Genomic DNA, 54,395 nt, shown 5'->3' on the forward strand with positions numbered 1-54,395 from the left:
GGAGAGCGAGGACGAGATCGTCGTCACCGGCCGCCGCCCGCCGGGATCGGTCGTCGGCGACATCCCCGCCGAACAGACGCTAAGCCCCGCCGACGTGCGCAGCTATGGCGTCAGCAGCGTCTCCGACCTGCTCACCGAACTCGCGCCGCAGACGCGCAGCGGCGCCGGCGGCCCGCCGGTCGTGCTGCTCGACGGCAAGCGCATCTCCGGCTTCCAGGAGATCCGCGATATCCCGACCGAGGCGATCCTGCGGGTCGACATCCTGCCCGAGGAGGTCGCGCTCAAATACGGCTACACCGCGGACCAGAAGGTGGTGAACTTCGTCCTGCGCCGGCGCTTCCGCGCGACGACGGTCGAGCTGGCCGACAGTGCCGCGACCGAAGGCGGGCGCAACACGCCGCAGGGCGAGCTCGACCTGCTGACCATCCGCAACGGGTCGCGGCTCAACATCCACAGCAAATACCAGCAGAGTTCGGCGCTGACCGAATCGGAACGCGACATCGTGGTCGCGACCACCGAGGGGGCCGGCAGCGGTTTCGACCAGCGGCCGTACCGCACGCTGCTGCCCTTCGCGCGCAGTTTCGGCACCAACGTCACCTATGCGCGGCCGATCGGCGACGTCAGCGCCACGCTCAACGGCGAACTGACCGCGACGCAGGGCGTCGGCCGCTTCGGCCTGCCGCTCGACGCGGCGGGCGCGCCGCTCGGGCAGGATCCGCTCACCCAGCGCAACGACGGCGTCACCGGGCACATCGGCACCAGCCTCAACGGCCGGCTGAGCCCGCGCTGGCTGTGGACCGTCACCGGCGCCTACGACCGCGCCGACACGCGCACCGTCACCGATACCGGCCTCGCCACGCCCGACAATCGCGCGCGCTCGCTGTCCAACACCGCGGAGGTCGAGGCGCTGGTCAACGGCCCGCTGTTCACGCTGCCCGCCGGTGACGTGTCGACCGCGATCCGCGTCGGCGCCGACACCAGCGATTTCACCAGCCGGTCCTATCGCGCCGGGTTGACGAGCACCGGTGCGGTGTCGCGCGACAGCGTCGACGGCCGCGTCAACATCGACGTGCCGATCGCCAGCCGCAGCCGTGCGGTGCTCGGCTTCCTCGGCAACCTGTCGGTCAACGGCAATGCCGCGATCAACCGCCTGTCGGACTTCGGCACGCTGACCGCTTATGGCTATGGCCTCAACTGGGGCCCGATCGAGGGCGTCCGCGTCATCGGATCGATCAACCAGCAGGACGTGGCGCCGACCGCCGCGCAGCTCGGCAACCCGATCGTCGTCACCCCCAACGTCCGCGTCTTCGACTTCGTCCAGGGACGGACGGTGACGGTGACCACGGTCAGCGGCGGCAATCCCGACCTGCGATCGAGCAGCCGCAGGGTGACCCGGCTCGGCCTGAACCTGAAGCCGTGGACCGACAAGGATCTGACGCTCACCGCCAATTACACCAAGCAGGACACCCGCAACCCGATCGGCGCGCTGACCTCCGCCACCGCGGCGTTCGAAACGGCGTTCCCGGACAGTTTCACCCGCAATGGCGACGGCGACCTCGTCCGCATCGACCGGCGCTCGATCAATTTCGCGCGATCCGAAAACCAGAACATCCGCTGGGGGATCAACTTCTCGCAGCCGCTGAAATCGAAATTCCAGAAGCAGCTGGAGGCGTTCCGCGCCGGCACCGGGCCCGACCCGCGGATCGGCCTGTCCTTTCCGGGCGCCAACCGCCGCCCGCGCGGCGGCGACGCGGCGGCGGCGGGGGGGCAGGGCACCGCGCCCGCGGGCACCCCCGTACCGGGCGACGCGCCGCCCCCGCCGGGCGATCGACCCGCGGGTGAGGGGCGACAGGCGGGCGGCGACGGGCCGCCGCGCGGCTTCGGCGGTCCGGGCGGCGGCGGTGGCGGCGGCGGCGGGCGCGGCTTCGGTGGCGGCGGCTTCGGCGGCGGTCGCGGCGGGCAGGGCGGCGGACGGCTGCAATTCGCGCTCTATCACACCTGGACGCTCAGCAGCCGGCTGACGGTCGCCAATGGCGGGCCGGTGCTCGACGCGCTGAACGGCGACATCATCGGGTCCGATTCGAACGGCCAGCCGCGCCACGAATTCGAGGGGCAGGCGGGCTATACGAACAACGGCCTCGGGGTGCGGCTGTCGGCGAACTACGCCACCGCGACGCGCGTCAACGGCGGCACTACCGCCGACCCGCAGGCGCTGCGCTTCGGCGGGCTGGCGACCGCCGACCTGCGGCTGTTCGCCGATCTCGGCCAGCAGATCGGGCTGGTGAAGGCGCATCCCTGGGTGCGCGGCGCGCGCGTGACCTTCTCCGTCACCAATCTGTTCAATACCCGCCAGGACGTGCGCGACGCGAGCGGCGTGACGCCGATCAGCTACCAGCCCGACTATCTCAACCCGCTCGGCCGCACGGTACGCCTCAGCCTGCGCAAGCTGTTCTTCTAAAAGATGCACCGTAGCGCGGACGACGACGAAGGGCGTCGGCGCCAACGGCGCCCTTCGTCACAGCGCTGGAGGATGCGCCACGCGGTTCGGATCGCCTAATCCCCCCCCCGGCGAAGCCGGGCGGGCGCTTCGATCCGGCTGGATCACACCCTGGTGGGACGCGACCCCAGCGCGAATATATCTCGTCTCCGCGTCTCCGCGTCTCCGCGCCTCCGCGCCTCCGCGCGAACCAGTCTTCCTTGCCCGAATGCCGGCCGCATGCGGCGGTCACAGCCCGATCCGCTTCGCCAGCCACGCCGCGGCCTGTTCGGGGGTGCGCTTGGCCGCGTCGCGGTCGACCTGGTAATTCGCCTCGCGCATCGCGGCGACCGGGATGCGGCCGACCATCGGCGCCAATGCGGCCACGAGGCGCGCGTCGCCGCGGCGTCCCGGCGCGACCAGCAGCAGCGCGTCATAACCGGGGATCGCATGCGCCGGGTCGGTCAGCACCGTCAGCCGGTCCGCGGCGATCCGTCCGTCGGAGGAAAAGGCGGAAATGACGTCCGCCTCGCCGCTCGCCAGCGCGCGGTACATGAAGGTCGGAGCATAGGGCGTCGTCGCCTTGAAACGCAGCGGATAGGCCCTGCGTACCGCCGCCCATTCCGGCCGTTCGAGGAATTCGAGGTCGCTGCCCAGCGTCAGCCCCGGCGCGGCGGCGACGAGGTCGGACAGGCTGGCGATGCCGCGCCGCCGGGCGTCGTCCCCGCGCATTGCGAAGGCATAGGCGTTCTCGAACCCCAGCGCGCCGATCATCCGCACGCCGCCGTTCGCCGCGGCCCAGCGCCCGATCGCGGCGACCATCGCGTCGCGCGGCGGCACGTCGGCGCGACGCATCGGCCCGGCCCACAGCGTGCCCGCGTAATCGACGTAGACGTCGATGTCGCCGCCGCGCAACGCGCCGAAGATCACCGCCGACCCCAGCCCGTCGCGATAGCGCACGGTGTAGCCGGCGCGGGTCAAACGGTCGCCGATCAGCCGGGCGAGGATATATTGCTCCGAAAAGTTCTTGGCGCCGATCGTCACCACCCGGTCGCCGCCGCCGCGGTGCCATAGCGGCGCGGTCGCGAGCAGCAGGCCGCCGGCCAGCGCCAGCGTCGCGCCGATCCACAGCGGCCGGCGGCGGCGGGCGATGCCGCGCTCGATCAGCCCGATCAGCGCGTCGGCGGCGAGCGCCAGCCCTGCCGCGGCGGCGCAGCCGGCGAGCACCAGCGCCCAGTTCTGGGTCTGGAGCCCGGCGAAGATCATGTCGCCGAGGCTCGGCTGGCCCACGGTCGTCGACAGCGTCGCCGCGCCGATCGTCCAGACCGCGGCGGTGCGGATACCGGCGATCAGCACCGGCGCCACCAGCGGCGCCTCGACCAGCCGCAGCGTCTGCGCCGGCGTCATGCCGACCGCCAGCGCCGCCTGCCGCACCGCGGGGTCGATCCCGGTCAGGCCGGCGGTGCCGTTGCGGATGATCGGCAGCAGCGCATACAGCGTCAGCGCGATCAGCGAGGGCAGGAACCCCAGTGCCGGGATCCCGCCGCCGACCACCGCCGACAGCCACAGCAGCAGCGGATAGAAAAGGGCGAGCAGCGCGAGGCTGGGGATGGTCTGGACGAGGCTGGCGAACCCCAGCACCAGCGCGCCGGCGCGGGGCCGGCGGGCGGCGAGGATCGCGAGCGGCAGGCTGATCGCGATGCCGAGCGCCAGCGCCGCCGCCGAGAGCAGCACGTGCTGCGCGAGCAGCGGCGGCACCCGGCCGAGCGCGTCGAGGAACGCGCTCATGCGGTCAGCGCCGCGAGGCGTTCGGCCTGGTGCCGCGGCACCGCGACCAGCGCCTGCGCCGCCTCGCCGCCGGCACCTTGTAGGAGCGCCGCGGGCGTTTCGTCGGCGACGATCCGCCCCGCCTGCATCACCAGCACGCGGTCGGCGAGCAACAGCGCCTCGGCCATGTCGTGGGTCACGAGGATGGTGGTAAGGCCCAGCCGGTCGTGCAGCGCGCGGATCTCGCCACCCAGCGCGTCGCGGGTCACCGGATCGAGCGCGCCGAACGCTTCGTCGAGCAGCAGCAGCTTCGCGCCGGGGGCGAGCGCGCGGGCGATCGCGACGCGCTGGCGCTGCCCGCCGGACAGCGCGTCGGGCATCCGGTCCGCGACCGCGCGCGGCAGCGCGACGAGGTCGAGCAGCGCGGTGACGTCGGCCGGCGGCGCCCCGGCGATGCGCGGGCCGATGCCGATGTTGGCGGCGACGCTCATGTGCGGGAACAGGCCGATGCCCTGGAACACGTAGCCGATGCGGCGCCGCAGCGCCGGCGCCGGGCCGGCGGCGACGTCCTCGCCGTCCAGCAGCACGCGGCCCGCGGTCGGGACGATAAGCCGGTTGATCGTCTGCAACAGCGTCGACTTGCCCGATCCCGACGCGCCGACCAGCGCGACGAAACTGCCCGTGGCGATCGCGAGCGACACCCCGTCGACCGCCGTCACATCGCCGTAGCGCTTGCATACGGCCTCGAAGCGGAGCGATTCTGCTGGCATCGGACGCGACGATGCGGGATGCCCCGTGGAAAGTCCAACGAATGGACGAGGACGAGAGGGGCCGACATGAGCGACGTGCGCGCGATCTTCATCACCGGCGGCGGATCCGGCATCGGCCGCGCCGTCGCCCGGTTGTTCTCCAGCCGCGGCTGGCGCGTCGGCATCGCCGACGTCAACGCGGCGGGCCTTGCCGAAACCGCGGCGATGCTGAACGGCGGCATGGTCGAACGCTATGTCATGGACGTGTGCGACCGCGATGCCTGGACCGCGACGCTCGACGCCTTCACCGCCGCCAGCGGCGGGCGGCTCGACGTATTGTTCAACAATGCCGGGATCGGCACCGGCGGCCCGCTCGCCGAGGCGAGCTTCGCCGACATCGACCGCACCGTCGCGATCAATTTCACCGGCGTTCTGAACGGCGCGCGCATCGGCCATGCCTATCTGGCGCGCACGCCGGGATCGGTGCTGCTCAACACCTCGTCCGCGTCCGGCATCTACGGATCGTCGGGGCTCGCGACCTATTCGGCGACCAAGTTCGCGGTCCGCGGCCTCAGCGAGGCGCTCGACGGCGAATGGCACCGCGAGGGGATCCGGGTGCGCTGCCTGCTGCCGAGCTTCATCGAGACGCCGCTGCTCGACGGCGTCGCCGGCGGCACCAACCGCTCCATCCGCGAATCGGTGACGAGCGCGGGGCTGGAACTGACCCCGGTCGACGCGGTGGCGGAGGCGGCGTGGGCGGCGGTGCACGGCGATGCGGTCCACACCTATGTCGGCAAGACCGCGCAGCGGCTGAAGTTCGCCGCGCGCTGGATGCCCGGCGCGCTGCGCAAGCGGATGCGGCGGTCGCTGCGCTGATCCGCCCGGGTTATTCGTCGACGATCGCGTCGATCGCCTCCGCCATGTCGACGTCGCGGCCCGACAGGCCGCCGGCGTCGTGCGTGGTCAGCAGGATTTCGACGCGGTTGTAGACGTTGCGCCATTCGGGATGGTGGTTGGCCTTTTCCGCCATCAGCGCGACCTGCGTCATGAAGCCGAACGCCTCGACGAAATCGGCGAACACCAGGCTGCGCGTGATCGCGTCGCGGCTCTCGTCGTAATCCCATTCGGGCAGGCCGTCGAGCGCATCGGCGCGTTCGGCTTCGCTCAGGGCCTCGATCATCGTCTCGCTCATGCTGCGACTTCCTTGCTGGACGGGTCGGGGAACGGGTATGGCGGCGGCGATGAGCGGGCAAGATGCTTATGGACCGGCGCCGGATGCCGATGCGTTCGAGGGGATCGCGCGCGACACGATCGCGCGCCTGCCGCCCGCGTTCGCCGCGCATCTCAGCGACGTGCTGCTGCTGGTCGAGGAGGAGGCCGACGCCGGGACGCTCGCCGCGCTGGGGCTGGACCATCCGCTCGACCTCACCGGCCTCTACCACGGTCGGCCGATCGGCGAGAAATCGTCGATGGACAGCGCGACGATGCCCGATCGCATCCATCTGTATCGCCAGGCGATCCTCGCCGAATGGATCGAGACCGGGGTGCGGCTCGACGATCTGATCCGCCACGTCACCATCCACGAGATCGGCCATCATTTCGGCCTGTCCGACGACGACATGCACGCGCTGGAAGACGCGGTGACGGATTGACCGCACTCGCCTTTGCCGATGTCGGCTGCGTGCGTGGCGGCCGGCCGCTGTTCGCGGGGCTCGCGTTCGCGTTGCACGACGGTGACGCGGCGCTCGTCACCGGGCCGAACGGCGTCGGCAAGTCGAGCCTCCTGCGCATCGCCGCGGGATTGCTGCGGCCGAGCGCGGGCCGGGTGGTCCGCGACGGCGCGATCGGGCTGCTCGGCGAGGCGCATGCGCTCGACCCGGAACGGCCGCTGGCGCAGGCGCTGGCGTTCTGGGTCGGTGGCCGGGCCACGGCGGCGCTGGCCGCGGTCGGGCTCGACCGGCTGGCCGACGTACCGGTGCGCGTGCTGTCGACCGGGCAACGGCGACGTGCCGGACTGGCACGCGTGATCGGATTGGATGCACCGATCTGGTTGCTCGACGAGCCTGCCAACGGGCTCGATGCTAATGGGGTCGCCATGATCGCCGCTGCGATCGCCGCGCATCGTGCCGGCGGCGGCATCGTGCTGGTCGCCACGCATCAGCCGATCGCACTGCCCGGTGCGCGCGCCATCGCGCTGGCACCATGCGGCTGACGGCGCTCATCCGACGCGACCTGCGCCGCGCGTGGCGCGGCGGCGGTGCGGCGTGGCCGGTCGCCTTCTTTTTGCTCGTCGCCTGCCTGTTCCCGTTCGCGGTCGGGCCGGATGCGGCACTGCTCGCGCGGATCGGCGGGGGCGTGATCTGGGCGGCGGCTTTACTGGCGGCGCTGCTCCCGGTCGAGCGGCTGGTCGGACCGGATGTCGAGGCGGGGGTGATCGACCAGTTCGCGGTGCGGCAGCTGCCGCTCGCGCTGGTCGGATTCGCGAAGACGGTCGCGCACTGGCTCGGCTTCGCGCCGCCGTTGATGGCCGCCGCGGTGGTCGCCGCCGGATTGTTCGACCTGTCGGCGCAGACGCTGCTGCGCGTCGAGATCGGCCTTTTGATCGGTACGCCCGGCCTCGCGGCGCTGGCGGTCGCGACCTCGGCGTTGGTCGCCGGACTGCGCGGCAGCGGCGCGGTGGCCGGGCTGGTGATGCTGCCGCTCGCCGTCCCGCTGCTGATCTTCGGCGCGGGATCGATCGACGGTGGCGGCGGCGCGCTCAAGCTGCTCGCTGCGGTCAGCCTGTTGCTGACCGCCGGCGCGCCATGGATCGCCGCGGCGGCGATCCGCGCCGGGATGGACTAGCGGCGCGGCAGGTGCGGTTTATCCGCCCTGGCCGGGTTGATCCGAAGCATAGACCATCGCCGCCGCAGTTCCCGTCGCCGGTTTCAAATGAAACCATTCGGGCCGATCGATCGCCGTCAGAAACGCCAGCACCGTCAGGCCGAATACGAGCAGCGCTAGTCTGCTCCACAGCGGATTGGTCTGTTGTTCGTCCTGCGCGCCGCGCCGGCTGTCGTCGTTTTGCATCGTCATGCCTCCGTCTGGGTGAGCGACGTCATCTAGGCATGATAAGTCTTCTGTACGACGAGCGTTCCGTAACGAATTCTTGCTGCGCCGCATCAATCGCGCGGGACCCGCGCGAACCGGCGGTTCAGCGGCTCCAGCGTGCCCAGATCGCCGTCGGCAGCGCTAGGCCGCGTGCCTCCTCGCGCACGCCGAGCTCCCCCGCCTCGACCGTCCCGGGCAGGTCCGCGAACAGCTGGGCGAGCAGTTCGCGCAACGCCAGCGCGGACATCCGCACCGCATAAACGGTCAGGAACAGGAAGCGGCTGTCGGCGTCGAGCAGTCGGCGGCAATCGGCGATCAATCGCGGAAGGTCTTCCTCCAGCCGCCAGACCTCGCCCTCCGGCCCGCGGCCGTATTTGGGCGGATCGAGCAGGATCCCGTCGTAGCGCCGGTTGCGTCGCACCTCGCGGCCGACGAACTTGGCCGCATCGTCGACGATCCAGCGCACCGGCGCATCCGTCATGCCCGACAGCGCCGCATTGGCGCGCGCCGCCTCGACCGATTTCTTCGACGCATCGACATGGACCATCTTCGCGCCCGCGGTCGCCATCGCCAGCGTGCCGACGCCGGTATAGCCGAACAGGTTCATGCACTCCGCGCCGGGCTTGTCGGCGACGCGTTCGCGCATCCAGCGCCACACGGGCGCCATGTCGGGGAAGAAGCCCAGGTGCCGGAACGGCGTCGTCTGCGCGGTGAAGCGGACCTCGTTCCAGGTCAGCGGCCAGCCTTCGCGCGGCACCGGTTCGGCGAACACCCACCGGCCGCCGCCGTCCTCGTCGCTGGCGGGCACGAATTCGCCCTGCGCCTTCCAATTGGCATGCGCGGGCGCCCACATCGCCTGCGGTTCGGGCCGGATGAAGCGGAAACGGCCGTAGCGCTCCAGCTTGCGGCCATGCCCCGAATCGACCAGGCCATAATCCGCCCAGGGTTCGCCGATCAACGTATCGAGCGTCATGCGCGCGGGATCGCCCGGTCGGCGATATAGGCGGTGACCGCGTCGAACGTGCCGGGCAGGCTGGCGAAACGCTCCTCGCGATCGAACAGGTCGCCGATACGGCCGGGCAGCGCGGGGCGCTGGCCGGTGGCGCGCTCCACCGCGTCGCGGAACTTGGCGGGATGCGCGGTGGCGAGCGTCACGACCGGCACGTCGGACAGGTGGCGCCGCGCCGCCGCGAGCGCGATCGCGGTATGCGGATCGATCACCTGCCCCGCCTGTTCGTGCGCCCAGCGCATCGCCAGCGTCATGTCGTCGAGGTCGACGCGATCGCTCGCGAACAATGCGGCGCCGGTATGCTGCGCATTGGTCAGCCGCATCGCGCCCGACGCCTCGAACCCCTGCATCTGCGCGGCAAGCGCCGCGCCGTCGCGCGCGCCGAGATCGAACAGCAGGCGTTCGAAGTTCGAACTGACCTGGATGTCCATCGACGGGGTCGGCGTCTGCTGGACCACGCCCTTGCTGTAGTCGCCGGCCGAGATCGCCCGGTGCAGGATGTCGTTGACGTTGGTCGCGACGATCAGCCTCGCGACCGGCAGCCCCATCTTCGCCGCGACATAGCCGGCGAAGACGTCGCCGAAATTGCCCGTCGGGACGGAAAAGGCGACCGGGCGGTCGGGCGCGCCGAGGCGGACCGCGGCGTAGAAATAATAGACCACCTGCGCCATCAGCCGCGCCCAGTTGATCGAGTTGACCGCGGAGAGCGCGAACCGGCCCGAAAAACCCGGATCGTTGAACATCTGCTTCACCAGCGCCTGCGCGGTGTCGAAATCCCCGTCGATCGCGATGTTGTGGACGTTGGGGGCGAGCACCGTCGTCATCTGGCGGCGTTGCACGTCGGAGACGCGGCCGGCGGGATGGAGCATGAAGACATCGACGTGTGCGCGGCCCGCGAGCGCGTCGATCGCCGCCGATCCGGTATCCCCGCTGGTCGCGCCGACGACGGTCAGGTGGCGGTCGCTGCCGGTCAGGAAGCGTTCGAACAGCAGCCCGAGCAATTGCAGCGCCACGTCCTTGAACGCCAGCGTCGGCCCGTGGAACAGTTCGAGCAACCACTGATCGTGATCGAGCTGGACCAGCGGCGTCACCGCGGCGTGGCTGAAGCGGCCATAGGCGCGGGTGCACAGGTCGGTCAGCTCGGCGGTGGTGAGCGCGTCGCCGACGAACGGCGTCATCACCGCCACCGCGGTGTCGACATAGGACAGATTGGCGAGGCCCGCGATTCGCTCGCGGCTCAGCGTCGGCCACGTCTCGGGCAGGTACAGGCCGCCGTCCGACGCCAGCCCGGCGAGCGTGACGTCACGGAAATCGAGCGCGGGCGCGGCCCCGCGGGTGCTGACATAGCGCATCGCCGCTGGGTAGCGGGCAGGCGCGCGGGGGGCAACGGCCCTGATCTTGGCTGTCGGCGAAGCCTGGCTATCGCGGCGGCATCGATCGCCGTGCCGAAAATGAAAGGGGAGGCATCGCAAATCACGGATGCGGCGGATAGATCTGGCGCGATGCGTATCGCGGCCATGCAATGCCCCGACCTGTCGGATGACGCGGCGGGCATCACCGACCGGATCGCCGGGCAGCTCGACTGGGCGGACGCGCGGTCGATCGATCTCGTCCTGTTTCCCGAAGCGGTCCTGCTGGGCCATTCCTACGACGCGGCGACGATCGCGTCGCGCGCGCGTCGATCCGCCGCCATGCTCGACCGGCTGTGCCTCCGGATAGCCCGGTATCGGGCGACGGCGATCGTCGGGGCGTTCGAACAGATCGGCGACCGGATCGTCAACAGCGCGATCGTCGTCGAGGCGGGGCAGGTCGTCGGCCGCTATGCCAAGGCGCATCCGAACGAGCCGGGGGTCAGCGCCGGCCACGCCTGCCCGACCTTCGTCCGCTCGGGCGTGCGCTACGGCCTGAACATCTGCAACGACGCCAATTATCCCGAGGCCGCCGGGCGCATCGCCGACCAGGGCGCGCGCCTGATCCTCTATCCGCTCAACAACATGCTGCCGCCCGCCACCGCGGAGCGCTGGCGCGACCGGAGCATCGCCAACTTGATCGCGCGCGCGCGGCAGACGCGATGCTGGGTCGCCGCGTCCGACGTCACCGGTGCCGTCGGCGATCGGATCAGCTACGGCTGCACGGCCATCATATCGCCGCAGGGGGAGGTCGTCGCGCGGGTGCCCGAACTGGAGGCGGGCGCGGTGGTCCACGACGTGTAAGTCGGTGCCGACCCCGCGGATGCGTGCTGCTGACCGCCCGCGCGATCAAACGGCGCAGCGCCGGCGTCGCCTCATCGCCGCCGGCGCAGCGCCAGGGCGTAGATCACCGCAGCGATGGCGGCGAACAGGAACCATTGCACCGCATAGGACAGGTGGTTGTTCGGCACCGACGACAGGTCGGGCCGCCCGTTGGCGCCCAGGCCCAGCGCGGGCGTGTCGGCGACCAGCATCAGCCGCTGCGGGCGGTGGTCGAACAGCGCGCCGATCAGCGATCGGCCGTCGGGCGCGTGGCTGATATAGCCGGTGACCGGCCCGCCCCGCCAGCGCGCGCCGAACTTGGGATCGGGGGTGGTGCCGAGCTGGACGACGAGGCCGGGGCCCTCCGCCCCGGTGCGGCATTCGGCGATCAGGCGGAACCCCGCCTTGCCGGCGCCCGCGAGCCGCTGCGACACGGGATCGAGGCACATTGCGGACGCGCGGCGGAACAGCAACGTCTGGTCGGGCAGGCGGGGAAAGGCGATCGGCGGTTTGGCGGGATTGCCCGCGAGCTGCGCCAGATACGCCTCTTTCTTCGGCGCGCGGTCGAGCAATTGCCACAGGCCGAGCGCCACCATCGCCGCGACGGCGAGCGCGACCACGATGCTCGGGATCAGCGGAATACGCCTCATGGCCGCGGGTCGATGCGCCCCTCGCGCGCGGCGTTGCGATATTCGGCGGACATCAGCGCGCCCTTGGCGAGCCGCAACGACCAGACGACGCCGGCGAGCGTCACCGGGATCCAGATCAGCATGTGCAGCCACAGCGGCGGGTGCAGCGTCAGTTCCAGCGCGATCGCGCCGATCACGACCAGCGTGCCGAGGATCAGCGTCAGGAAGGCGGCGGGGCCGTCGCCGACGTTGAATTGCGAATAGTCGAGCGCGCAATGCGAACAGCGGTCGGCGAACTTGATCCAGCCGTCGAACAGCGTCGGCCTTCCGCAGCGCGGGCACAGGCCGCGCAGCCCCGCCTGGACGATGGACGGCGGCGCGTCCGCGGCGGGAACGGGCGTCGGATCAGTCATGCACGACGCCCATCCTCATGTCGGTCAGCCGCCGTGGACGGGCGCGCCCCAGCCACCCCAGACGTAGACGGTGACGAACAGGAACAGCCACACGACGTCGACGAAATGCCAGTACCAAGCGGCGGCCTCGAAGCCGAAATGCTGGCGCGGGGTGAAGTCGCCCTTGTACGCGCGGATCAGGCAGACGATCAGGAAGATCGTGCCGATCAGGACGTGGAAGCCGTGGAAGCCGGTCGCCATGAAGAAGGCCGCGCCATAGTTCAGCCCCTTGAAGGGGAAGGGCGCGTGCATGTACTCATAGGCCTGGATGCTGCTGAACAGCGCGCCGAGCAGCACGGTCAGCCACAGGCCCTTCAGCACGCCGTCGCGGTTGCCGACGCCGAGCAGGCCCCACAGCCCGGTCTTCTCGCCGCCGCGCTGGTTGTGGATCAGCGCATGGTGCGCCCAGGTGACGGTGGTACCGCTGGTCAGCAGGATCAGCGTGTTGAGCAGCGGCAGCTCGAACGCGTCGATCACCTCCAGCCCCTTGGGCGGCCATTGCGCGGCGATCGCCGTCGCGCCCTCCGCGGCGCGTTCGACCTGGCCGTCGACGAAGCTCATCGCGGTCGGGAACAGGCTGAAATCGAAGAACGCCCAGAACCAGCCGACGAAGAACATGACTTCGGAGGCGATGAACAGGATCATGCCGTAGCGGAAGTGGAGCTGGACGACGGGGGTATGGTCGCCGTGATGCGCCTCGCGCACCACGTCGGCCCACCAGCTGTACATCGTGAACAACACGCCCGCGAGGCCGGCGAAGAAGATCCAGCCGCCGCCGTTCGCCTTGTCCGCGGCCAGGTGCCCGCCGTGCATCCACATGATCGCGCCGGACGCCATCACCAGCGCCGACAGCGAGCCGAACAGCGGCCAGATGCTGGGGGGCAGGATATGATAATCGTGATTCTTGGCGCCGGCCATGTCGTGTCCCTGTTCTTATCCTCTAGGACCTGCTCTAGCCCGCCGTTTTCGCGGAATCCACCGGGTAAAACGTGTAGGAGAGGGTGATCGTCTCGACGTCCTTCGCATCCGGATCGTCCATGATCTTCGGATCGACGTAGAAGATGACCGGCATGCGCTGCGTCTCGCCGGGTTGCAGCGTCTGCTGCGTGAAGCAGAAACACTGGATCTTGGTGAAATATTTCCCCGCCTGGCTCGGGGTGACGTTGAACGTCGCGGTGCCGGTCAGCGGCTTGGCGCCGGTGTTGGTGGCGGTGAAGAACGCCATGTCGCGCGCGCCGATCTTCACCGTCTCCGACGCCGCTTCGGGGCGGAAGCGCCACGGCATGCCGGGGGCGACGTTGCTGTCGAAATCGATGCGGATCAGCTTGTTGACCGCGCCCGGCGCCTCCAGCCCGCGCTGCGTCGTGCCGTTGAGGCCCGTCACCTGACAGAACAGGCGGTACAGGGGCACGCTCGCCCAGGCCACGCCGGTCATGAAGCAGATGCCGAGCACCGCGAACATCGCGGTGCGCAACTGGCGGCCGGTCGAACCGTCGGGTGCGCGCGGGGCGGTGGTCACATCATCCCTTCGCGGATCTTCACGATCGCGACCGCGAAGATCAGGATCACGAACGCACCGAGCAGCAGCGCCATCACCTGCGCGCGCGACTTCTGGCGACGGCGGATCAGGTCCTGGTCGTCGGGGCTCATGCGAACACCCAGCGGTCGACGACCAGCGCGCCGAACACCACGAACAGGTACAGGATGGAATAGCTGAACAAGCGCTTCTCCGGCTTCATGGAATCGTCGATCCCGGTGGTGCGTGTCGCGACGACCAGCGCCAGCACGCCGAACGCGAGCGTGGTGAGCGTGGCGACGCCACCGTAGAGCGGCCCGGTCAGCCCCAGCGGCCACGGCGCGATCGCCGCGATCGCCATGGGGATGGTGTACAGGCCGATCTGGCGCCGCGTCACCCGCTCACCCGCCACCACCGGCAGCATCGGCACGCCCGCATTGGCGTAATCGGTCTTCACGAACAGCGCGAGCGCCCAGAAATGCGGCGGCGTCCACAGGAATACGAGCGCGAACAGCAGCAGCGGCAGCGTGGCGACATGGCCCGTCGCCGCCGCCCAGCCGATCAGCGGCGGGAACGCGCCCGCCGCCCCGCCGATGACGATGTTCTGCGGCGTGCGGCGCTTCAGCCAGACGGTGTAGATCAGGACGTAGAACAGGATCGACACGGTCAGGATCGCCGCCGCGGCGACATTCACCGCGACGAACATCAGGATCACCGAAAAGGCGGCGAGGCCGACGCCGAAATGCAGCGCCGACTGCCGGTCCATGCGCCCGTCGGGCAGGGGGCGCTTCTGCGTCCGGCGCATCTTGGCGTCGAGGTCGGCCTCGTACCATTGGTTGAGCGCGCCCGCCGCCCCCGCACCCAGCGCAATGCACAGGATCGCGGTGAACCCCAGCACCGGATGGATGCCCACCGGCGCCGCCAGCATGCCGCACAGCCCGGTGAAGACGACGAGCGTCATCACCCGCGGCTTGGTCAGCGCCAGGAAGTCGCGCCAGTCGGCGGGGGGGAGCAGGGGCGTCGCGGCCGTCATGATCGCCGGCCTATACGCGTCGGGGGGGCGATTAGGAAGGGCGACGCGCCGCTCCGCGGCGATCGTCATGATCCAGGTCAAGCGACTCGTGGGGCACAGGAACGATAAGCCGTCCAGGCGGTTAGCCTGCCCACTGGGAGAGAAGACGATGGCCACCCGTATCGCCGACACCGACGTTCGGGCGTCGCAATTTCTGACCGACAGTTTCCAGCGCGGGCTCGCCCACTGGAATCGCGAACGGCTCGAACCGACGTTTCCGACCGCCGACTGGCAGCGGCTGCTCGACCGCGACGTCCGCATGCAGCGCCTCGAAGGCGGCTTCCTCGAGGAATTGCGCGACGAGGTGGCGGCCGAAGCCGCCGCGGCGCCGACCGACGTCGACGGGTTCGTCGCCTGGTTCGAGGCGCTGAAGCGCAGCGGCCCCGGCCAGCACGACCCCCTGTTCCCGTGGCTGGCGGAGGACGCCGATCTCGACCAGTTGCGCTGGTTCTTCGAACAGGAAGCGGCGGGCGAGGCGGGGTTCGACGACCTCGTCGCGCTGACGCAAGTCAAGCTGCCGACGCTGCCCAAGCTCGAACTCGCCCGCAATTACTGGGACGAGATGGGGCGCGGCAATGCGAAGGGCATGCACGGCCCGATGCTCGACGCACTGGTCGAGACGCTGCGGGTCGATCCCGTGATCGAGAACACGCTTTGGCAGAGCCTGTGCCTCGCCAATGCGATGACCGCGATGGCGACCAGCCGCCGCTATGCCTGGCATTCGGTCGGGGCGCTCGGCGTGATCGAACTGACCGCGCCCGACCGGTCGGCGGCGACCGCGAAGGGGCTGCGCCGCCTCGGCTTCTCCGACAAGGAGCGCCGCTATTTCGACCTGCACGCGGTCCTCGACATCAAGCACAGCGAGGACTGGAACCGCGAGGCGATCCGTCCCGCCGTCGCCGAGGACCCCCGTCGCGCGACCGCGATGGCCGAGGGTGCGCTGATCCGCCTGCGCTGCGGCGAACGGTGTTTCGAGGCCTATCGCGGCGTCCTGATGCGCTGACGCCTATCCGCGCGGCCGGGTCCACAGATCCGGATCGCGCGGCACTTCGGGCTCGGTCGCGCGTCGGCGCGCACCGGCGCGGGCGCGTGCGATGAAGCGCAGCTTGTCGAGCGCGGACGTGGTCACGCGCGCATCCCACGCACGCTCGCCGCGGTCCGCCACCTTGCGCCCGATCGCGCCATAGATCTCCGCCGCGGCGAGCACCGCCCAGGCGGAGCGCAGTGACAGCGCGCGCGTCCCCATCCGCGCGCTCGCCTCGAACGCCGCCGCGCGGGTCGTCAGCCGACGGGCGAGCGTGGCCAGCGCCGGACGGTTCGCGGGCGCCATGACGGCATCCGCCGCGATGCCGGTGTCCGCCAGCCAGTCGGTGGGCAGGTAGCAGCGTCCCGCTGCGGCATCCTCACCCACGTCGCGCGCGATATTGGCGAGCTGGAACGCCATCCCCAGGTCGCAGGCGCGGTCGAGCACCGCCGCGTCGTCCGGCGACACCCCCATGACGACCGCCATCATGCAGCCGACGACGCCGGCGACGTGATAGCAATAGGTGAACAGGTCGGCCTCGGTCCGCGGCCGCCAGCCCTCCGCATCGAGGCGGAATCCCTGGATCAGGTCGTGCGCGAACCGCGCGGGCAGCCGCGTCTCGGCGGCGACGAGGCGCAGCGCGTCGAACGCGGGCAGGCCGATCACCCGTCCGGCGAGCGCCGCATCGGTCAGCGTCGCCATCGCGGCGATCCGTTCGGGGGCGTCCTCGACCACCGACATGGTGTGGCCGTGATCCTGGCCGTCGGCGATGTCGTCGCAGGCGCGGCACCAGGCGTAGAGCAGCCATGCCCGCTCTCGCGTCGTCCGGTCGAACAGCAGGCTCGCCGCGGCGAAGCTCTTCGATCCCCGCGCGATCGATTCGTGCGCCGTCCCGACGATCGCGTCGCGGCTGGGGGCGGCGCTAGAGGTCAGACGTCTTCATCCGCACGATCGGCTGCGTCGGCACATGCGCCGCCATCCGCGCCAGCAAGCCATCGAGCGTGTCGTCGACGATCAGCAGGTCGCGGTGCTGCGGGCGCAGGAAGCCGACCGCGGCCGACTTGTGCCAGAAGGCGATCAGGTCGTCGTAATAGCCCGCGACATTGAGCAGGCCGACCGGATCGGCGTGATAGCCGAGTTGCGCCCAGCTCAGCGCTTCCCACAATTCGTCCATCGTGCCGGTGCCGCCCGGGATCGTGACGAAACCGTCGGCAAGGTCGGTGAAGGCGGCCTTGCGCGCGTGCATCCCCGCGACGACGTGCAGTTCGGTCAGGCCGCGATGCGCGACTTCGGCATCGACCAGCGCCTGTGGGATCACGCCGATCACCTCGCCCCCGGCGGCGAGCGCGCTGTCGGCGATCGCCCCCATCAGCCCCAGCCGGCCGCCGCCATAGACGACGCCGATGCCGCGTTCGGCGAGCGTGCGCCCGATCGCGCGGGCGGATTCGATGTAGACGGGGTCGGCGGGTGTGGCGGAGCCGCAATAGATGGCGAGGCGTTTCATGCTGAAGGCGGTATGGGATATGCGCGGCGGCGACAAGCGCCTCGCGGACAACCGGCGGAGGTCGATCAGGCGCCGCACATAAGTGGCGCCTGATCGACAGGCGTCAGCATCGGCTGCGACAGAAATCCCCTGCTTTTTTCGCAGCGATCTTACACACCGTGCTGGCGGGCCAAGGCAAGGCCTCGCACGCTTCTATGGCGACTTTCTCCGCGACGTTGCATGCCGTTTCGCAGGCATTGTTAGCTTGGGCGGATAATTCGCTGCCGCGGGTTTCGCCCGGCTCGACGGTCTGGCCCGCAAAGTTGTCGCCGATGATCTTGCGGATCTGTTCCTGCTGATCGGCGCTGATCCCATTCCAGTCCGCACTGTTTACCTTGACCATGGTGGCATCCCCTATGTTTATCGACCGGACGTCCGGTCGCGGGAAATGCTACGTTGATCCGGGTCGGCGGCCAGCCGGACTGCAACCGATACAGCTGGATGCCGGGCCGGCATTGTCCCGACCGCCGGCTATCCTTGACGATATCACACCGATTCGGACACGTTGCCGGCCGGCGTGCCTATCGCCCGTTCAGCATCAGTGCCGCGGTCGCCTTGGCGCTTCCGACGACACCGGGGATCCCTGCGCCCGGATGCGTGCCGGCCCCGACGAAATACAGGTTCGGGATCGCGTCGTCGCGGTTGTGCACGCGGAAATAGGCGCTCTGGGTCAGCACCGGTTCCAGGCTGAACGCGCTGCCCAGATGCGCCTTCAGGTCGGTGGCGAAATCGTTGGGGGCATAGCTGAACTTGGTCACGATCCGCTCGTGGATGTCGGGGATCAGCCGCCGCCCGACCTCGTCGAGGATGCGCTTTTCGAGGATCGGGCCGACCTCGTCCCAGTCGACCGGGAACTTGCCCATGTGCGGCACCGGGGCGAGCGCGTAGAAGGTCGAATGCCCCTCGGGCGCCATCGCGGGATCGGTGACGGTCGGATGGTGCAGGTAGAGCGAGAAATCCTCGGACAGCACGCCATGGTCGTAGATATCCTCGAGCAGCCCTTTGTAGCGCGGGCCGAACAGGATCATGTGGTGCGGGATGCCGGGCCACGCGCCCTTGATCCCGAAATGCACCACGAACAGCGACGGCGAATAGCGCTTGCGCTCCAGCCGCGCGGTCGTGCGCTGCGCGCTGCGCGAGGTGGAGAGCAGGTCGCGATAGGTGTGCACGATGTCGCTGTTCGCGGCGACCGCGTCCGCTTCCGCCGACCAGCCGCTCTCGCAGCGCACGCCGGTGACGCGGTCGCCCAGCGTCTCGATCGAGGCGACCGGGTCGCCCAGCCGCAGCGTGCCGCCGATCCGCTGGAACTGCGCGACGAGGCCCGCGACCAGCCGGTTGGTGCCGCCCCTGGCGAACCAGACGCCGCCGTCGCGTTCCAGCTTGTGGATCAGCGCATAGATCGCGCTGGTCGTCATCGGGTTGCCGCCGACCAGCAGGGTGTGGAAACTCAGCGCCTCGCGCAGCTTCTCGTTCGCCACATATTTCGACACGATCGAATAGACCGAGCGCCACGCCTGGTATTTCGCGAGCGCCGGCGCCGCCTTTATCATCGAGGCGAAGTCGAGGAACGCGACCGTGCCGAGCTTTTCATAGCCTTCGCGATAGACGCCCTCGGCATATTCGAGGAACCTGTCGTACCCCGCGATGTCCGCGGGATTGAGCTTGCCGATCTCGCGATGCAGCATCGCCTCGTCGTTGGTATAGTCGAAATTGGTGCCGTCGGGCCAGTTGAGCCGATAGAAGGGCGTCACCGGTTCGAGCGTCACGTCCTCGGCCATGTCGCGCCCGGTCAGCGCCCACAATTCCTGCAGGCAGGCAGGATCGGTGATGACGGTGGGGCCGGCATCGAAGGTGAAGCCGTCGCGCTCCCAGTAATAGGCGCGGCCGCCCGGCTTGTCGCGCGCCTCTACGATCGTGGTCTGCACGCCTGCCGATTGCAGCCGGATCGCCAGCGCGAGGCCGCCGAAACCCGAACCGATGACGATGGCCGACTTCATGTGCGTTTCCATTCCTTGGTGTGGCTCAACGCCACGCGGTCGTTCTCAATACGCGGATCGCGCGCGCCACCGGCACCGGCGGCTTGCCCGTCAGGATGCGTGCCTTGTCGCGTAGGCTCGATCGCCCGGCGTAGAAGCGGGTGATGAGCATCGGGTCGAGGCGATAGAAGCGTTCGATGATGCGCCAACGTTCCGCCGGATCGCCGGCGCGGAACATCATCGCGTTGAGCATGCGATAGAATCCGCCGCGCCGCCACGCCGCCCGGGCATGCGCGTGCGTGAACCGCGCCAGCGCCGCGCCCGACAGGTCGGTTTCGTCCGCGATGGCGATCGCCATCCGCACCGCATCGGGTAGCGAATAGCCGGTCGCGGGCTGGAACAGCCCGGCGCGCATCCCCGCCTTGGCGACGTCCGTCCCGCTGGAGCGCCAATAGCCCTCGAAATCGCCACCCAGCGTGATCGGCAACACCCCGGCCTCGCCGCGCACGACGGCGTCGACCCGCCATCCGCGCGCGGCGGCGTAATCGGCGATGCGGCCGCCGATCGCGGCGCCGTCCAGCGCGGGCGTATCGCTGTAATAGGTGTCCTCGACGAACATCCGGTCCTCGGCGAAGGGCAGGCAATAGACGAAGCGATAGCCGTCGATCTGCGCGACGGTCGCGTCCATCACGGTCGGCCCGTCCGCGCCGTGCGGATCGGCGAGCGCCAGTTCCTGGCCGACGAACTTCTGCCACCCCAGGTCCAGCAGCGACAGGTCGCCCGGGCCGCGGCAGTCGATCACGCCCTTCGCCGCGATCGCGTCGCCGTCCGCCAGCGTCACCGCGGTCGCCGAGACGTCCAGAACCTGGCGCCCGAGCATCACCGCATCGGCGGGCAGCGCGGCCCGTACCACCGCGTCCAGCCGCTCGCTGGTCAGCGAATAATAGGTCGCGTCGATCCGCCGCGTCAGGCTGGGAAAGGCGACGTCGTAGCCGCGCCAGGCATGCACCACCAGCGGCGCGACCAGCCAGCGGTCGGCGTCGGCGACGTCGCTGCCGAAGAACGACCAGACGTGGTCGCCGCCCAGCGCCGGCGCGGCATCGACGATCCGCACGTCGAGGTCGGGCCGCCGCGCGCGCAGCGCCAGCGCGATCAGCCCGCCCGACAGCCCGCCGCCGACGATCGCCACGTCGCAAGGGATCGTCCTACCCATCGTTCCCGCGCCTAGCCCAAAGCCGGCGCGGCGAGAACCGGATTTCGCGCGCGTGCGGTTCCCTGCTACGATCGCCGTCGATGACCGCGCCCGTCCTCGCCACGCCCCGCCTCGTCCTGCGCGGCCATGCCGTCGACGATCTCGACGCGCTCACCGCGATGTGGGGCGAGCCCGCGGTCTATACCATGATCGGGGGTGTCCCCCGCCCGCGCGAGGACGTGTGGATCCGCCTGCTCCGCTCGATCGGCCAGTGGCAGGCATTCGGCTATGGCAGCTGGGTGGTGTGCAACGCCGACGGCGTCGTCGTCGGCGAGGTGGGGCTGATCGAGGCACGCCGCGCCATCGACCCGCCGCTGGCGCTGCCCGAGACGGGCTGGACGCTGTCGCCCGCGGTGCATGGCCGGGGCTATGCGTACGAGGCGCTGGGCGCGGTCCTCGCCTGGGCGGACGGACAGGGCATCGGCCGCACCACCTGCATCATCGATCCCGCCAACGCGCCGTCGCTGACGCTCGCGGCGAAGGTCGGCTATCGCCCGGTGCGCGAAGCGGCGTACAAGGACCATATCGTCGTCGTGCTCGAACGCTGACGTGTGGGTCGCGATGCCGGAGGCGGTATCGCCGCGGCGCGCGATCGGCTAGACCGGCGGCCATGCTGCTCGCCATCACCCTGTCCGCGCTGGCGATGACGACGATCGTCGGCGTCCGCTACCTGATCGTATCGGGCGCATTCGCCGCGGCGACGCGGCTGCGGCATCCCGGGCTGTACCGCGGCCTCGATGCCCAGATGCGCCGCGAGATCGCGTGGAGCCTCGCCTCCGCCGCGATCTACGGCATTCCCGCGGGCGTGCTCGCCTGGGGGTGGCAGGCGCATGGCTGGACCCGGATCTACGCGGACGTGCACGCCCGGCCGCTCTGGTACCTGCCGGTGTCGGTGCTGCTCTACCTGGTCTGCCACGATACATGGTTCTACTGGACGCACCGCTGGATGCACCGGCCCGCGGTGTTCCGGGCGGCACATGCGGTCCACCATGCCAGCCGTCCGCCGACCGCCTGGGCGGCGATGGCCTTCCACCCGATCGAGGCGGTGACCGGCGCTGTTGCAATTCCGCTACTGGTGCTCGTGATTCCGATCCACGTCGGCGCTCTGGGCTTCGTGCTGGCGATCATGACCGTTATGGGCGTGACCAATCACATGGGATGGGAGATGTTCCCGCGGTTCATGTGGCGGGGTGTAGTGGGGGGATGGCTGATAACCGCCAGCCATCATCAGCGTCACCACGAACAATATGGGTGCAATTATGGGCTCTACTTCCGCTTCTGGGATCGCATGTGCGGCACCGACCGCGGCGTCGGCGACTTCGCGCGCACGCATGCCCGCGCGGCGGTCGCGCGCCAGGCTGGGCCGCTGCGCGGCGCTGCTTCCCGCGGCGGGGCTGGTGCTGGGCGCGGCGCCGATCGCGCATCTTGACGTCTCCGTCAGCCAGATGCGGTCCGCCAAGGGCCTGTTGCGCGTCTGCCTGACCGCCGATCCCGACAATTTCCCCGCCTGCATCGACGACGCCGACGCGGTCACCCGCTCGGTCCCGGCGGGCACGCACGCGCTGCGCTTCGAAGGGCTGCCGACGGGCAATTACGCGGTGGCCGTGATCCACGACGAGAACGGCAACGCAAAGCTCGACACCTTCGCCGGCATCCCGCGCGAAGGCTTCGGCTTCTCGCGCAATCCGGTGATCCGATTTTCCGCCCCCCGCTTCGCCGCCGCGCGCTTCGCGGTCACCGGTGATGCAAATCAGCAACAGATCAGGATGCGTTACATCCTCTGACTCATCAGACCGGATAGTTTTGGACCGACCCGCGTTGCGGCCCCTTGTAACAGGTTTGGAGCCGTCGCCTTTGTCCCGTCCCACGTCCCTCGCGCTGTCCCTGGCGCTGGCGAGTGCCACGCTCGCGTCCCCGGTCGCTGCCCAGACGGTGCCGCCCGACACCGGCTCGATCGCCTCGACCGCCGCCGAACTCGACCCCGATCGCGACTCGATCACCGCGGGTGCCGCCGCGGTCTATCTGTCCGACTATGAAGGATCGAACGACTATCGCTGGGTGCCCGCGCCCGCCGCGATCGGATCGATCAAGGGCTACAGCTTCACGCTCGCCGGCAACCGGGCGAGCGTCGACCTGATCCGCAATCCGCCGGGACCGTCGTGGGATCTGCAGGCAGGACCGGTCGGCCTCGTCAATTTCAACCGCACCGGGCGCCAGAACATCGCCGACCGCCGCGTCCGCGCGCTCGGCGAGCGCGGCACCGCGATCGAACTCGGTGGCTATGTCGGCATCGGCAAGACCGGCGTCATAACCAGCCCCTACGACAAACTGTCGGTCTCGCTCAGCTATCGGCACGACGTTTCGGGCGTGCACGACAGCGGCATCTGGCAACCGACGGTCAATTACCTGACGCCGCTCAGCACCAAGGCGGCGGTCGCCGTCTTCGCCTCCGCCGAACATGCCGGTCGCGGCTATGCCACGACCTATTTCTCCGTGGCGCCCGGCCAGACGCTCGCGAGCGGACTGCCCGCCTATGACGCGCGCGGTGGCTGGAAGAATTACGCGATCGGCGGCCTGTATACCTATTCGCTGACCGGCAACCTGCTCAAGGGGGTCAAGCTGGTCGCGGGCGGAACATACCGCCGCATGCTTAACGACTTTGCCGACAGTCCGCTCGTCAGCGTCGCCGGGTCGAAGAACCAGTGGCTCGGCGCGGTCGGGCTGGCCTACACCTTCTAGCGGCGCAGGTCGGCGCGGCGGGATCAGGCCTTCAGCTTGCCCGCCGCGACGACCGGTCCGGTCGGCAGGCCGGTCGGCGAACCGCCGGCGGGTTCGATCGAGATCGCCAGCACGGTGTCGTCGGCGATGTGACCGCGCAGCGCCGCGGGCACGATCATCTCCGCCCGCGTCGCGTCGGCCATCACGCCGAGCGAGCGTGGCGCGGCGCTGCCCTCGATCGCCCAGACCTCCGCCGATCGCCCGGCGGGCACGTCGACCGCGCCGGCGATCCGGACGACCCCGCTGGCGGGATCGTAGGCGGCGGCGACGGGCGTGCCCTTGCCGGTCGGGGCCATCGCCGCGATCAGCGGCGGTGCGGCAGGGATGCGGACCGCGACGGGGACGCGCACCGGCGCCGGCGCCGGGCGCAGCATCAGCATCGTCGTCACCGCGAGCAACAGGCAGGCGGCGATGCTCGTGGCCAGTGCCAGCATCCGCCAGCGCGCGCCATTGTCGTTGGCGGCGGCCGGCACGCCCGCCATCCCGTCCGGTGCGCGCGCATCCAGCGACGCCTCGATCCGCGCCGCGACCTCGGCCGGCGCCGCGACCGCGGGCCAGCCGGCGAACAGCGCCGCGAGCCAGTCGCGCCAGCGCTCGACCTCGCCCGCGAAGGCGGGTTCGCGGATCAGCCGGTGCAGTGCGGCGTCGCGCTCGGCCCCGTCGAGCAGCCCCAGCGCCAGTTCGGCGGCGGCCATATCGGGAAGGGGGGCGTCGTCAGGCGGGGGCATCGAGACAGCCCCGCAACGCCAGCAGCCCGCGCCGCACCCAGGATTTCATCGTGCCGAGCGGCACCGCCTGGCGCTCCGCCAGTTCGGCATAGGTCAGTCCGCCGAAGAACGCGCTGCGGATCGCGCCGCGCTGGCGGCTCTCGATCCCCTCCAGGCAATCGTGCAGCCGCGCATTGGCCTCGTCGGCGATCAGCAGGTCGTCCTGCGCCGGGCGCCCGTCGGGCACCGCATCCGCTTCCTCGACCGGTGCCGAGCGGCTGCGCCCCTGGCGTCGCCGCCAGTCGATCGCGCGGTTGCGGGCGATCGTCGCCAGCCACGAGATCGGGCTCGCGCGTCCCGGCTGATACGCGCCCGCCCGGTTCCAGATGATGAGATATACGTCGTGCAGCACGTCCTCGGCGCCTTGTCTGTCGCCGCAGATACGCAGGCAGATGCCGAAAAGCTTCGCGGATGTCATCGCGTACACCGAACGAAATGCGGCGCGATCCTCTTGCCCCGTGCGGATCAGCGCCTCGACCAGCGCGGCGCGGGCAGCATTGGCGGCGGTTTGATCGGCTGGCTGCACGACGCAAAGGCTAGCGGGACTTTTGCAATGCGGCAAGGCGCTCCGGGTGAACGATATTATGACGTCACTCGTCACCCGAGCATCGCGCTTCTTTCTTTTTCGGCGCGCGCATCCGATCCGCCGGTTCGTGCGTAACTGCCCGAGGTTGACCGGATTCGCCGCGCCAGTTTGGCGCCGGGATCACGGACACCCGCTTAGGTGAGGGAGGTTACCGACGATGACCCAGACCGATCAGATGTCCGATCAGATTATCGAGGCGTTCGACGCCCGTGCGCGGCGGCGCGAGGAGCGCCGCGGCTTCTTCAAGAACGCCATGGGCATGGCAGCGGTAACCGCGGCCGGCGCGGCGGCGATGTCGATCGCCAGCGACGCGGCGGCACAGACCACCGGCCCGTCGGAAGTCGATGTGCTCAATTTCGCGCTCAACCTCGAATATCTCGAGGCGCAGTTCTACAGCTATGCCGCGACCGGCCAGGGGCTGCCCAACAGCCTGCTCACCGGCGGCGTCGGCACGCAGGGCGCGGTCGTCACAGGCACCGGTGCCGGATCGGCGCGCAAGGTCGCCTTCGCTGATCCCGCCATCGCCGCCTATGCACGCGAAATCGCGGCCGACGAGGTGGCGCACGTCACCTTCCTGCGCGCCGCGATCCGCGGCACCAGCGGCAGCGACGCGCTGATCGCCGCACAGCCCGCGATCAATATCTCGGGCGCCGCCGGCGGCGCGTTCTTCGCGGCGGCCGCTGCCGCCTCGCCGTCGCTCGCGGGGTTCGATCCCTATGCGGACGATAACAGCTTCCTGCTCGCCGCCTTCGTCTTCGAGGATGTTGGAGTCACCGCGTACAAGGGCGCGGCGGGCGCGCTCATCAACAACAAGACGTATCTGGAGGCCGCGGCCGGCATCCTGGCGGTCGAGGCCTATCACGCCGCCATCGTCCGTACCGCGCTATACGCCCGCGGGCTTGCCGTTCCGTCGCTGCGCACCACGGCCGATACGATCTCGAACCTGCGCGATTCGGTCGACGGCTCCACCGACCTCGATCAGGGTATCTCGCCGGTGACCAACGCGCTCGGCGTGGTGTCGAACATCGTGCCGCTCGACAACAATGGCCTCGCGTTCAGCCGGACGCCGGCCCAGGTCCTGAACGTCGTGTATCTCACCAATAAATCCGTGAATTCCGGAGGATTCTTTCCGTCCGGCATCAACAACGGAAACACCGCGCTTCGCTCAAGCGGCGCGAACTGAACAGGAGAGGACGCATCATGACCAACCCTATTTCGGTCCTCGACCTCGTCGAGCAGGCCAAAGCCCGTCGCGACGCCCGTCGCGCATTCATCAAGGTCGCCGCCGGCAGCGTGGCCGCGGCCGGCGGCTTGTCGCTGCTTGCCGCCTGCGGCAACGACGACAGCATGTCGACGCCGTTCCCCACGCCGACGCCGACGCCGACCACCGCGGTCAGCACGGACGTCGCGGTGCTGAACTTCGCGCTCAATTTGGAATATCTCGAAGCGCAATTCTACAGCTACGCCGCGTTCGGTTCGGGTCTCTCCCCCTCCGTCCTGACCGGGACGGGGACGCAGGGATCCGTCGTGACGGGATCGGGCGCCGGCTTCCCACGCGCCGTCGACTTCTCCGGTGACCCGTTGATCGGCCAATATGCGCGCGAGATCGCCGGCGACGAGAACGCCCATGTGCTGTTCCTGCGCAATGCGCTGGGATCGGCGGCGGTGGCGCAGCCCGCGATCGACATCAGCGGCACGGCGACCGGCGCGTTCACCGCGGCGGCACGCGCCGCGGGCGTCGTGGCGGCGGACGGCCTGTTCGATCCCTATGCCAGCCCGACCAACTTCCTGCTCGGCGCCTATATCTTCGAGGATATCGGCGTCACCGCCTACAAGGGGGCATCGCCGGTCATATCGGCCATGTACCTCGATGCGGCAGCGGGCATCCTGGCGGCGGAGGCCTATCACGCGGGCCTCGTCCGCACGATCCTCTACGCCCGCGGCGTCACCAACGCCGACCTCATCACCGCGACCAACAAGATCTCGGACGCGCGCGATCTGCTCGACGGGACCGGGGACGACGACCAGGGCGTGGCCGGCACCAACATCGGCAACTTGGCGACGGGCGTGTCGAACATCGTGCCGACCGACACCAACGGCATCGCCTACAGCCGCAGCGTCCAGCAGGTGCACAATATCGCCTATCTGAACCTCACCGGCGCCAACCGGACGCGCGGCGGGTTCTTCCCGGCGGGGACCAACAATCCCAATCCGGCCTTTACCGTCGGCCTCGGCTGACGTGACCGTCTCGGCCAGCCGCCCCCTCCGGGCCGGCCGATGAACGATCCTCCCTCGATCGCCCCAAGGGGCGGCCGGGGGAGGATTTTTCGTTGCGGCGCGGGCGCGGATCGTGCCGCGCGGCTCCGTTCGGCCCCGTTCGGCCACGCGCGGGGTTGACGCGTGGGACGGGATGCGGAACGGCACGGGGCCTATGGGTCGGTCCGCTGCCGCCCCGCGCGATGGGGAGAACCCGAGTAATGACCGCCCGAGTAGAGATCACCGGTGCCGACCTGACCGCAGCGCTCGACGCGCGCGCCCGGCGCCGCGACGAACGCCGCGATTTCTTCCGCACCGCGGTGGGCGCGATGGCGGTCACCGCCGCCGGCGCCTCCGCGCTGACGCTCGCCGGCCCGGCCGCGGCGCAGACCGCGACCTATACCGACGCGGACATCCTGAACTTCGCGCTCAACCTCGAATATCTCGAGGCGCAGTTCTACAGCTATGCCGTGACCGGTGCCGGCCTTCCCGCCGCGCTGCTGACCGGCGCGGGTACGCCGGGGGCGGTGTCGCCGGGCGCGGCGGTGACGTTCAGCGACCCCGTCATCGCCCGCTACGCGCGCGAGATCGCGGCGGACGAGCTGGCCCACGTCACCTATCTGCGCACCGCGCTCGGCGCGACGACCGCGGTGGCGCAGCCCGCGCTCGACCTGTCGGTCGGGCCGAACAGCGCCTTTTCGAAAGCGGCGGTCGCCGCCGGCATCATCACCGCCGGCCAGACCTTCAACCCCTATCTGAACGACGAGACGTTCCTGCTCGCGGCCTTCATCTTCGAGGACGTCGGCGTCACCGCCTACAAGGGCGCCGCGCCGCTGCTGACCAGGACCTATGTCGAGGCCGCGGCGGGTATCCTGGCGGTCGAGGCGTATCACGCGGCGACGATCCGCGGCGAACTGTACCGCAAGGGGCTGGTCGCGGGATCGACGCTGATCGCCAGCGCCGGGGGCATTTCCGATGCGCGCGACAGCCTCGATGGCGGGACCGAGATCGACCAGGGGATCGCGGCGGGCACCGCCGTTGCGCCGGGCCAGATCGCGCCGACGCCCACGCCGACCGCGACCGCCACGGCGACGCCGACGCCGACCCCCACGCCGACGCCGACCGCGACCCCGACCGCGACGCCCACTCCGGTGCAGACCTATACGGTGTCCAACATCGTCCCGACCGACACCAACGGCATCGTCTACAGCCGGTCGCCCAATCAGGTGCTCAACATCGTCTATCTCAATGCCGCGGCAGCGAGCGCGGGCGGGTTCTTCCCGTCCGGCCTCAACGGCACGATCAAGGCGGCGACCGCCTCCTGATCGCGCGCCCGCGCTTCCTCGACCTTGCGTATCCAGGGGATCTGACCCGATGACCGACCTTCCGACCGACACGATCTTCGACGCGATCGCCGACCGCCGCGCCGAACGCCGCAACTTCCTGCGCTATGCCGGCGGCGCCGCCGCCTCGGCGGGCGGCCTCGCGCTGCTCGCGGCGTGCGGCGGCAACGGCGGCGACGCCACCCCCACGCCGACCCCGTCCGCGACCGCACCGACGGTCGGCGCGGACGCCGACGTTCTCAACTTCGCGCTCAACCTCGAATATCTCGAGGCGCAATTCTATTGCTGGGCGGCGTTCGGCCAGGCGATCCCGGCCGGCCTCACCACCGGCGTCGGCACCGTCGGCACCGTCACCGGCGGCGCCGCAGTGCCCTTCACCGACCCCGTCGTCGCGCAATATGCGCGCGAGATCGCGCTCGACGAGGTGCAGCACGTCACCTTCCTGCGCAGCGTGCTGGGCTCCGCGGCGGTGGCGATGCCGGCGATCAACATCGCCGGCGACGCGACCGGCGCGTTCACCGCGGCGGCGCGCGCCGCGGGCGTCGTCGGCGCGACCGGCGTGTTCAACCCCTATGCCGACGACGTCAGCTTCCTGCTCGGCGCCTATCTGTTCGAGGACGTCGGCGTCTCCGCCTACAAGGGGGCATCGCCGCTGATCGTCAACAAGACCTTCCTCGAAGCCGCGGCCGGCATCCTCGCCACCGAAAGCTATCACGCCGGGCTGATCCGGTCGGTGCTGTATCGCAAGGGCGTCGACGCGAGCGCGATCTACACCAACGCCCGCCTGATCTCCGACGCGCGCGACGGCCTCGACGGCAGCGCGGACACCGACCAGGGCATCGGCGACGCGACCACCGCCAACATCGTGCCGACCGACACCAACGGCCTAGCCTACAGCCGGTCGACCGGACAGGTGCTGAACATCGTCTATCTCAACAAGGCGGCGGTCGGATCGGGCGGGTTCTTCCCGTCGGGCATCAACGGCAACATCCGCACCAGCGCCGCCAGCGGCTGACCGATCGGGGGTCGCCCCGCGGGGCGGCCCTTTTTCATTGGCGCGCACTGCGCCAAGCGCGTACAACCCGCGTATCCCCGGGGGAGCGATATCGCACGCTTGAGAGGAAGGCAGCAGCCTTCGACCCGCCGAACCTGATCCGGTTGACACCGGCGGAGGGAGGGAGCGGCTTTCACCGGAAATCCGCCCGCTCTCCGTATCCTGGAGAGCGCACTTATGGCCGACGTCCCCGCCCGTACCGAAATCGGCGTCACCACCGGTCCGATCCGCGGATCGAAGAAGGTGCACGTCGGCCCGCTCGGCGTCGCGATGCGCGAGATCCATCTCGATCCGTCGTCGGGCGAACCGCCGCTGCGCGTCTACGACACCTCGGGTCCCTATACCGACCCGCAGGCGCGGATCGACATCATGGCGGGCCTGCCGCAGCTGCGCCGCCAGTGGATCGAGGCGCGCGGCGACGTCGAGGCCTATGACGGCCGCGAACTGCGTCCGGAGGACAACGGCCAGCTCGGCCCCGACCGGTCGGGCGGCGTGCCGCAATTCCCCAATACGGTGCGCCGCCCGTTGCGCGCCAGGGCTGGGCAGAATCTCAGCCAGATGCACTACGCCCGCCGCGGCATCGTCACGCCCGAGATGGAATATGTCGCCACGCGCGAGAACCTCGGCCGCGAGCGGCTGAAGGATTACAAGCGCGACGGCGAGAGCTTCGGCGCGGCGATCCCCGATTTCGTGACCCCCGAATTCGTCCGCGACGAGGTCGCGCGCGGCCGCGCGATCATCCCCAACAACGTCAACCACCCCGAATCCGAACCGATGGCGATCGGTCGCAACTTCCTCGTCAAGATCAACGCCAACATCGGCAACAGCGCGGTCGCCAGCAACGTCGCGAGCGAGGTCGACAAGCTCGTCTGGTCGATCCGCTGGGGTGCCGACACGGTCATGGACCTGTCGACCGGGCGCAACATCCACGACACGCGCGAATGGATCATCCGCAACAGCCCCGTGCCGATCGGCACCGTGCCGATCTATCAGGCGCTGGAAAAGGTCGGCGGCGTCGCCGAGGAGCTGACGTGGGAGATCTTCCGCGACACGCTGATCGAACAGGCCGAACAGGGCGTCGACTATTTCACCATCCATGCCGGCGTCCGCCTGCCCTACATCCCGATGACCGCGAAGCGCGTCACCGGGATCGTCAGCCGCGGCGGGTCGATCATGGCGAAATGGTGCCTCGCGCATCACCGGGAATCGTTCCTCTACGAACGCTTCGACGAGATCACCGAGATCATGAAGGCGTATGACATCGCCTACAGCCTGGGCGACGGCCTGCGTCCCGGCAGCATCGCCGACGCCAACGACGAGGCGCAGTTCAGCGAATTGTTCACGCTCGGCGAACTGACCCACCGCGCCTGGGCGCAGGACGTCCAGGTGATGATCGAGGGCCCCGGCCATGTGCCGATGCACAAGATCAAGGAAAACATGGAAAAGCAGCTCGAGGTGTGCGGCGAGGCGCCGTTCTACACGCTTGGGCCGCTCACCACCGACATCGCGCCCGGCTACGACCATATCACCAGCGGCATCGGCGCGGCGATGATCGGCTGGTACGGCACGGCGATGCTCTGCTACGTCACGCCCAAGGAGCATCTGGGACTGCCCGACCGCGACGACGTCAAGGTCGGCGTGGTCACCTACAAGCTCGCCGCGCATGCCGCCGACCTCGCCAAGGGCCATCCCGCCGCGCAGATGCGCGACGACGCGTTGAGCCGCGCCCGCTTCGACTTCCGCTGGCGCGACCAGTTCAACCTCAGCCTCGATCCCGAGACGGCGGAATCCTTCCACGACCAGACGCTGCCCGCCGAGGGCGCCAAGACCGCGCATTTCTGCTCGATGTGCGGCCCCAAATTCTGTTCGATGAAGATCACCGCCGAGGTGCGCGAATTCGCCGCGAAGCAGAACCAGCCCGCCGACGGCTTCATCGCCGCCGACGCGGCGGATGCGGACCGCGCGCTGTTCGCACAGGGCAAGGGCAGCATCGCCGACGCCGAGGCCGGCATGGCGCAGATGAGCGAGACGTTCCGCGCGAAGGGCAGTGAGGTGTACCTGCCCGCGGCGGAGTGATTTTCGCGATCGCCGGGATTGCACCATAACGGTGCAGTCTCGGCTGTCGCCCTCGTCGTGCATCGGTCATCGCGGCGCCTGATAGCAGGCGTGATTCAGCGGGGGACGATGGCGGCGGGAACGTACGGGTGGAAGCTATTGGCGGGGCTAGCAGCGGGGGTCGTCGCCATCCAGGCGGGCACCTACGCGGTGCTGTTCGCCACGATCGGCGACGCGGCGGCGCGGGGGCAGTTCGGTGACGCGTTCGGTTTCGCCAATGCGCTGTTTTCAGGGCTTGGGTTTGCCGGCCTGATCTGCACGCTCAACCTGCAACGCGCCCAGATCACCGCACAGCAGGACGAAGCCGCGATCATCCATCGCGAAGCCGCCGCGGCGCTGACCAACCAGCAACGATCCAACCATCTCAGCGCGCTGACCTTCCTCATGGCGCATTACGATGTCGAGCTGGCGCGTCTTTCGGGCGCGTTGCCGAGCGGACCCTCCGGGGCGACGCTGCTCGCGCGCCGTGCCACGCTGAAGGCGCATCGCGAACAGCTCGAAGGGATCATCGGCGGCCTGCATGCGCAGGTCGTGTCCGGCCTGGGAGATCGACATGTACGGTAACGTCCTCACCAATCGCCAGCTCAGCCGGCTGATGGCCGACAAATCGCTCCAGATCCGGCCGTTCGTGGCATCGTCGCTGAAGGAGGCGGCCTACACGCTCAATCCGGGCCGCATCCTGCGCCTCGGCGGGGCAGGCCGCTGGAACGTCGTGCACATCTTTACGAACAGCGAACCGGACTTCCAGCTGGAGGCCGACGAATATGTGATCGTCGAGCCGTTGCAGGCGGTGACGATCACGGTCGACGGCATCATCGGAACCTTCATCCAGGCGTCCACCAACGTCGAGGAGGGACTGTTGGTCGTCGCCGGACAGATCGACAGCAAATATGGTACGCGGGGAGAGGCCCTGCGCTTCGGCGTGAAGAACCTGTTTTCGAAACCCAATGCGATCTCGGTGAAGACGCGGCTGGTCCACCTTCAACTCATCGACCTGCGCGGCAGCACGGCCGATCCGGTCGTCCGGACCCAGCAGCAGGAAGAGACGTGGGATGCGCGCCGCCGCACGCGGTTCGAACGCGACGATTCCGACGGTCCCCTGCCTCCCGGCGCGTGACACGACGATGCGATGGCGTTTGCGCCCCGCCGGCGACGCGGTAGCAGGCGGCATGCACATAGTCCGCTACACCGACGCGCTCGCTCTGCATTTCGCGCGCATCAACGCCGCGTGGATCGAGGCGATGTTCGTCCTCGAAGATCACGACCGCCACGTCCTCGCGCATCCGCGCGAAGCCATCGTCGACAGGGGTGGCGTCATCCTCTTCGCCGCCACGCCGGACGGGACGGTCGTCGGGACCGGCGCGCTGATGCCGATCGCACCGGGCGTGTACGAACTCACCAAGATGGGCGTATCCGCCGAGGCGCGCGGATCCGGGGCGGGGGCGGCGTTGCTGGCCGCATTGATCGATCACGCGCGCAGCCTCCCGGCCATCGATACGCTATACCTGCTCACCAGCCGCAAGTGCGTCGCCGCGATCCACCTCTACGAACGCGCCGGTTTCGTCCACGACGCGGATACCATGGCCCGCTTCGGTAGCGCGTACGCGCGGTGCGATGTCGCGATGCGCTACCCGCTGGACGGCTGATCCGCGCGCACTCGCTGCCCCGGTTCAGCGCACCTCGACGCCCTTCCAGAAGGCGACGCGGTTCCGGATCGCCGCGGCGGCGTCCTTCGGCTCGGGATAATACCAGGCGGCGTCGCGGTTCTCCGCGCCGTCGAAGGACAGCGTGTAATAATGTGCCGTTCCCTTCCACGGGCAGACGCTGGTCGTCGCGCTGTCCTTCAACAGTGCGGCATCGACCGCGGCGAGTGGGAAATAGGCATTGCCCTCCACCGTCACGATGTCGTCGCTCGCCGCGATCCGTGTGCCGTTCCACCAGGCTTCCGCCATGTCCGTCTCTCCCGTGTCGTGTGCGTCTGAACCGATGGCGTCGCGAAAGGCTGCGCGGGTCACGGGGCGGGCGGCAGACGCCAGTCGATCGGCGCGGCGCCGTGCGCAATCAGGAAGGCGTTGGCGCGGCTGAACGGGCGGCTGCCGAACCAGCCCTTGTAGGCGGACAGCGGCGACGGATGCGGCGCGGCGAGCACCAGATGGTTGCCGCCCCGGTCGACGGTGCGGACGAACGCCGCCTTGCGCTGCGCATGCGCGCCCCACAGCAGGAACACCACCGGATCGGGTTTGGCCGCGACCGCGCGGATAACCGCATCGGTGAATGCCTCCCACCCCTGCGCGCGATGCGAGGCGGCGCGCCCGCTTTCGACCGTCATCACCGTGTTGAGCAGCAGCACGCCGGCGCGTGCCCAGGCTTCGAGGAACCCGTGCCGCGGCGCGGGGATGCCGAGGTCGGTCGTCATTTCCCTGTAGATGTTGGCGAGGCTGGGCGGCACCTTCACGCCCGGCCGCACCGAAAAGCTCAGGCCATGCGCCTGCCCCGGCCCGTGATAGGGGTCCTGGCCGAGGATGACGACCCGCACCGCGTCGAGCGGCGTCAGCTCCAGCGCGCGGAAACGGTCCGTCGCGGGCGGGAAGACCGCCTTGCCCGCCGCCGCCTCGGCATCGAGGAACGCGTGCAGCGTGGCCATGCCGGGCGCTTCGAACGCGTGCGCCAGCGGCGCCTCCCAGCTCGGGTCGATGCGCGGCCGCATGCTAGCGCTTGCGCACGAACTCGGCGCGCAGCACCAGCCCGCGGATCCCGTCGAACTTGCAGTCGATCTCCTGCGCGTCGCCGGTCAGCCGGATGCTCCGGATGAGCGTGCCGCGCTTCAGCGTCTGGCCCGCGCCCTTGACCGCCAGATCCTTGACCAGCGTCACCTGGTCGCCGTCGGCGAGCAGATTGCCGACCGCGTCGCGGACCTCGACACCGGTCGACAGCGCCGCGGCGGCGGCATCCGCGGCGCTGATCCATTCGCCACTCGCCTCGTCGTAGACGAAGCTGTCGTCGTCCTGCATCGCATGTCCCCCGGGTTCGAAGGAGCGCTCCTACAGCGAAACCTCGCCCTCGTCCTCCCCATCCCAATAATGGACGCGGGCGGCGTGGACGTGGATCATCACCAGGCCCGGCGTCGCGGTACCCTGTTCGAACCAGCGGTCGAGGTCGGGCGACCAATGGTCGTCGAACGCGGCCCTGTCGCGCACCAGCTCCGCCTCTCCCTCCACCGCGACGAAGAACGGCCGCATGCCGAGCATGCCGCTCTTGCCGAGGAAGCTCAGCCCGACCCGCGGATCGCGACCGATGTCGCGGACCATGCGGGTGTCGTCGGTGGTGAAATAATAGCTGTCGCCGTCGTAATCGACCTGCGCGTTGTTGCTCATCGGCCGCGCCGCGATCGCGCCGCCGTCGGTGTGGGTGGACAGCATCGCGAAGTCGATCTCGCGCATCGCCTTCGACAGGTCGGCCAGGGTCTTGGTCACGGGCATCCACTCCTATGCGGTCTGTGCGACGGGGAACGCGCGACGCGGCGGCGGGGTTCAGCCGATCGCGTCCCACACCAGCTTCGCGCCGAGCAGCACCATGAGGAGGTAAACGAGGACGTAGAAGCGCTGCGGGCTCATCCGCCGGATCACCCAGACCCCCGCCAGCGTCGATGCGATGGCGAGCGGCAGCAGCGTGGCGGACGTCGCCAGCGTCGTCGCGTCGAACGCCCCCAGCGCCAGATAGGCGGGCACCTTCGCCCAGTTGACGATCGCGAACAGGATCGCGCCGGTGCCGACGAAGCGTTCATGCGGCAGCTTGCGCGGCGCCACCCACATCTGGAACGGCGGACCGCCGGCATGCGCGATCTGGCTGGCGAAGCCCATGCCGACGCCGAACAGGCTGCCGACCCAGCCCGGCGATCGCGACGCGGCGACGGCGCGGCCGCCGCGCTCGATCCACAGCCGCCACAGCCCGAAACCGGCGGTGATCGCGCCCAGCATCGCCATCACCGCCTGCACCGGCAGCACCTCGGCGAATGCCCAGCCGAGCGCGATGCCGGCCAGCGCGCCGGGCAGCATCCAGCCGATCACCCAGCCGTCCCACGTCCGCCGGAACGACCAGACGCTCACCACGTCCTGCACGATCAGGATCGGCAGCAGGATCGCCGCCGCCTGCACCGGCGCCACCACGAGCGCGAGCAGCGGCGTGCCGAGCGCGCCGAGGCCGGACAGCCCGCCCTTGGCGAGCCCGACCAGGATCACCGCCGCGGCGGCCACGATCAAAAACAGCGGGTCGTGCAGCATGACGACGCGCTAGCACGGAAGCGACGCGGCGGGCAGCGCGCGCGCCGCCGGTCAGAACAGTCCCGGCACCTCGCGCTGGGCGGTGGAGACATCGGGTCCGGACGGCATCAGCGCTTCCTGCACCGCTGGCACCGACATCGCCCGCGCCTCCGCACCGGCCGATGCGGTGATCGCCGTGCAGCTCTTGCCCTGCAGGAAGTCGAGCGCGGACCGCGTCGATGCCTCGCGCGGATCGCCGAGCGGAAAGTTGAGATCGTCGGTGGCGCGGCAGCTCGCCTCCACCGTCGTCGCGAGGCCGTTGTAATAGGCGCCCTGCCGCGCCGAATTCTGGAGCGCGAAGGCGATGACGCGCAGCCGGTCGTCGCACGCCGCCCGGTCGAGCGCGATCTGCCCGACCGGCTTGCCATAGGTGTTGGTGCCGATCAGCCCGGCGTTGGCGTGCAGATAGGGGATGAAGGCGTTGATGACGAATTCGCTCGCCGACGCGGTGCCGCCGGTGCCGATGAACGCGACGCGGGTCGGCGCGACCGATTGCGGCTGCGGCGCGAAGAAGGTGGTTTCGTTGTTCGACGACTTTTCGGACCGGAAGGTCGTATAGCTCATTACGTCGGAGGTCGATCGATTGGCACCCAGCAGGTTGCTCATCAATTCGGCGATACTGACCAGCCCGCCGCCATTGTAGCGCAGGTCGACGATGATGTTGGTCACCCCCGCCGCCCTGAACTGTGAGAACGCGGCGCGCAGCGCCGGGTCGGCCGTGTCGATGAAGGTGCGCAGGTTGACGTAGCCGTAGCGCTGGCCGCCATCGGTGAGGATCTGCGCGCCATAGCGGCTGGATACCGGTGCCAGCGTGAAATCGGTCTTGGTGAGGGTCACGGTGCGCGTGCCGCTGCCGTCGCGGATCTGGAGCACGCGCGTGGTGCCGGCGGTGCTCGGCCCCAGCGCATCGCTCAATGCGGTGCCGCCCGCGGCATAGAGGCTGGCGACGGTCTGGAGCGTGCTCGCGCTGCTCCCGATCGCCAGGATCTCCGCCCCGCGATCCACGCCGGCGGCGAGCGCGGGCGCGCCTTCGAACGCCTCGGTCACGTACAGCCGCGAATCGGTCTGGCCCAACCGGATGCCGAATCCGGCGCTGGAGCCGGAGGAATAATAGGCCGTCTCGTCCTTGATCGACGTCAGATAGGTGAAATAGCGGTCGCGCCGCTGCGACCGGGCGGTGGCGGTGAGCGCGTCCAGATAGCTGCCGACGGTGGCATAGGGCGTCGGGTCGAGGCTGGCGGGGAGGGTTTCGGGGAACAGGTACCATTCGCGCAACTGCGCCGCGACCCAGTCCTGCCGCTCGCGCAGCGTACAGCCGGCGGTCGCGGTCGGCGTCGGCGTGACACCGGCGGGCCCGTTGCCGATCGCCGCGCCGCCCCCTCCGCCGCCGTCTCCGCCACACCCCGCAAGCAGGGCGGCCATCGCCACGAACGCTATCGAACGCCTTACTGCCACGGAATGTCTCCAACCGGTCGGCGGAGCGTAAACCCCCGTTCCGGGCGCGGCAATCGACTCCTTCGTTGGCGACGGGGGGCGCGGGGCGTCAGCCCAGGCTCTTCGATGCCTGTTCGAACAGGTCCTTGGACAGGCCGGGCGTCGCCACGATCCGCTCCAGCTCGGCGCGCATCAGCGCGGAGCGGTTCGCGTCGAACCGGCGCCAGCGTCCGAGCGGCGGCAGCAGCTTCGCCGCGGTCTGCGGGTTCAGCCGGTCGAGCGCGATCAGCTGGTCCGCCAGGAACCGGTATCCCGATCCGTCGGCCGCGTTGAACGCCCGCTGGTTCGCGCCATAGGCGCCGACCAGCGATCGGGCACGGTTGGGATTGGCCAGCGTGAAATCGGGATGGCGGGCGAGTTCGGCGACCTGGCGGCCGGTGTCGTCGCGCGACGACAAGGCCTGGGTCTGGAACCACTTGTCGATCACCAGCCCGTTGTCGGCGTAGCGGTTGTAGAAGATGTCCAGCGCCGCCTCGCGCTCGTCGGCATGACCGTTCGCCAGCGTCGTCAGCGCGCCCTGGCGGTCGGTCATGTTGTCGGCCGCCTCGAACTGGCGGAAGGCGAGGGCGGCGGCATCCGCCGCGCCGCTCGCGGCGATATAGCCGAGCGCCACGCTGCGCAGCCGCCGGTGCCCCTTGGCCGCGGGGCTGTAGACATAGGGGCCGGCGGGCGCGCGCTCATACGCCTCGCGCCACTGGTCGGCGAGCCGCTTGCCCAGCGCGCGGCGCAATGCCTCGCGCGCCGCGAAGATCGCGTCGGGATCGACCATCGCCATCTGGTCGCCGACGAAGCTGTCGGACGGCAGCAGCACCGCCTCCGCGACGAAGGCGGGGTCGAGCGTCCCGTCCGCCAGCGTGTTCGACACCGCGGTGACGACCGCGTCGTGATCGGGCGTCCCCTCGATCGTCGCGGCGACCAGGGTGTCGAGCATCAGCTGCTGCATCGCCTCGTAGCGGGCGAAGGGATCGTCGTCGTGTGCGCTGAGGAAACCGAGTTCCGCGGCGCTGCGGTCGCTCTCGATGATGACCGGCGACGAAAAGCCGCGGTTGATCGACAGCATCGGCCGTTCGGTGATGCCGTCGAAGACGATCGTGTTCGACCCGCGGTCGAGCAGCACGAGCTGTTCGTCGATCAGCGCGCGTCCGGTTTCCGCGCCGAACAGCTTGATCCTGAGCGGCAGGACCATCGGCTGCTTGTCGGGCTGGCCCGGCGTACCGGGGACGTGCTGCGCCAGCCGCAGCGTCGCGCGGCCCTCGCCCGCCTCGTGCGCCAGGCTGGCGGCGACGCGCGGCGTCCCCGCCTGACTGTACCACAGGCGGAACTGGGCAAGGTCCCTTCCGCTCGCCTCCTCCATGCAGGCGACGAAATCCTCGCAGGTCGCGGCGGTGCCGTCGAAGCGATCGAAATACAGGTCGGTGGCGGCGCGGAACGCCTGCGGCCCCAGCATCGTCGCCATCATCCGGATCAGCTCGGCGCCCTTGTTGTAGATGGTGGCGGTGTAGAAGTTGCTGATCTCCAGATAGCTTTCGGGGCGCACCGGATGCGCGAGCGGCCCGGCATCCTCGGGGAACTGCGCCGCGCGCAGCCCGCGCACGTCCTCGATCCGCTTGACCGCGGCCGACCCCTGGTCCGCCGAAAAGCCCTGGTCGCGATAGACGGTGAAGCCTTCCTTCAGGCTCAGCTGGAACCAGTCGCGGCAGGTGATGCGGTTGCCCGACCAGTTGTGGAAATATTCGTGCGCCACCACCGCGGCGATCGCGTCGTAATCGTAATCGGTCGCGGTGTCGGGATCGGCGAGGATGTAGCGGCTGTTGAAGATGTTCAGCCCCTTGTTCTCCATCGCGCCGAAATTGAAATCGTCGACCGCGACGATGTTGAACACGTCGAGATCGTATTCGCGACCATAGACGCGCTCGTCCCACGCCATCGAGGTCTTGAGCGCGTGGAGCGCATGATGCGTCTTGTCGATGTCGCCGGCGCGCACCCAGATGCCGAGTTCGACCGTGCGGCCCGATTGCGTGACGAAGCTGCCGCGGTTGACCGCAAGGTCGCCGGCGACCAGCGCGAACAGATAGCTGGGCTTGGGGTAGGGGTCGTTCCATTCCGCCCAATGGCGGCCGGCGTCGAGCGTGCCGGCATCGACCGGATCGCCGTTCGCCAGCAGGATCGGATAGCGCGCGGCATCCGCGACGAGGCGCACCGAATAGCGGCTGAGCACGTCGGGCCGATCGGGGAAATAGGTGATCCGGCGAAAGCCCTCCGCCTCGCATTGCGTGCACAGGATGCCGCCGCTGGCGTACAGGCCCATCAGCTGCGTGTTGCGTTCGGGCGCGATCTCGACCTCGGTCTCGACGCTGTGCGCGGCGCCGGCGAGCGGGACGACGAGCTGCTCGCCCTCGACCCGCCAGTCGTCGACCGTCCGCCCGTCGACGCGCACCGCCAGCGGCGCCTGTCCGGCCCCGTCGAGCCGCAGCGGTTCGTCGTGGTCGCCGTTGCGCGTCACCGACAGCGTCGCGGTGACGCGCGTCGCCGCGGCGTCGAGGTCGAACACCAGCCGCGTGTCCGGCACAAGCCATGCCGGCGGCCGGTAATCGTACCGGCTGATCGCGCCGTTGGCGTGGGGCGGCGGCGTGGCGATGGCTTGCGAGACGTCGAGCATGGCACCTTTATAGGAGGGTCCGCGGCGGCTGCCAGTCCTTCCTCCCCGCCCGCATCGCCGATGCGCGCCGCTTGCGCCATGGCACCGCGCTGGTACGCTGGTGCCGAACCGCCCTTCAGGACCTTCCGCATGATCCGTATCCTCGGCGCGCTCGCCGCGCTCGCGCTCGCTACGTCCGCTTCCGCGCGGACCGACCCTGCCGCGCCCCTGCCCGCCGACCAGGCGGCGATGAAGGCGCACGTGATGTTCCTCGCCTCCGACGCGATGAAGGGGCGCGAGGCGGGAAGTCCGGAATTCGACATCGCGGCGCAATATGTCGCCGCGCAATTCTATGCGGCGGGGCTGCGCCCGGCAGGCGACGCGGGCGGCTATCTGCAACGCGTACCGCTGGTGACCTATCGCGCCGCGGACAAGGGCGCGATGCGATGGGCGTCGGCGCGCGCGGCGGCACAGCCCTTCGCCTTCGGCGTCGACTATGTCCCCGCCGCCGATCCGGCGCGCGCCGAGACGCGCGTGTCAGCACCCGTCGTCTTCGTCGGGCGCGGCATCGTCGCGCCGCAGTTCGGCGTCGACGATTATGCGGGCGTCGACGTGCGCGGCAAGATCGTCGCGATGTTCGCGGGATCGCCGACGACCTTCCCGGGCGAGGAGCGCTCCTATTTCGCCTCGGCCGCGACCAAGGCGCAGATCGCCGCCGCGCGCGGTGCGGTCGGCATCGTCATGCTCGACAGCCCGCGCGCCGGCCCCCGCCAGCGCCCGTTCGCCGCGCTCGCAGGCAGCTACGCCAATCCGCGCACGACCTGGGCGACGCCGGCCGGCGTCGGCACCAGCCCGGCGCCGTCCACGCCGGTGCTCGGCACGCTCAGCCAGGCGGGCGCGACGAAGCTGTTCGCCGGCAGCGCGACACCGTGGTCGACGATCGCCGCACAGGCGCAGGCGGAGAACGCCCGCTACACCCCGGTCGCGCTCGCCGGCACGCTGACCGCGACGACGCGGACCAGCTTCACCGCGGGGGCGAGCAGCAACGTCGTCGGCATCGTGCCGGGGGCCGATCCGCGCATCGGGCGCGAGGTCGTGATCCTGTCGGCGCACCTCGACCATATCGGCGTGTCGCCGGCACGGCCGGGCGACGCGCCCGATCGCGACCGGATCAACAACGGCGCGCTCGACAATGCGATCGGCATCGCCAGCCTGATCGAGGAAGCGCGGCGCTTCACCGCCAGCGGCAAGCCGCCGCGGCGCACGGTGATGTTCCTGGCGGTGACGGGCGAGGAAAAGGGGCTGATCGGATCGAGCTATTTCGTCGATCATCCGACCGTGCCGGCCGACACGATCGTCGCCGACGTCAACCTCGACATGCCGGTGCTGCTCTACCGGTTCGAGGACATGATCGCGTTCGGCGCGGACCGGTCGTCGCTCGGCCCGATCGTCGCGCGCGCGGTCAATGCCGTCGGCGTCGGCCTGTCGCCCGATCCGATGCCCGAACAGGGGTTCTTCACCCGGTCGGACCATTTCAACTTCGTCCGCAAGGGGATCCCGTCGGTGTTCCTGTGGCCGGGGATCAAGGGTGCGGGCAAGGCGCCGTTCGAGGACTTCCTCGCCAACCGCTACCATCGCCCCGGCGACGACCTGAACCAGCCGATCCTGTGGGACCAGGGCGTCCGCTTCGTCGCGACCAATTACGCGATCGCGCGCGAGATCGCCGACGGGCCGGCCCGTCCGTTGTGGAACAAGGGCGACTATTTCGGCACGACCTATCGCGGTCCGATGGCGCAATAGGCGCATGCTGCTGGTCTTCGGCCTCGGCTATACCGCGCGGCGGATCGCGGCGGCGTGGGGGCCGGCGACGTGCGGCATCACGCGGGACGGCCGCGACGGTACGCTGCGCTTCGACGACGATGCGGCCGTCCGCGCCGGGATCGCGACCGCGACGCACGTCCTGTCCTCCGTCCCCCCGGACGGGGAGATCGATCCGGTGCTCGCCCGCTACGGCGATGCGTTGGGCGGGCGCTGGCTCGGCTATCTGTCCTCCACCGGGGTCTACGGCGACGCTGCGGGGGCGTGGGTGGACGAGGCCGCGCCGACCGGGTCGGGGCGCCGTCCAGCGCGCGCCGCCGCCGATGCCGCCTGGCTGGCGCGTGGCGCGCGCGTGCTGCGGCTGCCGGGGATCTACGGCCCCGGCCGCTCGCCGCTCGACCGCGTCGCCGAGGGGCGGGCGCATCGCGTCGGCCTGCCCGATCAGGTGTTCAGCCGTGTGCACGTCGACGACATCGTCGCCGGCGTCCTCGCCGCGGTCGACGCGCCGGCCGGGGCGTACAACCTCGCCGACGACCGCCCGTGCCCGCAGGACGAGGTGGTCGCATTCGCCGCGCGGCTGCTCGGCCTGCCGCCGCCGCCGCTGGTCGACGTCGCGACGCTGTCGCCGATGGCGCGCGGCTTCTATGCCGAGAACCGCCGGATCGCGAACGGCCGGGCGAAGCGGGTGCTCGGCTGGTCGCCGGCCTATCCCGACTATCGGTTGGGCCTGCGCGCCCTCAACGCGATGACCAGCCCGACGCCGGCCAGCGCGGCGCCCGCGGCGGCGAGCGGCGACCAGCGATAGCCCTCGAACAGCGTCGACAGCAGCATCGCGATCACCGGCACGATCACGCTCGAATAGGCCGCCTTGGCCGGGCCGATCACGCGCAGCACCCGGTAATAGAGCGGAAAGGCGAGCGCGGAGGCGACCAGCCCGAGATACAGGATGCCCGCCCAATAGGCGCCGCGCATCTCGACCACCGGCGGCCCGGTCAGCCACCAGGCGATGCCGCCGTCGATCCCTGCGCCGAGCAGCATTGCGATCGCCAGCGTCGCCGTCATCGGATAGGCGCGCGCGGTCGGCGTCGCCTGCAACACGTTGGCGGTGGAGGCCGCGAGGATGGCGAGGGCGGTAAAGCCGATCCCCGCCCAGGTCGCGCTCGCCCCGGTCGGCCCGGTGCGCGCCTCGTGCAGGAACAGCAGCGCGATGCCCGCCATCGCCACCGCGGATCCGGCGATCAGCTGCCCGCCCATCCGCTGGCCGAGGACGATGCGCGCGAACAGCGCGTTGGGCACCAGCAGCATCGCGAACACCACCGCGACCAGCCCGGAGGTGATGTAATGTTCGGCGCGATAGACGAAATTGAAGTTCAGGCAGAATTGCAGCACGCCGATCGCCGCCGCGAACGCCCAGCCGCGCGCGTCGAGATCGAACCGCTCGCCCTTCGCCTTCGCGGCCACCGCCATCGCCACCCCGGCGACGATGAAGCGATAGGTGACCGACCAGCTCGGCGGCACCACCGCGAGCTGGTCGCGGATGACCAGCCACGTCGATCCCCAGATCAGCGTGACGATCGCGAAGGGGACGAGGATCGCCGCGCGCGTCGACTGGGGCGGTGGCGCCGCGATCATGGCCGTCCGGTCACAGCGCCGCGATCGCGTCCGCCAGCGCCGCGACGTGCCCGGCCGGGCTGTCCCATGCGGTGACCAGCCGGATCTCGCCCGCCGCCCAGTCGTAGAAGTCGAACCCCTGCGCGCGCAGCGCCGCGGCCTCGTCCGGGGTGGCGCGCAGGAACACCTCGTTCGCCTCGACCGGGTGGACCAGCCGCGCGCCCGCCGCCGCCGCCAGCGTCGCCGCACGGGCATTGGCGGCACGGGCGTTGTCCAGCCACAGATCGTCCTCCAGCATCGCCAGCACCTGCGCGGCGAGGTAGCGCCCCTTGGAGAACAGCAGCCCGGCGCGCTTGCGCCGGTGCAGCGTCGCCCCCGCCAGCGCCGGCTTGAAGAAGACCAGCAGTTCCGCGCTCATCGCGCCGTTCTTGACGAAGCCGAAGCTGAGCGCGTCGACGCCCGCGCGCCACGTCACCTCCGCCGGCGTACAGCCCAGCGTCGCGACCGCATTGGCGAAGCGCGCGCCGTCCATGTGCAGGCCGAGCCCGCGCGCCGCGGCGAGCGCGCCGATCGCCGCGACCTCGTCCGGGGAATAGACCCGTCCGTATTCGGTCGCGTTGGTGATCGAGATCGCGTGCGGCTGCACCCGATGGACGTCGTTGGCGATGGCGTCGGCGACCGCGGCGATCGTCGCCGGCGTCAGCTTCGCGCCGTCGCCGTCGGCGAGGTACAGCTTGGCGCCATGCGTGTAGAATTCGGGCGCGCCGCCCTCGTCGTTCTGGATATGCGCGTCGCGGTGGCAGATGACGCCGCCGTGGGGCGGGCACAGCGCGGCGAGCGCCAGGCAGTTGGCGGCCGTGCCCGTCGGCACCCAGATCGCCGTCACGTCGGTCCCGAACAGGTCGGACAGGCGGCCGTCGAGCGCCTTCGACCGCGCATCGCCGTCATAGGCGGTGTCGAGCGTGTTGGCCGCGGCCAGCGCCGCCATCACCTTCGGGTGGACGGGCGCGGCATTGTCGGAAAAGAAGCGCATCGCTGCGCCTTGCGGCGGCGCCGCGGCAGCGTCAACGCCCTTGTCCCATCACGATCCGGGCCGTCGACCGGCCGATCGCTTCCGCCGCTGCATTCGCGCTTTGGCGCGGCGGGCGGGCTTTGCTAGGCACGCGGGCAAAGGGGATAGAAGAATGCGCCATCTGCTCGGTTCGCTGCTGCTCGCCACGATCGCCACGCCCGCGCTGGGCCAGGCGTTGCCGCCGCCGGTGGCGCTGCCCGGCGACAGTGCCGAGGACATGCGGCTGAAGCGGCTGTTCTACGACAGCGACGAACGCGACCTCGCGCTCGACCCGATCAGCGCGATCATGCGCGGCGACATGCGCTATGCCGACCGGTTCGGCGACTACGTCAGCGATGCCGCCACCGCCCGCGACAAGCGCAACCTCGAAGCCGATCTCGCCGCGCTGAAGGCGATCGACCGCAACCGGCTGACCCGCGTCGACCGGCTCGCCTACGACGTCTTCCGCAACGGGGCGGAGATCAACCTGCGCGGCTATGCGCCGGCGATCCAGTCGGTCACGCGGTTGCTGCCGATCAACCATTTCGGCGGCTTCCAGACCTTCTACCCCGACTTCGCCAGCGGCAAGGGCGGCGCGCCGTTCAGGACGGTGGCGGATTACGACAACAATCTGAAGCGCAACGCGGGCTATGCCGCGCTGTACGAGCGGATCATCGCGCGCTTTCGCGAAGGCATGGCGAAGGGCGTGGTCCACCCGCGGCTGGTGGTCGAGAACATGATCGCGCAGTTCGACAATCTGATCGCGCAGGGGACCGAGAAATCGGTGTTCTACGCGCCGGTGACGATGTTCCCCGCGTCGATCCCCGCCGCCGACCGTGCGCGGCTGACCGCCGCCTATGCCGCGCAGGTGCGCGACGTCATCACCCCCGCGCACGTGCGGATGCGCGACTTCCTCAAGACCGAATACCTGCCCAGGGCGCGCACCACGGTCGGCCTGTCGGCGATGCCGGGCGGCGCCGCGCTCTACGCCTATCGCATCGAGCTGAGCACGACGCTGCCGCTGACGGCGGAGGCGGTCCACCAGCTCGGCCTGTCCGAGGTCGCGCGGATCACCAAAGCGATGGAGGCGCAGAAGACCGCGGCGGGATTCACCGGCACGCTGCCCCGGTTCTTCGACTATCTGCGCACCGAAAAGCGCTTCCAGCCGAGCTCCGCCGACGAGGTCCGCCGCGATTTCGAGGCGATCGGCAAGCGGATCGACGCGCGCGTGCGCGAGCAATTCTCGCTGATCCCCAAGACCCCGCTCGAGATCCGGCCGGTCCCCGACTATCGCGCCAAGAGCGATGCCGCGGGCAGCTATCAGGACGGAACGCCCGACGGGTCGCGCCCCGGCATCTTCTACTACAACACCTACGACCTGCCGAGCCGCTACACCTGGGGCATGGAGACGCTGTACCTGCACGAGGCGGTGCCGGGCCATCATTTCCAGATCGCGCTGGCGCAGGAGAACACCGCGCTGCCCGCCTTCATGCGCTTCGGCGGCAACACCGCCTATGTCGAGGGCTGGGCACTCTATGCCGAAACGCTGTGGAAGCCGCTGGGAATGGAGACCGATCCCTATCAGCGGATGGGCGGGCTCAACGATGAAATGCTGCGCGCGATGCGGCTGGTGGTCGACACCGGCATCCACGCCAAGGGTTGGACCCGCGACCGGGCGATCGCCTACATGCTCGCCAATTCGGCGATGCCCCGGACCGACGCCACCGCAGAGGTCGAACGCTATATCGCCATCCCCGGCCAGGCGCTCGCCTACAAGATCGGCCAGCTCACCATATTGCGCCTGAAGGCGGAGGCGGAGGCGAAGCAGGGCGCCGCCTTCGATCCGCGCGCCTTCCACGCCGCGGTGCTCGACAGCGGCGCGCTGCCGATGCCGGTGCTGGAGGCCAAGGTGCACGGCTGGATGGCGGGCGAGAAATGACCGGCGGTCGCGCGCCGGTCAGGCGCCGACCGTCTTCGCCACCCGTCCGGCATCGTCGAGGAATTCGATCCGCGCGTCGCCCGCACGGGTAACGCGAAGGCGCAGGCGGGGCCGGCCGCGGCCGTCGTGCAGATCGAGGCGTGCGTCGCCGTCGCGATCCTTGCCGAAAAAGGCGCGGTCATGGCCGAACGCGCCGTTCGCCTTCATCCGCGCGATCGCCGCGTCCCGCGCGGCGGCGGGCAGCGGATCGAGCCGGCGGATCGCGGCGACGTCCAGCGCGGCATCCGGCCGATCGGCGACGCGCAGCCCGGCGCTGCGCCTGCCGCCCGCCTCGCTCTGTTCCAGCGCGACGACCTGGTCCTGTTCGTACTGGTCGAAGCTCAGATGCCCGAACGCCGCCGGCCCGTGCGTCCCGCCCCGCCCGCCGAAGATCAGGCCGCCGTTCTCCGACCCTTCGTCGTTGTAGAAGAGCATGCCCGCCGAATCGGTGCGCGCGGGGTGCGGATGTTCGCGGCCGCGGATGACAAGGCCCGGAAACCGGTCGCGCGCGGCGATCACCATGCGGATCGTGCCGTCGCGTTCGCGCAGGTTGATCCGGCCGATGTCGAGCGTGTCGAGCGTCCGCGGCGCGGCGGCGCCGGTGACCAGCGCCCATCCCACCGCGAGCGTCAGCCCGCCTGCGTACAGGATCAGCGCGCGCGTCGCATCGAATCGCATGGGACGTCTCCCTCGCCGGCGGACCGCCCGCCTCAGTGCATCCGTTCGGTCAGCACGATCTCGCCCTCGACCTCGATATCGTCGTCGTGGTCGAGCGCGTCCTCGTCGGGCATGTCGAACTCGGCGCTCCAGTCGTAGACCTTTTCCTGGCCGCTGCCCTCGACCCAGACGCGCACCGCGCCCTGCGTGATCTCGCCGCCCATCGCACCGACGAAATCGGTGACGAGCGCGTCGGCGGCGCTTTCGTGATCGGTCACGCCGGGGATGCTCGCGGCCTCGATCGGTTCGTCCATCTCGATGATCTGCGCCCAGAAACGTTTCGCCATGGTCATGTCCTTCAGGTTCTGACGTAGAACAGGTGCGTGCGGACACGCGCCACCTTGGTCAGCGAATCGCGCCAATAAGGCACCATCCAGTCGGTGTGATAATGCGTCGCGCGGCCGACGTCGGCAAATACATAGCCGGCGAGCGCGCGTCGCGCGTCGCGCCGCGCGCCGTCCCAGCCGAGATGGATCGCGCGCCGCTCGATCGATCCGTCGCAGGTGAACGAGAACTGGCAGCCGGTGTCGCGCGTCGATCCCTGATAGACGACGCCGCACACCGTCTTGGGAAAGCCCGGCGCCCGCACCCGGTTGAGCACCACCTGGATGACCGCGCGCTGCCCGCGACGATCGTCGCCCGCTTCGTAGAGCGCCGCGGTCGCGAGGCATTCGGTCGCCTGCGCCCGCGCCGCCGGGCCGCCGTGGAACCGGTATCGCACCGCGGGCAGGCGCCGGCCGCGATCGATCGGGACCGCGGCATTGGAGGCGCGCGCCTGCGCCATCGTCATCGGCTTGGCGAGGTTGGGCGGCGGCACCGCGCGTCGCCACGGACCGACCGACCCGGCGACCACCGCGATGGTGGCGACCACGCCGAGCAGCAGTAGCCAGCGTTCGGCGGACAGGTCGGGCGATCCGCGTCGCGGCCGGGTGCGGCCCCGGCGCGGGGCGGGCTTGCGGGTCCGCGCCATGGCGATCCGTCGACGGCGGCTAGAAGTCGCCGCCGCCGCCGCCGCCTCCATCATCGCCGTCGCGGCCCATCTTCATCTGCACCCCGAAGCCGTCGAGCGCATCCTCGACCTGCGGGATCGCGGCGCCGATCGGGTCCTCGACCGCATTGTCGATCGCTTCGGGGTCGATCGCGCCGTCCTCGACCACCACCGGGGCGGCCACGGGGGCGATGTTGAGCGCGGACACCATGAACTGGCGCCACATCTGCGCCGGGATGCCGCCGCCGTGCAGCCCGGGGTTGGGCGAGCTGTCGTCGTTGCCGACCCAGACGCCGACCACCAGGTCGCCGGCGAAGCCGATGAACCAGGCGTCGCGGTTCGCCTGCGACGTGCCGGTCTTGCCATAGGCGTCCATCGTCAGCACCGCCTCGCGCCCCGTGCCGCGCAACGACGAGGAGAGCAGGTCGAGCATCTTTTCGCGGATGTCGTCGGGCATCTTGCGGCTGCCGCCGGTCAGCGACTGGTACCAGCTCTTGTTGCCCGCCTTTTCCTCCAGCCCGCGCGGCGACACCGGATAGCTGCCGTTGGCGACCGCGGCATAGGCGGCGGTCAGTTCCAGCAACGACACCTCCGCGGTGCCCAGCCCGATCGTCGCCTCGTTCGGGATCGGCGTCGATATGCCGAGGTCGCGCGCCGCCTTGATGACGTTGCGCACGCCGACCTCCTGCGTCAGCCGCGCGGCGACGACGTTGGACGATCGTGCGAAGGCGCGGCGCAGCGGGATCTGGCCCAGATAGCGGCCATCGTCGTTCCGGGGCTTCCACCCGGCGATCTCGACCGGACTGTCGTCGGCCATCGTGTCGGGCGTCATCCCCGCGCGCATCGCGGCGAGGTAGACGAACAGCTTGAAGGTCGAACCCGGCTGGCGGCGCGCCTGCGTCGCGCGATTGAACGGGCTCTTCGCATAATCCTTGCCGCCGACCATCGCGACGACGCGGCCGTCGCGGCGCATCGCGACGATCGCCGCCTGCGCCTGGCGCAGCCCCGCCTGGCGGATCACCCGTTCGGCGGTGCGTTGCAGGCGGCGGTCGAGCGTGGTCTTCACCGTCGCCTCGGTCTTGATCTCGCCCGCCTGGTCGCGCGCGTCGGGCAGCACCCAGTCGGCGAAATAGGTGCCGCTCGGCAATTGCGTCGGGCGGCTCGCCAGCACGCGCTGCGGCTGGACCGCGGCGCCCTCCGCCCTGGTCAGGAAGCCCGCGTCGACCATCGCGGCGACCACCAACATCTCGCGCTTGCGCGCACCCGCCAGGTTGCCGGTCGGCGCGAGGCGCGAGGGCGCCTTGACGAGGCCGGCGAGCATCGCCGCCTGGCCGATGTTCATCCGTTCCGGCTCGCGGCCGAAATAATGTTTCGACGCGGCGCGCAGGCCATAGACGTTGTCGCCGAAATAGACGTTCGACAGATAGCGCGACAGGATCTCGTCCTTCGACAGCCACGCTTCCAGCCAGAAGGCGATCATGACCTCGCGGATCTTGCGCGCGGCGGTGCGGTCCGAATCGAGGAAGGCGTTCTTGGCGAGCTGCTGCGTGATCGTGCTGCCGCCCTCGCGCACCCCGCCCGACCCGACGTTGTGGACGAAGGCGCGCAGGATGCCGCGCGGATCGATGCCCCAGTGCGAGCGGAAGCGCCGGTCCTCGATCGCCATGAACGCCTCGGTGACGTGCGGGGGCAGCTTGGCGGCGTCGACGGGCGTGTCGAGGATCGCGCCGCGCCGCGCGATCGGGGTACCGTCGTCGGCGGTCAGCGTGATCGATGGCGGGGTCGGCGGCTGCAACGACTTGCTGAGCGGCGCGGTGACCGCGAGCCAGCCGATCGCGAGCACCAGCAGGACGATACCGGCGGCGATGCCGCGGAGGATCCAGCGGCCGACGGTGCGCGGACGGCGCGGCGGGACGGGGGCGGGATCGCCGTCGTCCGCACCGACGAAGGCGTCGAACCGGCCTGCGTAGCGGTCCGCCGGCCGGTCCGCATGCGGCGCCGGATCGTCGTCCAGCGCATAGCGCCGGCCGATCGCGGACGGTCGTGAGGTATCGACGGGTTCGTGACGCATCGGCTCGTCCCAGCGGTCAGCCATGGGGTGTATTATAATCCTAAAACAGCTGGCGCAAGGGGGTGCGGCGACATCGCGTCGCGGCGGCGGTTTACCGTGGGCGGCGCGCGAACGCCAGCGGCTGGCGCGCGCCGCTGCATGACGCTATCGCCGCTGTATGGCCGCTGAACCCACATCCCCCCCGCTCGTCGTCGGCATCGGCGGCACGATCGGCGGCGTGTCCTCCACCGAGCGCGCGCTGCGCATCGCGCTGGAGGCGGCCGAGCGCGAGGGGTTTCGCACCCGCATGTTCGGCGGCGCCGACATGGCGCGGCTGCCGCTCTACGATCCGCGCGCGACCAGCCGTACCGTGGACGAGGAGGCGTTCGTCGATGCGGTCCGGCATGCCTCCGCGGTCATCATCGCCAGCCCCGGCTATCACGGCAGCATCTCGGGCGTGGTCAAGAACGCGCTCGACCTGCTGGAAGAAACCGCGAGGGACGCGCGCCCCTATCTGGCCGACATGCCGGTCGGGCTGATCGCCACCGCTTACGGATGGCAGGCGACGGGATCGACGATCGCCGCGCTGCGCTCGATCGTCCACGCGTTGCGCGGCTGGCCGACGCCGTTCGCCGCGGCGATCAATACGCAGATCACCAAGTTCGACAGCGAGGGCGGCGCGAGCGACCCCGCGGTGGTCGAGCAATTGTGCATGGTCGGGCGCCAGGTCGCCCGCTTCGCCCCGCTCGCCACCGCGTCCTAGGCGATCGCCGGCGCCGCGGCCCCGGTGTCGTCGAGCAGGCCCTGCCGCTTCGCGACGATCGCGGGGACCAGCGCCTGCCCCGCGACGTTCACCGCGGTGCGCCCCATGTCGAGGATCGGATCGATCGCCAGCAGCAGCCCGGCGCCCTCCAGCGGCAGGCCGAGCGTCGACAGCGTCAGCGTCAGCATCACCAACGCGCCGGTCAGCCCCGCGGTCGCCGCCGATCCCAGCACCGAGACGATGACGATCAGCAGATAGTCGCTGCCGTGCAGCGGCACGTTGTAATATTGCGCGACGAACAGCGCGGCGATGGCGGGATAGATGGCGGCGCAGCCGTCCATCTTGGTCGTCGCGGCGAACGGCACGGCGAAGGCGGCATAGCTGCGCGGCACGCCCAGCCCCTTTTCCACCACCTGTTCGGTGACCGGCAGCGTCGCGATCGACGAGCGCGACACGAAGCCGAGCTGGATGGCGGGCCACGCCGCCGCGAAGAACCGCCGCGGGCTCATCCCGTTGGCGATCAGCAGCAGCGGGTAGACGACGAACAGGACGAGCGCGAGGCCGATGTAGACGGCGATGGCGAAGGTGCCGAGCGCGGACAGCGACTGCCAGCCGTAGCGGACCACCGCGCTGCCGAGCAACGCGCCGGTGCCGATCGGGGTCAGCCGCACCACCCAGCGCAGGATACGGCGGAAGATCGCGAGCGCCGAGGCGTTGAAGGCGAGGAACGGCGCCCCTGCCTCGCCGACGCGCACCGCCGCGACGCCGATCGCGACCGCAGCGACGATCAGCTGGAGCACGTTGAACGACAGGCTGGTCTTCGCCGCGCCGTCGGCGAGCCTGGTCGACGCCTCCAGCGCGAGGACGTTGACCGGTACCAGCCCGCGCAGGAAATCGAGCCACGATCCCGCGGTGTCGGGCCGCACCGCCGCCGCCAGCGTCACGCCGGCATGCGCGCCGGGTTGCAGGATCGTACCCAGCACCAGCCCGATCGACACCGCGATCAATGCGGTGATCGCGAACCACAGGAAGGTGCCCGCGACCAGCCGCGCGGCATTGTCGAGGTCGCGCAGCGCGGCGATCGAGGCGACGATCGCGGTGAACACCAGCGGCACCACCAGCGCCTTCAGCAATTGCACGAACATCTCACCGACGATCCGCAGCCCGTCCGCGAGGCCCGCGATCGCATAGTGGCGCGCGACGAAACCGAGCAGCAGGCCGATGGCCATACCGACGAACACCTGCATTCCGAAGCTGGGTCTGGTCACGCGCGTGGTCCTGTTCATCGGCATCACATAGGGTCGCGCTGTAACGGTGCGACCCAAGAAAAGGCTGCGCGCCATAAAGCCGGACCCCGCGACGGGTGTGCGGCGCGGCGTGGGGCGTGTACCGGCCGGCCGGCAACGGGGGCGACGGCATGCAGCGCGACGATGGAACGACCGCAGGGGCGGGGGCAGGAACGCGGACAGGGGCGGCGCACGGCACGCGCGGGGCCGCGTTCGCGATGCTGGTGCTGGCCGGCCTGTGCTGGAGCCTGGGCTTCCCGCTCGGCAAGCTGGCGCTGCGCGAGATGACGCCGGCACACATGGTGCTGTGGCGCTTCGTCGTCGCGGCGGCGGTGGCGATGCCGTTCGCGGTCGGGTCGGCGGCGGCGCGCGCGCTGTTCCGGTCGCCGGCGGTCCTGCTCGCCGGCATATTGTACGGCGTCGCCTTCCTCGTCCAGTTCGAAGGGCTGGCGCGCGTCAGCGTCACGCTCGCGGCATTGCTGGTGGGGGCGATGCCTGCGCTGATCGCCATATCGGCGCGGCTGCTCGGCGAGGCGACCAGCCGCATCAGCTGGATCGGGGTCGCGGGTGCCACCGTCGGTGCCGCGCTGATCGCGGGCGATCCGGGCGACGCCGGATCGCTGGCGGGCGTGCTGTTGTCGCTCGCCTCGCTACTGCTGTTCCTCGGCTGGTTCTACGCGCTCAAGGCCGCGCCCGCCGCGCCACAGGCCCTCGCGATGCCCGCGGTCACCGTGGTGGTGGCGGCGGTGGTCGTCGCGCCGCTCGCGCTGCTGTTGCACGGCGCGCCGCCGGTGGCGCTGTCGGGTGCGGCATGGGCGGGCATCGCGGGGCAGGGCCTGCTGGCGACCGCGCTCGCCACCGCGGCGTGGCAATATGGCGCGTCGCGCGTCGGCAGCGCGAGCGCGGGCGTGTTCATCAATATCGAGCCGCTGATGGGCGCGATCCTGGGCGTCGCCTTTTTCGGCGACCGGGTGACGCCGTTGCTCGCGGGGGGCGGCATGCTGATCCTGATCGGCAGCCTGATGGCCGTGATGGGGGAGGCGCCGGGGCACGAGGTGCCGCCGACCGCGGCGTGACCCGCGTTCAGCAACCCGCCGGTTGCGCGAGGATCAGCCGGTCGCCCAGCGCCCCGTAGAAATCGCAGACGTCGACCAGTTCCGCACGCCCCGGTGCCAGCCGGGTGCCGAGCGGATAGCGGCGCAGCGCGTCGCCGGCGGGGACGCTCCAGCCCGCGGTCATCACTTCGCCGCCCGATACGTCGGGCCGGCGCACCCAGCCGTCGCAATGGATCAGGCAGGCGCTCGACCGGCCGAGCGCCCGCAGCCGGTCCTGATCCTCGCGCGCGGCGAGCGGATGCAGCGTGAAATCGCGCAGCTTGTTGGCGGTGTTGCGCTGCTCCTCGCGCACGACATGGCCCGCCGACGCGCCGAGCGCATCGAGCAGCCCGTGCAGGAACCGGTCGAGTTCGCGCAGGCAATTGGCGATGAAGCGCGCGCGGGTGCGGAAATGCGGTCCCTGCGGCCATCCGTCGGCGATCACCGGCCGATCGGCGAATCCGGCAAGGAATGCGGCGCCGCGCGCCAGCGTCTCGTGCGCCGCCGCTGTCCCTTGCAGCGGCGTCACGGATGCGTGGATCACGCCTCGGTCTGCACCGTCGCCAGGGTCGCGGCGGCGCGCGTCGCCGCGGCCCGCTGATCGCGCATCACCTCGGTCCGCTCGGCACGCGACGCCATCGCCTCCCACGACCGGGCGGCGCGTTCGCAGCGGTCGCGCACATTGTCGAGCGTGGCATCGGCGGCATTGCTGCGCTCCTGATCGGCCTGCTTGCGGAAGAATGTGGCGTCGCTGGACATCGGGTACCTCGTCAGCGGAAGAAGAATCGCGGGAAGCGACGGCACCCGCGGCGGATGCCGCGCGAAAGACCGTCGATATGCGACTGTAGGAAGCTGTTAGATGGGCGCTCGCGCTGCGATAAGCAAGCGGTGCGTCGATCAGGG

At 70.1% G+C, this 54,395-nt stretch carries 60 protein-coding genes and 1 riboswitch (1 of these 61 running past the window's edge); of the genes, 24 read left to right on the top strand and 36 right to left on the bottom strand.

Going from position 1 to position 54,395, the window contains the following annotated elements:
* Nucleotides 1-2,458: TonB-dependent receptor (locus LPN01_RS10050; protein ID WP_262828260.1), on the top strand; the 2,458-nt coding region annotated here is incomplete at its 5' end.
* A gap of 267 nt (nt 2,459-2,725) precedes the next feature.
* On the opposite strand, the gene LPN01_RS10055 is transcribed toward LPN01_RS10050, so the two are convergent.
* Nucleotides 2,726-4,264, bottom strand: coding sequence for an ABC transporter permease/substrate-binding protein (locus LPN01_RS10055; protein ID WP_262828261.1), 1,539 nt, complete (start codon nt 4,262-4,264; stop codon nt 2,726-2,728).
* Entirely contained in the window at nt 4,261-5,013 is a 753-nt protein-coding gene (locus LPN01_RS10060) for an ATP-binding cassette domain-containing protein (protein ID WP_262828262.1), read from the bottom strand. Before LPN01_RS10060 ends, LPN01_RS10055 begins: the two co-directional genes overlap by 4 nt.
* 66 nt (nt 5,014-5,079) lie before the next feature.
* Between LPN01_RS10060 and LPN01_RS10065 the strand changes: the two genes are divergently transcribed.
* Nucleotides 5,080-5,868 carry an SDR family oxidoreductase gene (locus LPN01_RS10065; protein ID WP_262828263.1) on the top strand — a complete coding sequence of 263 codons (789 nt, stop codon included), beginning with the start codon at nt 5,080-5,082 and terminating at the stop codon, nt 5,866-5,868.
* Nucleotides 5,869-5,878: 10 nt separating this feature from the next.
* Here the strand turns inward: LPN01_RS10065 and LPN01_RS10070 are convergent, their stop codons facing one another.
* Complete coding sequence (locus LPN01_RS10070; RefSeq protein ID WP_262828362.1) at nt 5,879-6,172, bottom strand: 4a-hydroxytetrahydrobiopterin dehydratase; 294 nt, start codon at nt 6,170-6,172, stop codon at nt 5,879-5,881.
* A gap of 61 nt (nt 6,173-6,233) precedes the next feature.
* Between LPN01_RS10070 and LPN01_RS10075 the strand changes: the two genes are divergently transcribed.
* Genes LPN01_RS10075 through LPN01_RS10085 form a run of 3 tightly spaced genes read left to right on the top strand, consistent with a single transcriptional unit; the run spans nt 6,234 to nt 7,836 of the window.
* The gene (locus LPN01_RS10075) at nt 6,234-6,644 is read left to right on the top strand and encodes a metallopeptidase family protein (protein ID WP_262828264.1); all 411 of its coding nucleotides are present in this window, start codon (nt 6,234-6,236) and stop codon (nt 6,642-6,644) included.
* Entirely contained in the window at nt 6,641-7,204 is a 564-nt protein-coding gene (gene ccmA, locus LPN01_RS10080) for a heme ABC exporter ATP-binding protein CcmA (RefSeq protein WP_262828265.1), read from the top strand. Before LPN01_RS10075 ends, ccmA begins: the two co-directional genes overlap by 4 nt.
* Nucleotides 7,195-7,836, top strand: coding sequence for a heme exporter protein CcmB (locus LPN01_RS10085; RefSeq protein WP_262828266.1), 642 nt, complete (start codon nt 7,195-7,197; stop codon nt 7,834-7,836). Before ccmA ends, LPN01_RS10085 begins: the two co-directional genes overlap by 10 nt.
* Before the next feature lie 18 nt (nt 7,837-7,854).
* Here LPN01_RS10085 and LPN01_RS10090 read toward each other — a convergent pair whose 3' ends face one another.
* From LPN01_RS10090 to thrC, 3 genes are all read right to left on the bottom strand, one after another.
* Nucleotides 7,855-8,061: a hypothetical protein gene (locus LPN01_RS10090; protein WP_262828267.1), complete on the bottom strand. Its 207-nt coding sequence runs from the start codon at nt 8,059-8,061 to the stop codon at nt 7,855-7,857.
* 124 nt (nt 8,062-8,185) lie between these two features.
* The gene (locus tag LPN01_RS10095; protein ID WP_262828268.1) at nt 8,186-9,055 is read right to left on the bottom strand and encodes a class I SAM-dependent methyltransferase; all 870 of its coding nucleotides are present in this window, start codon (nt 9,053-9,055) and stop codon (nt 8,186-8,188) included.
* Complete coding sequence (gene thrC / locus LPN01_RS10100; RefSeq protein ID WP_262828269.1) at nt 9,052-10,443, bottom strand: threonine synthase; 1,392 nt, start codon at nt 10,441-10,443, stop codon at nt 9,052-9,054. The genes LPN01_RS10095 and thrC overlap by 4 nt, the downstream gene beginning before the upstream one ends.
* A 150-nt stretch (nt 10,444-10,593) precedes the next feature.
* Here thrC and LPN01_RS10105 point away from each other — a divergent pair, with 150 nt between their 5' ends.
* Nucleotides 10,594-11,304: a carbon-nitrogen hydrolase family protein gene (locus tag LPN01_RS10105; RefSeq protein ID WP_262828271.1), complete on the top strand. Its 711-nt coding sequence runs from the start codon at nt 10,594-10,596 to the stop codon at nt 11,302-11,304.
* A 71-nt stretch (nt 11,305-11,375) separates the two neighbouring features.
* Here the strand turns inward: LPN01_RS10105 and LPN01_RS10110 are convergent, their stop codons facing one another.
* The 6 genes from LPN01_RS10110 to LPN01_RS10135 are packed head-to-tail and all read right to left on the bottom strand — an operon-like array spanning nt 11,376 to nt 14,952.
* Nucleotides 11,376-11,972, bottom strand: a complete 597-nt coding sequence (locus LPN01_RS10110) for an SURF1 family protein (RefSeq protein ID WP_262828272.1) — start codon at nt 11,970-11,972, stop codon at nt 11,376-11,378.
* Nucleotides 11,969-12,364, bottom strand: a complete 396-nt coding sequence (locus LPN01_RS10115) for a DUF983 domain-containing protein (protein WP_262828273.1) — start codon at nt 12,362-12,364, stop codon at nt 11,969-11,971. The genes LPN01_RS10110 and LPN01_RS10115 overlap by 4 nt, the downstream gene beginning before the upstream one ends.
* A gap of 24 nt (nt 12,365-12,388) precedes the next feature.
* Nucleotides 12,389-13,321: a cytochrome c oxidase subunit 3 gene (locus LPN01_RS10120; RefSeq protein ID WP_262828274.1), complete on the bottom strand. Its 933-nt coding sequence runs from the start codon at nt 13,319-13,321 to the stop codon at nt 12,389-12,391.
* A 34-nt stretch (nt 13,322-13,355) separates the two neighbouring features.
* Nucleotides 13,356-13,922, bottom strand: a complete 567-nt coding sequence (locus LPN01_RS10125; RefSeq protein WP_262828275.1) for a cytochrome c oxidase assembly protein — start codon at nt 13,920-13,922, stop codon at nt 13,356-13,358.
* Complete coding sequence (locus LPN01_RS10130; RefSeq protein WP_262828276.1) at nt 13,919-14,053, bottom strand: hypothetical protein; 135 nt, start codon at nt 14,051-14,053, stop codon at nt 13,919-13,921. Before LPN01_RS10130 ends, LPN01_RS10125 begins: the two co-directional genes overlap by 4 nt.
* Nucleotides 14,050-14,952, bottom strand: a complete 903-nt coding sequence (locus LPN01_RS10135) for a heme o synthase (RefSeq protein WP_262828277.1) — start codon at nt 14,950-14,952, stop codon at nt 14,050-14,052. Before LPN01_RS10135 ends, LPN01_RS10130 begins: the two co-directional genes overlap by 4 nt.
* Nucleotides 14,953-15,100: 148 nt before the next feature.
* Between LPN01_RS10135 and LPN01_RS10140 the strand changes: the two genes are divergently transcribed.
* Nucleotides 15,101-15,994, top strand: coding sequence for an iron-containing redox enzyme family protein (locus LPN01_RS10140; protein WP_262828278.1), 894 nt, complete (start codon nt 15,101-15,103; stop codon nt 15,992-15,994).
* Between the two features lie 3 nt (nt 15,995-15,997).
* Here the strand turns inward: LPN01_RS10140 and LPN01_RS10145 are convergent, their stop codons facing one another.
* From LPN01_RS10145 to crtY, 5 genes are all read right to left on the bottom strand, one after another.
* Complete coding sequence (locus tag LPN01_RS10145; RefSeq protein WP_262828364.1) at nt 15,998-16,948, bottom strand: phytoene/squalene synthase family protein; 951 nt, start codon at nt 16,946-16,948, stop codon at nt 15,998-16,000.
* Nucleotides 16,938-17,519, bottom strand: a complete 582-nt coding sequence (locus tag LPN01_RS10150; protein WP_262828279.1) for a TIGR00730 family Rossman fold protein — start codon at nt 17,517-17,519, stop codon at nt 16,938-16,940. The genes LPN01_RS10145 and LPN01_RS10150 overlap by 11 nt, the downstream gene beginning before the upstream one ends.
* 103 nt (nt 17,520-17,622) lie before the next feature.
* Nucleotides 17,623-17,901: a hypothetical protein gene (locus LPN01_RS10155; protein WP_262828280.1), complete on the bottom strand. Its 279-nt coding sequence runs from the start codon at nt 17,899-17,901 to the stop codon at nt 17,623-17,625.
* A gap of 178 nt (nt 17,902-18,079) precedes the next feature.
* Nucleotides 18,080-19,555 carry a phytoene desaturase gene (locus LPN01_RS10160; protein WP_262828281.1) on the bottom strand — a complete coding sequence of 492 codons (1,476 nt, stop codon included), beginning with the start codon at nt 19,553-19,555 and terminating at the stop codon, nt 18,080-18,082.
* A gap of 25 nt (nt 19,556-19,580) precedes the next feature.
* Nucleotides 19,581-20,747, bottom strand: a complete 1,167-nt coding sequence (crtY, locus tag LPN01_RS10165; RefSeq protein ID WP_262828282.1) for a lycopene beta-cyclase CrtY — start codon at nt 20,745-20,747, stop codon at nt 19,581-19,583.
* A gap of 80 nt (nt 20,748-20,827) precedes the next feature.
* Here crtY and LPN01_RS10170 point away from each other — a divergent pair, with 80 nt between their 5' ends.
* The 4 genes from LPN01_RS10170 (at nt 20,828) to LPN01_RS10185 (ending at nt 23,525) form a co-directional block, all read left to right on the top strand.
* Nucleotides 20,828-21,334, top strand: coding sequence for a GNAT family N-acetyltransferase (locus LPN01_RS10170; protein ID WP_262828283.1), 507 nt, complete (start codon nt 20,828-20,830; stop codon nt 21,332-21,334).
* 62 nt (nt 21,335-21,396) lie between these two features.
* The gene (locus LPN01_RS10175) at nt 21,397-22,215 is read left to right on the top strand and encodes a sterol desaturase family protein (protein ID WP_262828284.1); all 819 of its coding nucleotides are present in this window, start codon (nt 21,397-21,399) and stop codon (nt 22,213-22,215) included.
* On the top strand, nt 22,184-22,570 hold the full coding sequence (locus LPN01_RS10180) for a DUF2141 domain-containing protein (protein ID WP_262828285.1): 387 nt from the start codon (nt 22,184-22,186) through the stop codon (nt 22,568-22,570). Before LPN01_RS10175 ends, LPN01_RS10180 begins: the two co-directional genes overlap by 32 nt.
* 70 nt (nt 22,571-22,640) lie before the next feature.
* Nucleotides 22,641-23,525: a MipA/OmpV family protein gene (locus LPN01_RS10185; protein WP_410482824.1), complete on the top strand. Its 885-nt coding sequence runs from the start codon at nt 22,641-22,643 to the stop codon at nt 23,523-23,525.
* Nucleotides 23,526-23,548: 23 nt separating this feature from the next.
* On the opposite strand, the gene LPN01_RS10190 is transcribed toward LPN01_RS10185, so the two are convergent.
* A complete protein-coding gene (locus LPN01_RS10190; RefSeq protein WP_262828286.1) occupies nt 23,549-24,292 on the bottom strand; it encodes an anti-sigma factor domain-containing protein in 744 nt (247 codons plus the stop codon).
* The gene (locus LPN01_RS10195; RefSeq protein WP_262828287.1) at nt 24,279-24,857 is read right to left on the bottom strand and encodes a sigma-70 family RNA polymerase sigma factor; all 579 of its coding nucleotides are present in this window, start codon (nt 24,855-24,857) and stop codon (nt 24,279-24,281) included. Before LPN01_RS10195 ends, LPN01_RS10190 begins: the two co-directional genes overlap by 14 nt.
* A gap of 217 nt (nt 24,858-25,074) precedes the next feature.
* Between LPN01_RS10195 and LPN01_RS10200 the strand changes: the two genes are divergently transcribed.
* From LPN01_RS10200 to LPN01_RS10235, 8 genes are all read left to right on the top strand, one after another.
* Complete coding sequence (locus LPN01_RS10200; RefSeq protein ID WP_262828288.1) at nt 25,075-26,100, top strand: ferritin-like domain-containing protein; 1,026 nt, start codon at nt 25,075-25,077, stop codon at nt 26,098-26,100.
* A gap of 17 nt (nt 26,101-26,117) precedes the next feature.
* The gene (locus tag LPN01_RS10205) at nt 26,118-27,155 is read left to right on the top strand and encodes a ferritin-like domain-containing protein (protein ID WP_262828289.1); all 1,038 of its coding nucleotides are present in this window, start codon (nt 26,118-26,120) and stop codon (nt 27,153-27,155) included.
* Nucleotides 27,156-27,394: 239 nt separating this feature from the next.
* Complete coding sequence (locus tag LPN01_RS10210; RefSeq protein ID WP_262828290.1) at nt 27,395-28,498, top strand: ferritin-like domain-containing protein; 1,104 nt, start codon at nt 27,395-27,397, stop codon at nt 28,496-28,498.
* A 49-nt stretch (nt 28,499-28,547) separates the two neighbouring features.
* Entirely contained in the window at nt 28,548-29,531 is a 984-nt protein-coding gene (locus tag LPN01_RS10215) for a ferritin-like domain-containing protein (protein ID WP_262828291.1), read from the top strand.
* Nucleotides 29,532-29,600: 69 nt separating this feature from the next.
* Nucleotides 29,601-29,709, top strand: a riboswitch (TPP riboswitch).
* A 38-nt stretch (nt 29,710-29,747) separates the two neighbouring features.
* Entirely contained in the window at nt 29,748-31,646 is a 1,899-nt protein-coding gene (gene thiC, locus LPN01_RS10220; protein WP_262828292.1) for a phosphomethylpyrimidine synthase ThiC, read from the top strand.
* Nucleotides 31,647-31,736: 90 nt separating this feature from the next.
* Complete coding sequence (locus tag LPN01_RS10225) at nt 31,737-32,249, top strand: hypothetical protein (protein ID WP_262828293.1); 513 nt, start codon at nt 31,737-31,739, stop codon at nt 32,247-32,249.
* Nucleotides 32,239-32,802 (top strand): hypothetical protein, encoded by a 564-nt coding sequence (locus LPN01_RS10230; protein WP_262828294.1) that lies wholly within the window; start codon nt 32,239-32,241, stop codon nt 32,800-32,802. Before LPN01_RS10225 ends, LPN01_RS10230 begins: the two co-directional genes overlap by 11 nt.
* Nucleotides 32,803-32,854: 52 nt before the next feature.
* Nucleotides 32,855-33,331: a GNAT family N-acetyltransferase gene (locus LPN01_RS10235; RefSeq protein WP_262828295.1), complete on the top strand. Its 477-nt coding sequence runs from the start codon at nt 32,855-32,857 to the stop codon at nt 33,329-33,331.
* 24 nt (nt 33,332-33,355) lie between these two features.
* On the opposite strand, the gene LPN01_RS10240 is transcribed toward LPN01_RS10235, so the two are convergent.
* The 7 genes from LPN01_RS10240 to pepN all read right to left on the bottom strand — a co-directional run bounded on the left by LPN01_RS10240 (nt 33,356) and on the right by pepN (nt 40,157).
* On the bottom strand, nt 33,356-33,637 hold the full coding sequence (locus LPN01_RS10240) for a DUF427 domain-containing protein (RefSeq protein WP_262828296.1): 282 nt from the start codon (nt 33,635-33,637) through the stop codon (nt 33,356-33,358).
* Between the two features lie 59 nt (nt 33,638-33,696).
* Nucleotides 33,697-34,392 carry a uracil-DNA glycosylase gene (ung, locus tag LPN01_RS10245; protein WP_262828297.1) on the bottom strand — a complete coding sequence of 232 codons (696 nt, stop codon included), beginning with the start codon at nt 34,390-34,392 and terminating at the stop codon, nt 33,697-33,699.
* A 1-nt stretch (nt 34,393) separates the two neighbouring features.
* On the bottom strand, nt 34,394-34,696 hold the full coding sequence (locus tag LPN01_RS10250; protein ID WP_262828299.1) for an alkylphosphonate utilization protein: 303 nt from the start codon (nt 34,694-34,696) through the stop codon (nt 34,394-34,396).
* Nucleotides 34,697-34,726: 30 nt separating this feature from the next.
* Nucleotides 34,727-35,164: a pyridoxamine 5'-phosphate oxidase family protein gene (locus LPN01_RS10255; protein ID WP_262828300.1), complete on the bottom strand. Its 438-nt coding sequence runs from the start codon at nt 35,162-35,164 to the stop codon at nt 34,727-34,729.
* 51 nt (nt 35,165-35,215) lie between these two features.
* Complete coding sequence (locus LPN01_RS10260) at nt 35,216-35,965, bottom strand: sulfite exporter TauE/SafE family protein (protein WP_262828302.1); 750 nt, start codon at nt 35,963-35,965, stop codon at nt 35,216-35,218.
* 51 nt (nt 35,966-36,016) lie between these two features.
* A complete protein-coding gene (locus tag LPN01_RS10265) occupies nt 36,017-37,426 on the bottom strand; it encodes a S41 family peptidase (protein WP_262828303.1) in 1,410 nt (469 codons plus the stop codon).
* A gap of 121 nt (nt 37,427-37,547) precedes the next feature.
* Nucleotides 37,548-40,157, bottom strand: a complete 2,610-nt coding sequence (gene pepN / locus LPN01_RS10270; RefSeq protein ID WP_262828305.1) for an aminopeptidase N — start codon at nt 40,155-40,157, stop codon at nt 37,548-37,550.
* 129 nt (nt 40,158-40,286) lie between these two features.
* Here pepN and LPN01_RS10275 point away from each other — a divergent pair, with 129 nt between their 5' ends.
* Together LPN01_RS10275 and LPN01_RS10280 are read left to right on the top strand one after the other, a co-directional pair.
* Nucleotides 40,287-41,936, top strand: coding sequence for a M28 family metallopeptidase (locus LPN01_RS10275; protein WP_262828307.1), 1,650 nt, complete (start codon nt 40,287-40,289; stop codon nt 41,934-41,936).
* A 4-nt stretch (nt 41,937-41,940) separates the two neighbouring features.
* Complete coding sequence (locus LPN01_RS10280) at nt 41,941-42,759, top strand: NAD(P)-dependent oxidoreductase (RefSeq protein WP_262828308.1); 819 nt, start codon at nt 41,941-41,943, stop codon at nt 42,757-42,759.
* Here LPN01_RS10280 and LPN01_RS10285 read toward each other — a convergent pair.
* Together LPN01_RS10285 and LPN01_RS10290 are read right to left on the bottom strand one after the other, a co-directional pair.
* On the bottom strand, nt 42,669-43,586 hold the full coding sequence (locus LPN01_RS10285; RefSeq protein ID WP_262828309.1) for a DMT family transporter: 918 nt from the start codon (nt 43,584-43,586) through the stop codon (nt 42,669-42,671). The genes LPN01_RS10280 and LPN01_RS10285 overlap by 91 nt on opposite strands.
* Nucleotides 43,587-43,596: 10 nt before the next feature.
* Nucleotides 43,597-44,598: a threonine aldolase family protein gene (locus tag LPN01_RS10290; protein ID WP_262828311.1), complete on the bottom strand. Its 1,002-nt coding sequence runs from the start codon at nt 44,596-44,598 to the stop codon at nt 43,597-43,599.
* Nucleotides 44,599-44,749: 151 nt separating this feature from the next.
* Between LPN01_RS10290 and LPN01_RS10295 the strand changes: the two genes are divergently transcribed.
* The gene (locus tag LPN01_RS10295; protein ID WP_262828312.1) at nt 44,750-46,555 is read left to right on the top strand and encodes a DUF885 domain-containing protein; all 1,806 of its coding nucleotides are present in this window, start codon (nt 44,750-44,752) and stop codon (nt 46,553-46,555) included.
* An 18-nt stretch (nt 46,556-46,573) separates the two neighbouring features.
* Here the strand turns inward: LPN01_RS10295 and LPN01_RS10300 are convergent, their stop codons facing one another.
* Genes LPN01_RS10300 through LPN01_RS10315 form a run of 4 tightly spaced genes read right to left on the bottom strand, consistent with a single transcriptional unit; the run spans nt 46,574 to nt 50,394 of the window.
* The gene (locus LPN01_RS10300) at nt 46,574-47,272 is read right to left on the bottom strand and encodes a hypothetical protein (RefSeq protein ID WP_262828313.1); all 699 of its coding nucleotides are present in this window, start codon (nt 47,270-47,272) and stop codon (nt 46,574-46,576) included.
* A 32-nt stretch (nt 47,273-47,304) separates the two neighbouring features.
* Complete coding sequence (locus LPN01_RS10305) at nt 47,305-47,598, bottom strand: hypothetical protein (RefSeq protein ID WP_262828314.1); 294 nt, start codon at nt 47,596-47,598, stop codon at nt 47,305-47,307.
* Nucleotides 47,599-47,609: 11 nt separating this feature from the next.
* Nucleotides 47,610-48,281: a cell wall hydrolase gene (locus LPN01_RS19085; RefSeq protein ID WP_316747413.1), complete on the bottom strand. Its 672-nt coding sequence runs from the start codon at nt 48,279-48,281 to the stop codon at nt 47,610-47,612.
* Nucleotides 48,282-48,300: 19 nt separating this feature from the next.
* The gene (locus tag LPN01_RS10315) at nt 48,301-50,394 is read right to left on the bottom strand and encodes a transglycosylase domain-containing protein (RefSeq protein WP_262828315.1); all 2,094 of its coding nucleotides are present in this window, start codon (nt 50,392-50,394) and stop codon (nt 48,301-48,303) included.
* Nucleotides 50,395-50,527: 133 nt separating this feature from the next.
* Here LPN01_RS10315 and LPN01_RS10320 point away from each other — a divergent pair, with 133 nt between their 5' ends.
* Entirely contained in the window at nt 50,528-51,112 is a 585-nt protein-coding gene (locus tag LPN01_RS10320; RefSeq protein WP_262828316.1) for an NADPH-dependent FMN reductase, read from the top strand.
* On the opposite strand, the gene LPN01_RS10325 is transcribed toward LPN01_RS10320, so the two are convergent.
* Nucleotides 51,109-52,398 carry a dicarboxylate/amino acid:cation symporter gene (locus tag LPN01_RS10325; RefSeq protein ID WP_410482825.1) on the bottom strand — a complete coding sequence of 430 codons (1,290 nt, stop codon included), beginning with the start codon at nt 52,396-52,398 and terminating at the stop codon, nt 51,109-51,111. The two genes, LPN01_RS10320 and LPN01_RS10325, sit on opposite strands and share 4 nt — an antisense overlap.
* Nucleotides 52,399-52,529: 131 nt before the next feature.
* Between LPN01_RS10325 and LPN01_RS10330 the strand changes: the two genes are divergently transcribed.
* Nucleotides 52,530-53,474 carry a DMT family transporter gene (locus LPN01_RS10330; protein ID WP_262828318.1) on the top strand — a complete coding sequence of 315 codons (945 nt, stop codon included), beginning with the start codon at nt 52,530-52,532 and terminating at the stop codon, nt 53,472-53,474.
* A 7-nt stretch (nt 53,475-53,481) separates the two neighbouring features.
* Here the strand turns inward: LPN01_RS10330 and LPN01_RS10335 are convergent, their stop codons facing one another.
* The 3 genes from LPN01_RS10335 to LPN01_RS10345 form a co-directional block, all read right to left on the bottom strand.
* A complete protein-coding gene (locus LPN01_RS10335; RefSeq protein ID WP_262828319.1) occupies nt 53,482-54,036 on the bottom strand; it encodes a hypothetical protein in 555 nt (184 codons plus the stop codon).
* On the bottom strand, nt 54,033-54,251 hold the full coding sequence (locus LPN01_RS10340; RefSeq protein WP_262828320.1) for a hypothetical protein: 219 nt from the start codon (nt 54,249-54,251) through the stop codon (nt 54,033-54,035). The genes LPN01_RS10335 and LPN01_RS10340 overlap by 4 nt, the downstream gene beginning before the upstream one ends.
* 138 nt (nt 54,252-54,389) lie before the next feature.
* On the bottom strand, nt 54,390-54,395 hold the end of the coding sequence (locus LPN01_RS10345) for an alpha-hydroxy-acid oxidizing protein (RefSeq protein WP_262828321.1). The gene runs 1,158 nt beyond the window's last position; only the last 6 of its 1,164 coding nucleotides appear in the window; its start codon lies beyond the right edge, outside the window; the stop codon is at nt 54,390-54,392.

Origin of the sequence: Sphingomonas sp. A2-49, from assembly GCF_025548555.1 — a bacterium.
In the GTDB taxonomy this organism is placed as follows: domain Bacteria; phylum Pseudomonadota; class Alphaproteobacteria; order Sphingomonadales; family Sphingomonadaceae; genus Sphingomonas.

Excerpts from the sequence above, each read along its gene's own strand:
- LPN01_RS10055 (WP_262828261.1), bottom strand. The coding sequence starts at position 4,264 with ATGAGCGCGTTCCTCGACGCGCTCGGCCGGGTGCCGCCGCTGCTCGCG.
- LPN01_RS10060 (WP_262828262.1), bottom strand. The coding sequence starts at position 5,013 with ATGCCAGCAGAATCGCTCCGCTTCGAGGCCGTATGCAAGCGCTACGGC.
- LPN01_RS10065 (WP_262828263.1), top strand. The coding sequence starts at position 5,080 with ATGAGCGACGTGCGCGCGATCTTCATCACCGGCGGCGGATCCGGCATC.
- LPN01_RS10070 (WP_262828362.1), bottom strand. The coding sequence starts at position 6,172 with ATGATCGAGGCCCTGAGCGAAGCCGAACGCGCCGATGCGCTCGACGGC.
- LPN01_RS10075 (WP_262828264.1), top strand. The coding sequence starts at position 6,234 with ATGAGCGGGCAAGATGCTTATGGACCGGCGCCGGATGCCGATGCGTTC.
- LPN01_RS10085 (WP_262828266.1), top strand. The coding sequence starts at position 7,195 with ATGCGGCTGACGGCGCTCATCCGACGCGACCTGCGCCGCGCGTGGCGC.
- LPN01_RS10090 (WP_262828267.1), bottom strand. The coding sequence starts at position 8,061 with ATGCAAAACGACGACAGCCGGCGCGGCGCGCAGGACGAACAACAGACC.
- LPN01_RS10095 (WP_262828268.1), bottom strand. The coding sequence starts at position 9,055 with ATGACGCTCGATACGTTGATCGGCGAACCCTGGGCGGATTATGGCCTG.
- thrC (WP_262828269.1), bottom strand. The coding sequence starts at position 10,443 with ATGCGCTATGTCAGCACCCGCGGGGCCGCGCCCGCGCTCGATTTCCGT.
- LPN01_RS10105 (WP_262828271.1), top strand. The coding sequence starts at position 10,594 with ATGCGTATCGCGGCCATGCAATGCCCCGACCTGTCGGATGACGCGGCG.
- LPN01_RS10110 (WP_262828272.1), bottom strand. The coding sequence starts at position 11,972 with ATGAGGCGTATTCCGCTGATCCCGAGCATCGTGGTCGCGCTCGCCGTC.
- LPN01_RS10115 (WP_262828273.1), bottom strand. The coding sequence starts at position 12,364 with ATGACTGATCCGACGCCCGTTCCCGCCGCGGACGCGCCGCCGTCCATC.
- LPN01_RS10120 (WP_262828274.1), bottom strand. The coding sequence starts at position 13,321 with ATGGCCGGCGCCAAGAATCACGATTATCATATCCTGCCCCCCAGCATC.
- LPN01_RS10130 (WP_262828276.1), bottom strand. The coding sequence starts at position 14,053 with ATGAGCCCCGACGACCAGGACCTGATCCGCCGTCGCCAGAAGTCGCGC.
- LPN01_RS10135 (WP_262828277.1), bottom strand. The coding sequence starts at position 14,952 with ATGACGGCCGCGACGCCCCTGCTCCCCCCCGCCGACTGGCGCGACTTC.
- LPN01_RS10140 (WP_262828278.1), top strand. The coding sequence starts at position 15,101 with ATGGCCACCCGTATCGCCGACACCGACGTTCGGGCGTCGCAATTTCTG.
- LPN01_RS10150 (WP_262828279.1), bottom strand. The coding sequence starts at position 17,519 with ATGAAACGCCTCGCCATCTATTGCGGCTCCGCCACACCCGCCGACCCC.
- LPN01_RS10155 (WP_262828280.1), bottom strand. The coding sequence starts at position 17,901 with ATGGTCAAGGTAAACAGTGCGGACTGGAATGGGATCAGCGCCGATCAG.
- LPN01_RS10160 (WP_262828281.1), bottom strand. The coding sequence starts at position 19,555 with ATGAAGTCGGCCATCGTCATCGGTTCGGGTTTCGGCGGCCTCGCGCTG.
- crtY (WP_262828282.1), bottom strand. The coding sequence starts at position 20,747 with ATGGGTAGGACGATCCCTTGCGACGTGGCGATCGTCGGCGGCGGGCTG.
- LPN01_RS10170 (WP_262828283.1), top strand. The coding sequence starts at position 20,828 with ATGACCGCGCCCGTCCTCGCCACGCCCCGCCTCGTCCTGCGCGGCCAT.
- LPN01_RS10175 (WP_262828284.1), top strand. The coding sequence starts at position 21,397 with ATGCTGCTCGCCATCACCCTGTCCGCGCTGGCGATGACGACGATCGTC.
- LPN01_RS10190 (WP_262828286.1), bottom strand. The coding sequence starts at position 24,292 with ATGCCCCCGCCTGACGACGCCCCCCTTCCCGATATGGCCGCCGCCGAA.
- LPN01_RS10200 (WP_262828288.1), top strand. The coding sequence starts at position 25,075 with ATGACCCAGACCGATCAGATGTCCGATCAGATTATCGAGGCGTTCGAC.
- LPN01_RS10205 (WP_262828289.1), top strand. The coding sequence starts at position 26,118 with ATGACCAACCCTATTTCGGTCCTCGACCTCGTCGAGCAGGCCAAAGCC.
- LPN01_RS10210 (WP_262828290.1), top strand. The coding sequence starts at position 27,395 with ATGACCGCCCGAGTAGAGATCACCGGTGCCGACCTGACCGCAGCGCTC.
- LPN01_RS10215 (WP_262828291.1), top strand. The coding sequence starts at position 28,548 with ATGACCGACCTTCCGACCGACACGATCTTCGACGCGATCGCCGACCGC.
- thiC (WP_262828292.1), top strand. The coding sequence starts at position 29,748 with ATGGCCGACGTCCCCGCCCGTACCGAAATCGGCGTCACCACCGGTCCG.
- LPN01_RS10230 (WP_262828294.1), top strand. The coding sequence starts at position 32,239 with ATGTACGGTAACGTCCTCACCAATCGCCAGCTCAGCCGGCTGATGGCC.
- LPN01_RS10235 (WP_262828295.1), top strand. The coding sequence starts at position 32,855 with ATGCACATAGTCCGCTACACCGACGCGCTCGCTCTGCATTTCGCGCGC.
- LPN01_RS10240 (WP_262828296.1), bottom strand. The coding sequence starts at position 33,637 with ATGGCGGAAGCCTGGTGGAACGGCACACGGATCGCGGCGAGCGACGAC.
- ung (WP_262828297.1), bottom strand. The coding sequence starts at position 34,392 with ATGCGGCCGCGCATCGACCCGAGCTGGGAGGCGCCGCTGGCGCACGCG.
- LPN01_RS10250 (WP_262828299.1), bottom strand. The coding sequence starts at position 34,696 with ATGCAGGACGACGACAGCTTCGTCTACGACGAGGCGAGTGGCGAATGG.
- LPN01_RS10255 (WP_262828300.1), bottom strand. The coding sequence starts at position 35,164 with ATGCCCGTGACCAAGACCCTGGCCGACCTGTCGAAGGCGATGCGCGAG.
- LPN01_RS10260 (WP_262828302.1), bottom strand. The coding sequence starts at position 35,965 with ATGCTGCACGACCCGCTGTTTTTGATCGTGGCCGCCGCGGCGGTGATC.
- LPN01_RS10265 (WP_262828303.1), bottom strand. The coding sequence starts at position 37,426 with ATGGCCGCCCTGCTTGCGGGGTGTGGCGGAGACGGCGGCGGAGGGGGC.
- pepN (WP_262828305.1), bottom strand. The coding sequence starts at position 40,157 with ATGCTCGACGTCTCGCAAGCCATCGCCACGCCGCCGCCCCACGCCAAC.
- LPN01_RS10275 (WP_262828307.1), top strand. The coding sequence starts at position 40,287 with ATGATCCGTATCCTCGGCGCGCTCGCCGCGCTCGCGCTCGCTACGTCC.
- LPN01_RS10280 (WP_262828308.1), top strand. The coding sequence starts at position 41,941 with ATGCTGCTGGTCTTCGGCCTCGGCTATACCGCGCGGCGGATCGCGGCG.
- LPN01_RS10285 (WP_262828309.1), bottom strand. The coding sequence starts at position 43,586 with ATGATCGCGGCGCCACCGCCCCAGTCGACGCGCGCGGCGATCCTCGTC.
- LPN01_RS10290 (WP_262828311.1), bottom strand. The coding sequence starts at position 44,598 with ATGCGCTTCTTTTCCGACAATGCCGCGCCCGTCCACCCGAAGGTGATG.
- LPN01_RS10295 (WP_262828312.1), top strand. The coding sequence starts at position 44,750 with ATGCGCCATCTGCTCGGTTCGCTGCTGCTCGCCACGATCGCCACGCCC.
- LPN01_RS10300 (WP_262828313.1), bottom strand. The coding sequence starts at position 47,272 with ATGCGATTCGATGCGACGCGCGCGCTGATCCTGTACGCAGGCGGGCTG.
- LPN01_RS10305 (WP_262828314.1), bottom strand. The coding sequence starts at position 47,598 with ATGGCGAAACGTTTCTGGGCGCAGATCATCGAGATGGACGAACCGATC.
- LPN01_RS19085 (WP_316747413.1), bottom strand. The coding sequence starts at position 48,281 with ATGGCGCGGACCCGCAAGCCCGCCCCGCGCCGGGGCCGCACCCGGCCG.
- LPN01_RS10315 (WP_262828315.1), bottom strand. The coding sequence starts at position 50,394 with ATGGCTGACCGCTGGGACGAGCCGATGCGTCACGAACCCGTCGATACC.
- LPN01_RS10320 (WP_262828316.1), top strand. The coding sequence starts at position 50,528 with ATGGCCGCTGAACCCACATCCCCCCCGCTCGTCGTCGGCATCGGCGGC.
- LPN01_RS10325 (WP_410482825.1), bottom strand. The coding sequence starts at position 52,398 with ATGAACAGGACCACGCGCGTGACCAGACCCAGCTTCGGAATGCAGGTG.
- LPN01_RS10330 (WP_262828318.1), top strand. The coding sequence starts at position 52,530 with ATGCAGCGCGACGATGGAACGACCGCAGGGGCGGGGGCAGGAACGCGG.
- LPN01_RS10340 (WP_262828320.1), bottom strand. The coding sequence starts at position 54,251 with ATGTCCAGCGACGCCACATTCTTCCGCAAGCAGGCCGATCAGGAGCGC.